We start from the raw sequence: 41,516 nt of genomic DNA, 5'->3' as shown, positions 1-41,516 counted from the left end.
CGCCACACCCGCGCCAATGCCGCCAGCTTGCCCCGAAAACTCAGCCGGTCGTTCGACAGCGCATCGATGAAGTCCGACAGCCGTTGCGACTTCACCATCGTGTAGATCGTGAGCCAGGTGGTGAACACGAACACCACGCCGAACCAGATCGCCTTGCGCCACAGCGGCGCGTCGGCTTCGGCCAGCAGGTTCATGCCGAGGAAGCCGGTGGTGACGGTGCCGATGAGGCCGAACAGCGTGACCACCGTGAGCCGCACCACGGTGCTGGCCTGGCGGCGCAGGCTGTCGGCATCGAGGTAGGTGTTCATGTCGGCGATGCGCGCCTTGACCTCGTCGTACAGCGGGTCGAGCCCGAGGTGCGCGGCGCACATGTGCGAGAGCGCGCGCACCTGTGCCTGCTCCGAAATCTCGTGGAACCAGTAGCGGTGCGTGAAGCGAAGAAAGCGCTCGAAGCTCGCGCGGATGGCGCGCTTGAACTGCTTCACGCTCGGCGTGCTGCGGATGTCGAGCTTCTTCAGCGCCTCGACCAGCTGGTCCGAGAACATCAGCAGCGAGGCCTTCTGGAAATGCGCGATGAGGAACAGCAGGAAGTGCTGGTGCCTGAACTGCGCGAGCACGCCGCGGTCGCGGCAGCAGAAGAACTCGGAGCGCGCGTCGCCCACCACGACGAGCGCGTGGCCGTTGCACAGGTAGCGCGTGTTGGGCGCCGCGCCCGTGTTCACCCAGAAGCGGTCGTAGCAGTACTTGTGCTCGAAGTCGGCCAGGTGGTGCTCGGCATAGGGCAGGTGGGCATCGGCCCCGCCCGCGCCGGTGACGAGCGCGAGCCGCACGAAGTCGTCGCGCGTGAGGCGGCGCGGATCGTCCAGCGACAGGTAGGCCATCACCGGCATGCGGTAGTACTCGATCTGGCGGTAGCGCAGCACACCGGGGTCGTCCGAATGGTCGCTCACCAGCGGCTGCATCAGGTAGGCCCAGTGCGCGGCGATGCGCGGTGCGCGGTGCTGGGCCACGTGCGACAGGAAGGCGTCGCGCTGCTGCGCGTCGGAGGCGGCGAGCACGCGGCCGTCGGCGTCCAGCCACTCGACGCTGGCCATGCAGTGCAGGGCGGCGCCGTCGGGCTCCCAGCCCGAAGGGTAGGCGCGGCCGAAGCGGTAGAGGATGTCCTGCGCCTGCGCCAGGCTCAGGTGGTCGGTGCCGACCTCGAGGTTGAGCAGCACCACGTCGATGTCGAAGAAGAAGTACAGGTCGCAGTGAATCACGTCGAGGGTGATGGGCGCCTCGCCGGGGTGCGCCACCAGCCGCACAGCCGCGATGTCGCGGCGGCGGAACACGCGCATCGGCGAATCGCCGTCGCTGCCTGTGCCGTCGGTGCTGCCGCGCGATCGGCCTTCGCCGTACAGGAAGCGCTGCACATAGGGCAGGAAGCTCACGAACTCGTTGTAGTGGCGCTCGTGGAAGCGGCCGCTCTCGCCGGTGTATTCGTCGACCTCCTCGCGCCAGGGCGAGGCCTCGCCCAGGTCGCGCAGCACGTGCCAGGGGCCGTGGTGCGTGGGCGCCGCGCCGGGCGCCGGCACGAGGCGCAAGGGCCAGAGCAGCGCCTGCCGGAAATGCTGCACGACGGGGCCGGTGGCCGCGGTGCCTGCCGGGGGAGAAGTGGGGTCCGCGTGGGGGTTCGGCATCGCGCCAGTGTAGGCAGGCGGGTAGGGCAAAACGCCCACCTAGGGGAATCCCTAGCTAGGCCTGAAACCGGTTTCATTTAAGCTGCAAGCATTCCTTTCAGGGTCTGCGCACGGCCTGGCCGTGCACGCTCCGCCATGAACTACCAGTTCCAATTCGACGCCGTCTTTGCCGCCTGGCCGCTGCTGCTCAAGGGCACGTGGATCACGGTGCAGCTCTCGCTCACCGCCACCTTGCTGGGGCTGGTGGTGGCCATCTTCTGTGCCTGGGGCAAGACCTCGGGGCCGGGCTGGCTGCGCTTCATCGTCAATGCCTACATCGAGGTGATCCGCAACACGCCGTTCCTCGTGCAGCTGTTTTTCTTCTTCTTCGCGCTGCCGGCCATCGGCCTGCGCTGGTCGCCGCAAACGGCCGCGCTGGTGGCGATGGTGGTGAACCTGGGCGCCTACGCCACGGAGATCATCCGCGCGGGCATCGAGTCGATTCCCAAGGGCCAGATCGAGGCGGGCCGCGCGCTCAACCTCAAGCCCTGGGAAATCTTCCGCTTCGTGATCATCAAGCCCGCGTTGAAGGCCATCTACCCGGCGCTCACGAGCCAGTTCATCTTGCTGATGCTGAGCTCGGCCGTGGTGTCGGTCATCTCGGCCGACGACCTGACCTCGGTGGCCGCCAACCTGCAGTCGCAGACCTTCCGCAGCTTCGAGATCTACATCGTGGTCGCGGCCATCTACCTCGCGCTGGCACTGGCCTTCTCGGCCATGTTCAAGCTGATCTACAAGCGCACGCTCAACTACCCGGACCGCCGGTAACTGACTGACCACGACGGACGGAGCACACACCATGCGCACCTTCGGTTTCCCCGAATTCCTTTTCATCCTCGAAGCGGCCCAGTGGACGCTGGCGTTGTCGGCCATCGCCTTCGTGGGCGGCGCGATCCTGGGGCTGCTCATCGCGCTGATGCGCACGTCGGAATCGACGTGGGCGCGCGCCGTGTCGACCACCTTCATCCAGATCTTCCAGGGCACGCCGCTGCTGCTGCAGCTGTTCCTGGTGTTCTTCGGCGCGCCGGTGCTGGGGCTGGACATCAACCCGTGGGTCGCCGCGGGCGTGGCGCTGGTCCTGAACAGCGCGGCCTTCCTGGGCGAAATCTGGCGCGGCTGCATCCAGGCCATTCCGCGCGGCCAGTGGGAGGCGGCGCAGGCGCTGAACCTGCACTACGTGGCACGCATGCGCGACGTGGTGCTGCCGCAGGCCTTCAAGATCGCGCTGGCGCCCACGGTGGGCTACCTGGTGCAGATCATCAAGGGCACGTCGCTCGCGGCCATCATCGGTTTCGTCGAGGTCACGCGCGCCGGGCAGATCGTCAACAACGCCACCTTCCAGCCGCTCATCGTGTTCTCGGTGGTGGCCGCCATCTACTTCGTGATCTGCTGGCCGCTGTCGCTGCTTGCGGCGCGCATGGAGCGCAAGCGCGCCCAGGCGCTCGCACGTTGACCCTTTTCGCTTTTCCTTTCTCGTCGCTTCCTTTCTTTATTCAGGAGACACATCCAATGACCGTTACCACCACCCGCCGCGCTGCCATCGCAGCCCTGGGCCTCGGCGCCGCGCTGACCGTGTTCGCTCCCTTCGCTTCGGCACAAAGCATGGCCGACATCAAGAAGAAGGGCGAGATCACCATCGGCATGCTGGTCGACTTCCCGCCCTACGGCACCACCGACGCCAAGAACCAGCCCGACGGCTACGACGCCGACGTGGCCAAGCTGCTGGCCAAGGACTGGGGCGTCAAGGCCAACATCGTGCCGGTCACCGGTCCGAACCGCATTCCGTTCCTCTTGACCAACAAGGTCGACCTGCTGGTGGCTTCGCTGGCCGTGACGCCCGAGCGCGCCAAGCAGGTGCAGTTCTCGCAGCCCTACGCGGCCGCGACCATCGTGCTGTACGGCGCCACCAAGACCTCCATCAAGGCCGCAGGCGACCTGAAGGGCCTGCGCGTGGGCGTGGCCCGCGCATCGACGCAAGACGTGGCCGTGACCAAGGCCGCACCGGAAGGCACCGAGATCCGCCGCTTCGACGACGACGCTTCGGCCATGCAGGCGCTCATCTCGGGCCAGGTCGATGCCATCGGTTGCTCGGTCACGGTGGCTGCGCAGATTGCCAAGCGCGTGCCGGCCAACACCTTCGAAAACAAGTTCACGCTGGTGCAGCAGTCGATGGGCATCGCGATGCGCCCGGGCCAGGAAGAGCTGCACAAGGCAGTGAACGAATTCGTGCAGAAGAACACCGCCAACGGCGAGCTGAACAAGCTCTACCAGAAGTGGCTGCAGGCCGACCTGCCGAAGATGCAGTGAGCCCCCGCGGCTGAAGAAGAAGGAATCCTGGCATGACGACGGAATCGATCATCCGCATGGAAGCGGTCAACAAGTGGTACGGTGAATTCCAGGTGTTGACCGGCATCGACCTGTCGGTGCGCCAGGGCGAGCGCATCGTGATCTGCGGGCCCTCGGGCTCGGGCAAGTCCACGCTTATCCGCTGCATCAACCGGCTGGAGACGGTGCAAAAGGGCCGCATCGTGGTCGACGGCATCGACCTCACGGCGGGCGGCAAGAACGTGGATGCGGTGCGTGCCGAGGTCGGCATGGTGTTCCAGCAGTTCAACCTGTTCCCGCACCTCACCATCCTGGAGAACTGCACGCTGGCGCCGATGCGCTCGCGCGGCATGACCAAGGCGCAGGCGGAAGAGGTGGCCATGAAGTACCTCACGCGCGTGCGCATTCCCGAGCAGGCGAAGAAGTACCCGAGCCAGCTGTCGGGCGGCCAGCAGCAGCGCGTGGCGATTGCGCGCGCGCTGTGCATGTCGCCCAAGATCATGCTGTTCGACGAGCCCACCTCCGCGCTCGACCCCGAGATGGTCAAGGAAGTGCTCGACACCATGATCGGCCTGGCCGAAGACGGCATGACCATGCTGTGCGTGACGCACGAGATGGGCTTTGCCCGCAGCGTGGCCGACCGCGTGATCTTCATGGCCGACGGCAAGATCGTCGAGCAGGCGCCGCCGCAGGAGTTCTTCGGCAACCCCAAGGACGAGCGCACGCGCCAGTTCCTCGGGCAAATTCTCAGCTCGCACCAAGCCCACTGATGGCCTTCGAAGTCCTGATTTCTCTGTCGTCCTTCGGTGCGGCCGAGGTGGGGCGGCACGGCCAGCTCTGGTGCTCGCAACTCTCGCGCGCGGCGGGTGCCGATTCGGTGGAAGTGCGCGGCGAGATGCTGCGCGACGCCGATGCGGAACTGCCCGCGCTGAACGGTCTTGCTTCCGTGTACTCCAGCCCCGAAGGCCTGTGGGCCGAAGGCGGCTGGCTCGACAGCGCCGCGCTGCAACGCGGCATCGCCGCCGCCACGCGCGTGGGCGCGAAGCGGCTCAAGATGTCCATCGGCGATTTCCAGCCCTCGTCGCACGGCTCGCTCTGGGGCCTGAAGGTCGCGCTGGCCGAAACGCGCGTCGAGCTGCTCATCGAGAACGACCAGACCGTGCGCGCCGGCACGCTGGCGGCGCTGCAGACCTTCTTCGACGTGGCCGACCGCGCCGGCGTGCCGCTGGGCATGACCTTCGACATGGGCAACTGGCACTGGCTCGGCGAGTGCCCGCTGCAGGCCGCGCAGGCGCTCGGCCACCGCGTGCGCTACGTGCATTGCAAGGGCGCGCAGCGCCTGCCGCACAAGTGGGTGGCGGTGCCGATGGGCGACTCGGTCGCGCCGTGGCGCGCGGTGCTGCGCGCACTGCCGGCCGATGTGCCCCACGCCATCGAATACCCTCTGGTGGGCGACGACCTGCTGGCCGTCACCCGCACGCAGATCGACTTCATCCGCGCCGCACGGACGTAGGAACACACACATGACGCAACCCACCGCCTTCGACGTCGCGCTGTTCGGCGAAGCCATGCTGCTGCTCGTGGCCGACCGGCCCGGCCCGCTGGAAGACGCCCAGTCGTTCCACAAGCGCACCGCCGGCGCCGAGACCAACGTGGCCATCGGCCTGTCGCGCCTGGGCCTGAAGGTCGGCTGGGCCAGCCGCCTGGGCACCGACTCCATGGGCCGCGCGCTGCTGGCCGCGATGCGCGCCGAAGGCATCGACTGCTCGCACGTGATCACCGACGCGACGCAGCGCACCGGCTTCCAGTTCAAGGGCCGCGTCACCGACGGCAGCGACCCACCGATCGAATACCACCGCAAGGGTTCGGCCGCCAGCCACATGGGCCCGGCCGACGTCGACGAAGCCTGGCTGCGCTCGGCGCGCCACCTGCACGCCACCGGCGTGTTCGCGGCCATTTCCGAGACCAGCCTGCAGGCCGCGCTCAAGTCGATGGACGTGATGCGCGCGGCCGGCCGCACCATCTCGTTCGACACCAACCTGCGGCCCACGCTGTGGTCGTCCACCGAAACGATGCGCCACTGGGTGAACGAGCTCGCCTCGCGCGCCGACTGGGTGCTGCCCGGCATCGAAGAGGGCCTGCTGCTCACCGGCCACGACAAGCCCGAAGACGTCGCGAAGTTCTACCGCGAGCGCGGCGCGAAGCTGGTCGTCGTCAAGCTCGGCGCGGCCGGCGCCTACTACGACAGCGACGTGGCCGGCACCGGCCATGTCGACGGCTTCCCGGTGAAGGAAGTGATCGACACCGTGGGTGCGGGCGACGGCTTTGCGGCCGGCGTGGTGAGCGCACTGCTCGAAGGCCGCAGCGTGCCCGACGCGGTGCGCCGCGGCGCCTGGATCGGCGCGCGCGCCGTGCAGGTGCTCGGCGACACCGAAGGCCTGCCGACGCGGGCGCAACTCGAAGAAGCGGGACTGTGATGACCAAGAAGAATGTGCTGGTGTTCCGGGCCCTGCCCGACGACCAGCTGGCGCGGCTGCAGGCGGTGCACCACGTCACCGTGGCCGATCCGCGCAAGGCGCCCGAGGCCTTTGCCGCTGCGCTTGCCACCGCGCACGGGCTGATCGGTTCGAGCTACAACGTCGACGCCGCGCTGCTCGATGCGGCGCCGCAGCTCGAAGTGATTTCGAGCGTGTCGGTCGGCGTCGACAACTACCCGCTGGCCGAGCTGCACAAGCGCCACATCGTGCTGTGCCACACGCCCGACGTGCTCACCGAGACGGTGGCCGACACGGTGTTCGCGATCCTCATGGCCACGCAGCGGCGCGTGGTCGAGCTGTCGACGATGGTGCGCGAAGGCCGCTGGACGAAGAACATCGGCGAGGAATTCTTCGGCACCGACGTGCATGGCAAGACGCTGGGCATCCTCGGGTTCGGGCGCATCGGGCAGGCCGTGGCAAGGCGCGCCGCGCTGGGCTTCGGCATGCCGGTGCTCTACCACGCGCGCCGCCCAGTCGACCTGGCCGCGCAGGCGCCCGAGCTGCAAGGCCGCGCCACGCACACGCCGCTCGATGATTTGCTCGCGCGCGCCGACATCGTGCTCGCGATGCTGCCGCTGACCGACGCCACGCGCGGCATGATCGACGCCGCCTTCTTCGCGCGCATGAAGCCGGGCGCGTCGTTCATCAACGGCGGCCGTGGCGCCACCGTGAACGAAGCCGCGCTGCTCGACGCGCTCGACCACGGCACCTTGCGCGCCGCCGGCCTCGACGTGTTCGCGAAGGAGCCGCTGCCGGCAGACTCGCCGCTGCGCACGCACCCGCGCGTGACGCCGCTGCCGCACATCGGCTCGGCCACGCACGAGACGCGCCACGCGATGGCCGCGCTGGCCACGACCAATCTGCTGCAGGTGCTGGCCGGGCAGAAGCCCACGGCCCCCTACGACACCGCCGCCGCCTGACATGAAGCCCACAGGCCGCGCCACCATCGCCGACGTCGCCGAAGCCGCGGGCGTCTCCAAGGCCACCGTCTCGCGCTTTCTGAACCACCGCGAGCGCCTGCTGAGCCCCGACATCGCCGCGCGCGTCGAGGCCGCCATCGCCAAGCTGGCGTACTCGCCCAGCCCGATGGCGCAGGCGCTGAGCCACGGCCGCTCGCGGCTCATCGGCCTGATCGTGGCCGACATCACCAACCCGTACTCGGTGGCCGTGCTGCGCGGCGCCGAGAAGGCCTGCCAGGACGCCGGCTACCTCGTGATGCTGTTCAACCTCGGCAACGAGAGCGAACGCGAGCGCGAGGCCATCAATGCGCTCGCGGGCTACCAGGTCGACGGCTTCATCCTCAACACGCTGGGGCGCGGCAGCAACGTGGTCGATGCGGTCACGCTGCACGGCAAGCCCGCCGTGCTGGTCGACCGCCGGCACACGGGCATGCACACCGACTTCGTCTCGCTCGACAACCACGCCGCGATGCGCGACACCTGCGGCCACCTGGTCGAGGGCGGCTACCGGGAGCTGCTGTACGTCACCGAGCCGCAGAAGGGCGTGAGCTCGCGGCGCGAGCGCACGGCCGCCTTCGGCGCCTGCGTGGCCGCGCACGAGCCGCGCGTGGCGGGCGAGGTCTTCGAATCGGTCGAAGGCGAGAACGACGCACTCGACGAGGCCCTGCGCGCGCTGCGCCAGCGTGCCAAGCGCGGTCGCCGCGCGGCGGTGGTCGCGGGCAATGCCGTGGTCACGTTGCGCGTGGCGCAGGCCATGGCGAGGCTGGACTGGCGCTTCGGCGCCGACCTGGGCTTCGTGGGCTTCGACGATCCCGAATGGGCCTCGCTCATCGGGCCGGGCCTGAGCACCGTGGCACAGCCGACCGACGAGATCGGCCGTGCCGCCGCCACCTGCCTCATCGAGCGCCTGCGCGGGCTCGACGCGGCGCCGCGTCAGCTGCTGCTGCCGGGCGAACTCATGGTGCGAGGCTCATCGACGGCACTGCCGTAGCGGATGCCGCGAAGGAGGCGGGCCCGCGCATCCAGCCGGCCGCGCGCTCCGCGATCATGATCGTCGGCGCGTTGGTGTTGCCGCCGATCAGCGTCGGCATCACCGAGGCATCGACCACGCGCAGGCCCGCGATGCCGTGCACGCGCAGCTGCGGGTCGACCACCGCCATCGCATCCACACCCATCTTGCAGGTGCCCACCGGGTGGTAGATGGTGTCGGCGCGCGCGCGGATGTGCTGCTCGAGCTGCGCGTCGGTGTGGGCGTCGGCGGTGTAGACCTCGCGGTGGCGGTATTTTTCGAGCGCGGGCGCGCGCATGATCTCGCGCGTCTTCTTCACGCCCTGCAGCAGCAGCGCCATGTCCTCCGGGTCGGCCAGGAAGCGCGGGTCGATGCGCGGCGCGGAGTCGGGGCTGGCGTCGTTCAGCCGCACGTCGCCCCGGCCCTTGGGGCGCAGCACGCACACATGGCACGAGAAGCCGAAGCCCGCGTGCAGCTTGCGCGCATGGTCGTCGGTGATCGCGATCACGAAGTGCAGCTGCAGGTCGGGCCGGCGCAGCTCGGGCGACGACTTGATGAAGGCGCCGCCTTCCGCGAACGGCGTGGCGACCAGGCCCGTGCCGTCGCGGCGCCACTGGCCGATGGCCTTGAGCAGGTGCAGCCCGCCGACCGGGCCGATGCCGAACATGTCGGTCTGCTTGGACTTGTAGGCGACGATGAAGTCGCAGTGGTCCTGCAGGTTCTGCCCCACGCCGCGCAGCGCATGCCGCACTTCGATGCCGTGGCGCGCGAGTTCGTCGGGGTCGCCGATGCCCGAGAGCATCAGCAGCTGCGGCGAGTTGAAGGCGCCGCCGCACAGCGCCACCTCGCGGCGCGCGCGAATGGTTTCGACGTTGCCGCCGCGCCGCACCTCGACGCCCACCGCGCGCCGGTCTTCGAGCACCACGCGCAGGGCCTGCGTGCCGGTCAGCACCGAGAGGTTGGGGCGCTGGTCCATCACCGGGTGCAGGTAGGCCGCGGCGGCCGAGCAGCGCTCGCCGTTCTTCGCGCCGCCGTGGAATTGCGTCACCTGGTAGAGCCCCGCGCCTTCCTGCTCGGGGCCGTTGAAGTCGTCGTTGCGCGCAATGCCGCATTCGGCGGCGGCGTGCACGAAGGCTTCGCTGATGGCGCGCGGGCTTTGCTGCTCCGACACCTGCAATGGGCCGTCGGCGCCGTGCAGCGCGCTGGCGCCGCGCTGGTTGCCTTCGGCGCGCAGGAAGTGCGGCAGCACCTCGTCGAAGCTCCAGCCGGCGCAGCCCGCGCGTGCCCAGTCGTCGTAGTCCTCTCGGTGGCCGCGCACGTAGAGCATGGCGTTGATCGCGCTGGAGCCGCCCAGGCAGCGCCCGCGCGGCTGGTAGCCGCGCCGCCCGTTCAGGCCGGGCTGCGGCACGGTCTGGTAGGCGTAGTTGTTGATGCGCGGGCGCCCCGGCAGCATCGCCACCACGGCGGCCGGCGCCCGCACGAGGATGCCGCGGCCGTCGCCGCCGGCCTCGATGAGGCAGACCGTCACCGACGGGTCCTCGCTCAGGCGCGAGGCCAGCGTGGCGCCGCCCGAGCCGCCGCCCACGATCACGTAGTCGAATTCCGCCATGGCATCTGGTCCTTCTTGTCGTTGGATGTTGGGGGCGCCGAGGCGCCGATGCGTGCACCGGCATTGTGGCCAGCGTCCCCGGGGTCGGACCCCACGGGTTTCCCCTGCCGTGGACGCACCTTGGGGCCTTTACCGATGCTTCACCCAGCGGACAAATTGCAACGCGCCGCCCGTGGCCCAATGCGCCTTCGGAGCGCCCGACCCTGCGCCCGCCCTTCAACGCTCTGCCCATGCACCTGCTTTCAGACGCGACGATATTCACCGAGGTCCGCTTCTGGGCGCTGGTGCTGTGCTCGCTGGTGCTGCCCGCCGCGATCTTCGTCACGCTGTTCGTACGGCGCGAGTTCTCCAAGACCACCGTGCTGGCCTTCGGCCTGCTGCTGATCGCGCTGGCGGGCGCGGACATCTTCCTGCTGCGCGCACTGGCGCGGCTGGCGCAGGCCACGCCTTCGCTGGCGGACGACCTCGTCTTCTCGTCGGAGCTGTCGATCGCGCTGTACATCTTTCCGGCGGCGTTCGGCACCCTCGGGCTGAACATGGTGTCGCACGTGCTCATGCACTACCTGAAGCAGAAGGAAGCGCGCTTCGAGGCCCACCGGCAGGCACCGACGTCGGCACCGCCACGGCGCCGAGGGTCGCGCGTGCTGCGCCACCGTCGCGTGGCATCGCGCATGTCGTCCCGGCCGGGCTCGCGCGCGGCGGCGGCGCGCCGTCCGCCCGCGGACCGCTGAGGGCGATACCCGGCGGGTTTCCTCCGGCGCCCACGGGGAACCGTGGGGTTCGACGCCGGTTGCCGCCAGAATCGAAGGATGCCCGCCACCATCCTGTTGATCGACGACCACGCGATGTTTCGCGAAGGCCTGTTCCTCGCACTGCGCGAAGCCGAGCCTTCGATGACCGTCGCCACGGCCCGCAACGGCGCCGAAGCCCTCGAGGCGCTCGCCACTTTGCCCCGGCTCGACGCGGTGATGACCGACTACTACCTGCCCGACCTCGGCGGCGCGGCCTTGCTGGCCGAGCTGCACCGGCGGCGCGGCGGCCTGCGCATCCTGGTGCTGTCGGCCTCCGAAGATCCGCAGGACATCGACACCGCGCTCGACGCCGGCGCGCAGGGCTTCGTGCACAAGTCGGCCGACAGCCAGCAGCTCATGGACGCGCTGCGCCGTGTCATGGCGGGCGAGCAGAACGTGGTGCAGGCCTCGCCGGTGGGCGGTGCGTCGCTGCCCGTGCTGTCGACGCCCACCGACGTGCTGAGCACGCTCACGGCGCGGCAGGCCGAGGTGCTGCAGCTGCTGTGCGAAGGGCTGCGCAACGCCGAGATCGCGCTGCGCCTGGCCACCAGCGAGAAGACGATCAAGGCGCACATCTCGGCGATCTTCGGCGCGCTCGGCGTGACCAGCCGCACGCAGGCCGTGATCGCGGCGCGGCGCGCGGGCATGCTCGGGCGCCCGCGCTAGTCAGCGCCGCAACGCATCAACGCGGCTGCTGCTGCGTCGTGCAGTGGATGCCGCCGCCGCCCGCGGCAATGGCGTCGATGTCGAGCTGCACCACCTCGCGCTTGGGGAACAGCTCGCGCAGCAGCGCACGGGCGTTGCCGTCGGCGCGCGCGTCGCCGAACTGCGGTGCAATGACGGCGCCGTTGCAGACGTAGAAGTTGATGTAGCCCGCCGCGAACTCGTCCGACTCGTAGGTGCTGCGCACCGATTCCGGGCCGCGCAGCACTTCCACGCGCAGGCGCTGGCCGCGTGCATCGGTAGCCTGGCGCAGGATCTCCAGGTGGCGCCGGGTCACGGCGTGGTCGTAGGAGTCGGGGTCGTCGTCCAGGCCCGCAACCACCACGCCCGGTGCGGCAAAGCGCGCATAGAAGTCGGTGTGGCCGTCGGTGATGTCGCGGCCCGCGATGCCGGGCAGCCAGATGATCTTGCGCAGGCCCAGCAGGCGCTTGAGCTCGGCTTCGCAGGCCTCCTTGCGCAGGCCGGGGTTGCGGTTGGCGTTGAGCACGCAGCTCTCGGTGATGATGGCCGTGCCCGCGCCGTCGACCTCGATGCCGCCGCCTTCGAGCACGAGCCGCGTGCGCAGGCGCTGCACCTCGGCGGCGTCGGTCACGTACTCGGCCACCTCGGCGTCGCGCGCATGCGACTGCTTGTTGCCCCAGCCGTTGAAGTTGAAATCGACGCCGGCCCATTCGCCCGCGCCGTTGCGCACGAACACGGGGCCGGTGTCGCGCATCCACAGGTCGTCCACCGGCTGCACCTCGAGCGTCACGCGGTTGCCGCACAGGCGCGCGGCCAGGTCGTGCTCCTGCTCGCGCACCAGCAGGTGCACGGGCTCGAAGGCGGCGATGGTGCGGGCGATCTGCGCCAGGTGCTCGCGCGCCGGCTTCAGCAGGCGCCGTCCCCAGACCCGTTCGCTGGGGCCGAAGGACATCCAGGTGGCGCGGTGCGCGTCGCCCTCGTCGGGCATGTGCCAGGTGTCGGGCGCCGCGGCGGTGGCCGTGGCGACCAGGCCCAACGAGGCCAGGGGCGCGAGGCCCATGCCGTGCAGCAGGCGGCGGCGGGTCAGGGGAAGGTGCATGTCGGTCTCCGGAATCAGGGGAGCGGGCGCGGCATCACGCCGGTTCCTGTTGCGTCGTGCAGTGGATGCCGCCACCGCCCGCGGCGATGGCGTCGATGTCCAGCTGCACGATCTGGTGGCTGGGCAGGTGCGCGGCCAGCGCCGCGCGGGCTGCGCTGTCGGCCACGGCGTCGCCGAACTCGGGCAGGAACACCGCCTTGTCGGTGAGGAAGAAGTTGACGTAGCCGGCCGCGAACTCCTTGCGTGCAAAGGTGGGGCGCACCTGGCTCGGCGTCTTCAGCGTGACGATCTGCAAGGGGCGCCCGCGCGCGTCGGTGGCGCCGGTCAGCAGTTCCAGGTGGCGGTGTGTCACGGCGTGGTCGTACGATTTCGGGTCGGTGTCCAGCGCCGCCACGACCACGCCGGGCTTGAGAAAGCGCGCATAGAAGTCGGTGTGGCCGTCGGTGATGTCGCGGCCCGCGATGCCCGGCAGCCAGATGATCTTGTCCAGCCCCAGCATGCGCTTGAGTTCGGCCTCCACGTCGGCCTTGCTGACGCCCGGGTTGCGGTTCTTGTTGAGCACGCAGCTCTCCGTGATGATCGCCGTGCCCTGGCCATCGACCTCGATGCCGCCGCCTTCCATCACGAGGCTGCTGCGCAGCAGCGGCACGCCCGTGAGTTCGGCCATGCGCGCGGCCACCGTGGCGTCGCGCGCATGGGCCTGCTGGTTGCCCCAGCCGTTGAAGTTGAAGTTCACGGCGGCGCGCTCGCCACGGGCGTTGCACACGAAGACGCAGCCGGTGTCGCGCATCCAGAGGTCGTCGATGGCGTGTTCGATCAGGTGCACGTTGGAGCCGCACAGTTGGCGGGCCGTGGAAGCATCCGCGGGGTTCACCAGCATCTTGACCGGTTCGTAGACGCTGATGGCATTGGCGATGCGCGCCAGCGCCTGGAACACCGGCTGGCGCATCTCGGCCGTCCAGATGGATTCGCGCGCGGCGAAGGCCATCCACACGGCGCGGTGGGCGTCGCCTTCGTCGGGCATGCGCCAGCCGGACGCGGGCGCCGGGGCGGGTGCCGGCGAAGGGGTCGGCATGGGCACGGGGAAGGGTGGCAGCATGCCGCTGCCGCTCCCACCACCGCCGCCGCCACAGGCGGTCACGAGTCCACCGAAAAGGCCCAGGCCGCCCAGGCCCAGGAGAGTGCGTCGCGTTGTCATTGGAATCAGGGTTATTACTAAGTTCTAGGAAGCCCCGGATTCTGTCGACGCCTATCTATCTACACAATTGATGTCTTTTAAAGGGATTGATCGATCTGGCTCATATCACCGGCGTCTTCCTGCGCAAACCGCCGCAGGCTGTCGAACACCTCCCGCACCAGCGGCAGGCGTGAGGGGCCTTCGGCGCACGCGATCCAGAGGGTGCCCAGCGGCAGGCTCGGGCGGTCCGGCAACTGTCGCAATTGCCCGGTGCGCAGCGCGTCGTCGGCCAGCAGGCGCGACACCAGCGCGATGCCCCGGCCGCGCAAGGCCGCGTCGAGCACCAGGCGCGGGTCGTCGTAGATCGCGGCCTTGCGCAGGCCGCCGAAATGCGCGCGGATGAAGGGGCCGATGCGGTCGCTCGTGAGGTCTTCTTCGAGGCACAGCAGGCCGAGGTTGTCTTCCTCTTTCTGCGTGGGCGGCCCGACGGCCACGAGTTCGTCGGTGAGCAGCGGCACCTCGAACACACCCTCTTGCCGCAGCGGCGCGCGGGTGATGGCGATGTCCACGTCGAGTTCGTCGATGAAGCGCGCGCTCTCGTCGACCGAGATGATCGGGCACAGGTCGGGGTGCGCCTGCAGCAGCCGGTCGACCCGCGGCTGCAGCCAGCCGCTGGCCACGGGCGCGGGACACACCAGCGTGACGAGCCGGTCGTCCATGTAGGTCTCGATGCGGGCCAGCCCGTTGCGGATGTGCTCGAGCGACTTGCCCACGCTGTCCAGCAGCAGGCTGCCCGCCACCGTCAGCTCCACGCCGCGCCCCTTGCGCCGGAACAGCGGCTGGCCGACCTGCTGCTCCAGCTGCGAGATCTGGTGGCTGACGGCGGACTGCGAGACGAACAGCTCTTCCGCCGCGCGCGAGTAGTTGCCCAGGCGCGCCGCCGCCTCGAAGCCGATGAGGAACTTGAAAGAGGGCAGTCGGGTGTTGGACATATGAATGGGGCCGATGAATTCAGCCAAGAAATGTCGCTTTTTCATCGAAGGAATTCAAGTCAGAGTGGGCGTCCCTGCAATTTCTTCTGAAGGACCCTTTGATTTCCAACGATTTCGACGCTCGCCGCGCCGGCCTGCGCATGCCCGCCGAATGGGAGCCGATGGCCGCCACCTGGCTGGGCTGGCCGGTGCTCGACCACCGCGAAGCCCTGTGGGGCGCGCACTATGACGCGGTCTGCCGCGCGTTCGGCCTGCTGGCGCGCACCATCGCGCGCTACCAGCGCTGCATCGTGGCCGCGCACGCACCGCTGGCCGACGCGGCCCGCGCGGTCTGCGGCCCGCAGGTGCGCGTGGTGCCCATCGCGGCCGAAGACAACTGGCTGCGCGACTGCGGTCCGATCTTCCTCGTCGATGAGCACCAGGTCAGCCAGACCGCGGTGGGCTTCCGCTTCAACGCGTGGGGCGAGAAGTACCACCCGCACGACGGCTGCCAGCGCGCCGCCGCCGACATCGCCGCGCTGGCCGGCGTGCCGCTGGTGCGTTCGGACATGGTGCTCGAAGGCGGCGCCTTCTACGTGGACGGGCAGGGCACGCTGCTCACCACCGAGAGCTGCCTGCTGCACCCGAACCGCAACCCGGGCCTGCGCAAGACGGAGATCGAGGCCGAGCTGCGGCGCATGCTGGGCGTGCACAAGATCGTCTGGCTGCCGGGCCACGCGGCCGAGGTGGAGACCGACGGCCACGTCGACGGCATCGCGTCGTTCATGGCGCCGGCCCGCATTCTTTTCAATGCGGCCGACCCCGACCAGGGCGACTACTTTCGCGCGATGCAGGAGAACCGCCGCGCGCTCGAACTGGCGACCGACGCGTGCGGCCGTCGCTTCGAGATCCTCGATCTGCCCGTGCCGCGCGACGTGCACAGCTACGGCAGCGCGCGCTTCTGCGACCTCTATTCGAACTACATCCTCGTCAACGGCGCGGTGATCTCGACCGCCTTCGGCGTGCCGCGCGATGCGCAGGCGCGCGAGGTGTTCGCGCGTGCGTTCCCGGGCCGCCGCGTCGAGCTGCTGCCCATCGACGCGATCTCGCTGGGCGGTGGCGCCGTGCACTGCTCGACGCAGCAGCAGCCGATGCAGGGGAATCGCCTGGCCGTGCGCGGCTTCTAGGGCGCGATCAGCTGCGACACCGTCGCCTGCAGCTGCGCCGGGTCCACCGGCTTGTGCAGCATCTGCCAGCCGCGGGCCGCCACGTCGCTCAGGCGCCGTGGGTCGGTGTCGCCGCTCACGATCAGCGCGGGAATCGCGTCGTCGTTGTATTCCTCGTGCAGGCGGTCGACCACGTCGATGCCGGTCTCGCCCGCGCGCAGGCGGTAGTCGCTGATGATCAGCGCCGGCTTGCCGGGCTGGCGCGCGGCGAGCGCCAGCAGCTCGTCGCCGCCTTCGGCCGCGATCACCCGCAGGCCCCAGCTTTCGAGCAGCAGCTGCAGGCCCAGGCGGCTTTCGCCGTCGTCCTCGGCCACGAGCACGAGGCGGCCGGTGTCGGCCGGCAGCGGCGCAGGCGGCGCCTCGGGCGCGGGCAGCGCCTGGCGCGCCAGCGGCACCGTCACCGAGAACACCGTGCCCCGGCCGACGCGCGAGCGCAGCGCCAGCGGATGGCCCAGCAGCGCGGCCGTGCGCCGCACGATGGCCAGGCCCAGGCCCAGCCCCTTGGTGCGGTCGCGCTCGGGGTTGCCGAGCTGGTGGAACTCCCAGAACACCTGTTCCTGCTCGGTGGGCGGAATGCCGGGGCCGGTGTCCCACACCTCGATGCGCAGCGCGTCGGCACCCGCGCGGCGGCAGCCGATGAGCACGCCGCCGCGCGCCGTGTAGCGGATCGCGTTCTCCACCAGGTTGCGCAGCACGCGGTCGAGCAGCGCGGGGTCGGAGTGCACCACCGCATCGCCCGCGCGCAACCGCAGCGACAGCGCTTTGCCCGCCGCCTGCGGCGCGAACTCCAGCTGGATCTGGTCGAGCAGGCGCGCCAGCGCAAACGGCCGCGCCTTCACGCGCACCACGCCCGCGTCGAGCCGCGAGATGTTGAGCAGGCCTTCGAACAGCAGCCCCATCGCCGCGGCGGCGCGGCCGATGCTGTCGACCACGTGCCGGCTTGCCGCCGGCAGCGCCTGCCCGCGCAGCACGCCCACGAACAGGCTCAGCGCATGCACCGGCTGGCGCAGGTCGTGGCTGGCCGCGGCAAGGAAGCGCGACTTGGCGAGGTCGCTGCGCTCGGCCGCGTCTTTCTCCAGGCGCAGCTGGCGCAGCAGGTAGAGGTTTTCGAAACGCAGCTCGAGCGAATCGACCTGCGTGCGGTACATGCGCTGCGCGAAGGCCAGCGTGACGAACAGGTAGAGCACGCCGGCTGCCGACATCACGCGCAGCAGCACGTCGTCGAGCGTGGCCATCGCGAGGATCGCGGGCGCGAAGTACGTCACCTGGAAACCGTAGAGCAGGCCCAGGTCGATGCAGTAGGCGTAGATCGCGCCCGTGCCCATGGTGAGCATCGCCACCACGATGAACATCTGCTGCGGCAGCGACACCTGCAGCATCCACCCCGCGAGCGGCAGCCCCCACAGCAACCCGCCGAGCACCGCGCCGACCATCGCGCCGCGCCGCCAGCGCCGCAGCGCGCCCGGGTCGTGCTCTGCGTGCCGGTAGCGCGCCACCTGCCAGGCGCGCGCCGCCGTCAGCACCGCGTTGGCGGCCACCCAGGCCAGCAGCTGCTCGTGCGCAACCGCGCCCCAGAGCGCCGCGACCACCAGCCCCGCCGTGAGCATCACGCCGAGCAGCGAGAACGGAAAGTTGCGCCGCAAGGCAGCCATGCGCGCGGCAAAGACGGGGTCGGCGGGCGTCGTGGGTGGGGTGGCGCTCATCGGTGTGTGGACGGAGGGGGAGGTGGGATCGTCGAAGGTGGCGATCCCAAGGTAACGCGTGGCGTGGGGGGCGTCATGGGACTTTAGTCCAATGCCTGCGCTTGCCCGAGGCCGCGGGGGCGGCATGGCATCATCGTGCGCCGCTTCCCACCGCCCACCCATGTCCGCCGATTCCTTCGTCCGCCGCGTTCGCAGCCAGCTCGACCAGTTGTCCGCGACCGAACGCCAGCTTGCCGACTTCGTCCTGGAGTTTCCCGGCGAGCTGGCCAGCTATGCGGGCAACGAACTGGCGGAGCTGGCGGGCGTGTCGCCCTCCACGGTGAGCCGCTTCATCCGGCGCATCGGCTACGAGAACTACGAAGAGGCGCGGCGCCAGGTGCGCGAAGAAAAGCAGACGGGCTCGCCGCTGTTCCAGAACGCCACCGAAGCCTCCAAGCGCGGGCACCTCGTGGCCACGCACTTCCAGCAGTCGCAGGCCAACCTGGCGAGCACCTTCGAGCGCCTGAGCGACAAGCAGATGGCCGAGATCGTGAAGGCGATCATCGGCGCGGGGCAGGTGCTGATCTTCGGCACGCGCAGCAGCCACGCGTTCGCGCTGTACCTGCGCTGGCAGATCATCCAGGTGGTGCCACGCGTCACGGCCATTCCGGGTCCCGGCGAGACGCTGGCCGAGCACCTGGCGGGGCTGGGCGAGCGCGACTGCGTGATCGTGTTCGGCACGCGCCGCCAGACGCGCCAGCTCGACACGCTGCTGGCGGGCGCGCAGCGCGTCGGCGCCAAGATCGTCTACATCAGCGACCGCGCCTCGCCCGACTTTGCGGGCGCCACCTGGTCGCTGCAATGCGACTGCCGCGGCCCGGGGCTGCTCGACAACCACGCGGCCGTGATGGGCGTGTGCGACCTGATCGCCACGATGGTGATCGAGGCCGCCGGCTCGGCCGGGCGCAAGCGGCTGGCGGCGATCGAGCTGGGGCACGAGGAAAACGGCGAGCTCTGAAGGAGCACTCGGCTCCCGCGCTGTCTACTTTGCCGCTTCGCTGCGCGGCAACTGCGCCTTCAACAACAACGCCATCTCCTTCTTGCGCGCCGGCGGCAGCCGCGGCGTGATGGCGCCGAAGCTGATCGCCGCCAACGTGGTGGCCGACGCCGCAAACGTGCGCCCCACGCCTGACACCCCTTCGGTGAGCGTGTCCACGATGTCCGCATGGCCCGCCGCGCGCGTGCGCTTCACGGCCTGCTTCATGCGCTCGCGGGTGAAGCCAGCCTGCGCGTACTCGGCGGTGTGGCGCTCGAGGATGCGGTCGATCTCGGCATCGGTGAGCGCGGCCATCAGCGCCAGCCCGCCCGCGCCCAGGCCGAGCAGGCGGCGTCCGCCGACGTCAGTGGTGAACACCTTCACCGGAAAGTGCCCCTCTTCGCGGTGCAGGCACACGCAGTAGTCGCCCTGGCGGATCACGAGGAACACGGTGTCGCCCGACATGCGTGCGAGCTTTTGCATGAGCGCGCGGCACGAGTCCACCAGCGGCACGCGGCGCATCGAGGCAAAGCCCAGCTGCATGGCGTCGATGCCCAGGCGGTAGGCCTTGCCGTCGGGGTCGCGCTCGGCGAACTGTTCCTCGGCCAGGCACGACAGCAGGCGGTGCACGGTGGAGCGCTCCAGGCCCGAGGCGGCGATCACTTCGGTGAGCTTGATGCCTTCCTCGTGGTGCTCGCCCAGCAGGCGCAGCAGCTGCAGGGCGCGCCGCAGGCTCTGGGCGCCGGCGGTCTCTCTGGGTTCGTCCATATAGTGGGAAAAATTGGAATTAGTGTTTGGGATGCAGGAATTTCGAAGTCTAAACTGCCCCCGCCCCAGACACAGACCCGGAGACACACGATGGCGTACGACACCCTCGAAATCGAACACCACGGCGCCGTGCGCCGCATCCTGCTGGCCCGCGACGCCCAGCGCAACGCCCAGAGCCAGCAGATGCTGGACGAGCTCATGGCCGCCTTCGACGACGCCGCGCGCGACGACACGGTGAACGCCGTGGTGCTCGGCGGCAAGGGCGCGCACTTCTCGGCCGGCCACGACCTCAAGCAGGCGCAGGCCGAGCGCGCGAACTTCACGGTGGAAGAGCGCTGGGCCTACGAAGAGCTGCGCTACTTCGACTACTCGATGCGCATCTGGGACTTTCCCAAGCCCACCATCGCGCAGGTGCAGGGCGCCTGCGTGGCGGGCGGCTTCATGATCGCCAACATGTGCGACCTGGTGGTCGCGGGCGAGTCGGCCTTCTTCAGCGACCCCGTGGGCCACACGCTGGGCGCGGCGGCCACCGAGGTGCTGATCCACCCCTGGGTGATGGGCGCGCGCAAGGCCAAGGAAATGCTCTACACCGGCGGCAAGCTGTCGGCGCAGGAGGCGCACGCCATCGGCATGGTCAACCGCGTCGTGCCCGATGCCGAGCTGGCCGACGCCGCGCTGGCGCTCGCGCAGCAGATCGCCAAGGCGCCGCCGTTCGGGCTGCGCCTGATCAAGCGCTCGATCAACCGCACGCTCGACGCGCAGGGCCTGCGCACCGCGCTGGCCGCGCACTTCGACACGCACCAGCTCTCGCACCTGAGCGAGGGCTTTCTCACGGCCCGCGACCGCGGCCTGGCTTCGGCCATCCAGAAGAACCCCGCCTCCGCCTGAATCAAGATGACCTTGCACCGTCTCGAACCCCTGCTGAACCCGGCCTCGATCGCCGTGGTCGGCGCCAGCGGCAATGCCGCGCGCATCGGCGGCATGCCGCTCGCGCACCTCACGAAATTCGGCTACCGGGGCGCGATCTACCCGATCAACCCGAAGTACGAAGAAGTCTTCGGCCTGCGCTGCTGGCCCGACCTCGAAGCGCTGCCCGTCGCGCCCGACCTGGTGGTGCTGGCGCTGGCCGCGGCCGAGGTCACGCCGATGCTCCAGCGCTGCCAGGCGCGCGGCGTGCGCGCGGTCATCGTGTATGCCGCGGGCTTTGCCGAAGCCGGTGACGCGGGCGCCGCGCTGCAGGCCGAGCTGGAGGCCTTCGTGGCCACCACCGACATGGTGGTCGCGGGCCCGAACGCCATGGGCTTTGCCAACCTCAACACGCAGGCCCACACCAACTTCGCCTCCGTGTTCAACACCGCGCCGATGCAGCAGGGCCCGGGCCGCGTGAGCCTGCTCACGCAAAGCGGCAACGTCTGCGCGGCCGTGTACGCCATTGCGCGCCGGCTGGGCGTGGACTTCAGCCACTTCATCAACACCGGCAACGAAGCCTGCGTGGACTTCGCGCAGTACCTCGAATACCTGGCGCAGGACGACGCCACCGAGGTGGGCATCGGCTACATCGAGGAACTGCGCGACGGCCCGCGCTTCATGGAGGCCGCGGCCGAGTTCGTGCGGCGCGACAAGCTGCTCATCCTCTACAAGGCCGGCGAGACCGAGAAGGGCTCCGAGGCCGTGCGCTCGCACACCTCGGCGCTGGCGGGCGACCAGCAGATCTACCAGGCGGCGTTTCGCCAGCTCAACATCATCCAGAGCCACGACTTCGCGCAGATGGCGCAACTCGCGCACCTGGCCGGTTACCGGCAGCGCAGCGCCGGCAAGCGCGTGGCGATCATCACCATCTCGGGCGCGCTGGGCGCGATCCTGGCCGACAAGTTCATCGGCCAGGGGCTCGACGTGCCCACGCTGCCGCAGCCGCTGCAGGACCAGCTGCGCGCCGGCATTCCCGACTACGGCATGGTCTCCAATCCGGTCGACGTGACGGGCAACGTGGTGAACGACCCCGGCTTCGTGCGCACCGCGATGGAAGCGCTGGCCGTGTCCGACGCCATCGACGCCATCGTGGTCTACGCGCCGGGCTACATGCTCGACCGCATGGCCGACGACCTGTGCGCCGTGGCCGAGAGGCACCCGCGCCTGATCGTCGCCATCGACACCGGCGCAGCGAAGACGCGCGAGCAACTGCGCGCGGGCGGCGTGCCGGTGTTCGAGGACATCGGCGTGGCCGTGTCGGCGCTGTCGCCCTTCCTGCTGTGGCAGGAGCGACGCAAGCACAACCCCTGGCTGCAGGTGCGCAGCCAGCCCGCGCCCGCGCGCGCCACGCTGGCGGGCCGGGCCGACGAGCACTCCACCAAGCGCTACCTTGCCGAGTTCGGCGTGCAGCCGGTCGACGAGGCCGTGGCACGCACGGCAGACGAAGCCGCGGCCGTGGCCGAGCGGCTGGGCTTTCCGGTCGTGCTCAAGGTGCTCAGCGCCGACATCGCGCACAAGACCGAAGCCGGCGGCGTGCGCCTGCGCCTGGGCAATGCGCAAGAGGTGCGCAAGGCCTTCGACGAAGTGATGGCTTCGGCGCGCGCCTACGCGCCCACGGCGCAGATCGACGGCGCGCTGCTGCAGAAGATGGAAGCGGGGCAGGCCGAGCTCATCCTCGGCGCCACGCGCGACCCGGTGTTCGGCATGACGCTCACCGTGGGCCTGGGCGGCGTGCTCACCGAGCTGTACAAGGACGTGAGCCACCGCGTGCTGCCGGTCGACGAGGCGATGGCGCGCGACATGCTGGGCGAGCTCAAGGCCTTTCCGCTGCTCACGGGCTACCGCGGCCGGCCGCTGGGCGACGTCGAGGCTGCGTGCCGCGCCATCGCCGGATTTTCACGCGCCGTGCTGGCGCTGCAGGAACAGGCAGACGAGGTCGAAGTCAACCCGCTGCTCGTGAAGGAACAGGGCCAGGGCGTGCGCGCGCTCGACGCGCTGGTCCTGGCTTCGTAGACACAACCACAACCATCGACAGAGACAGGAGACATCCCATGTTCAAGAAAGCACTGGCCTGCGTGGCCCTGGCCGCCGCCGCGCTCATGGGCGGCACCGCCGTGGCGCAGACCTACCCGACCAAGCCCGTCACGCTCGTCGTGCCGTTCTCGCCCGGCGGCGCGGCCGACATCATGTCGCGCCTGCTCGCCGAGCGGCTGCACAAGCGCCTGGGCCAGCCCGTGCTGGTGGAGAACAAGCCCGGCGCCGGCACCATGATCGCGTCGGAGTACGTCGCCAAGGCCGCCCCCGACGGCCACACGCTGCTGCTCGCGGCCTCGTCGCTGGGCATTGCGCCCAGCCTGTACAGCAAGGTCAACTACGACCCGGTGAAAGACTTCGCGCCGGTCTCGCAGGTGGCCTCGGTGGTGCACGTGCTGGTGGTGCATCCGAGCATTCCGGCGAAGAACGTGGGCGAACTCGTGAGCTGGCTCAAGGCCAACCCCAACAAGGCCAACTACGGCTCGGTGGGCGCGGGCACGTCCACGCACCTGGAGGCCGAGCTCTTCAACAGCGTGGCCGGCGTGAAGATGCAGCACATCCCCTACAAGGGCAGCGCGCCCGCGCTCACCGACATGATCGGCGGCCAGCTGCAGGTGATGTTCGACGCCTACGCGTCCTCGGGCCCCTTCATCAAGGACGGCAAGGTGCGCCTCCTGGCCGTGACCACGGCGCAGCGCTCGCAGTCGCTGCCCGACACGCCCACCGTCGCCGAGTCGGGCCTGCCCGGCTACGAGGCCATGCCGTGGCTGGGCGTGGTCGCGCCGGCCAGGACGCCCCCGGCGGTCGTGACCAAGCTGCACGACGAGCTGCAGGAAGTGCTCAAGGAACCCGAGGTGAAGGACAGGTTCCGCAGCCTGGGCCTGGACATCATCGGCAACAAGCCCGAGGAGTTCGCGGCGTTCCTGCGCAAGGACATCGTCAAGTGGGCCAAGGTCATCAAGGACTCCGGCGCAAAGGCCGACTGACCTGCGCGATCCATCAGCAAGAACGAGAAAGCAGACAAGCATGCAAGTGGGTTACTCGGCGCAAGACGAAGCCTTCCGCCTCACGTTGCGCGACTGGTTCGAGACGCACTATCCGCGCTTCGTCGCGGCCTGGCCCGGCGGCGCGCCCGACGCCAACGAGCTGACCTGGCGCCGCGCCTGGGAAGACCACGTGTGCCAGGCCGGCTGGTCGGGCCTGGGCTGGCCCGAGGCCCACGGCGGCAAGGCCTGGCCGCTCACGCGGCAGGCCATCTTCCACGAGGAGCAGGCCCGCATCGGCGCGCCGCTGGGCGTGAACATCATCGGCCACGGCATCCTGGCGCCCACGCTGATCCACTTCGCGAGCGAGGCGCAGAAGGCACGCTTTCTGCCCGGCATTTTGAGCAACCGCGAGATCTGGTGCCAGGGCTATTCCGAGCCCGGCGCGGGCTCCGACCTCGCGGCGCTGTCCACGCGCGCCGAGCGGCGTGGCGACCACTACGTGCTCAACGGCCACAAGGTGTGGACCTCGTTCGCACACATTGCTGACCACTGCTTCGTGCTCGCGCGCACCGACGCCACGGCCGCGCGCCACAAGGGCATCAGCTTCCTGCTGGTCGACATGAAGAGCCCCGGCGTGCGCGTGGAACCCATCCGCCAGATCACGGGCGAGTCGGACTTCAACGAGGTCTTCTTCGAGGACGTGAAGGTGCCGCTCGACGCGCTGGTAGGCGAGGAGAACGGCGGCTGGCGCCTGGCGATGGCCGCCGCGAGCTTCGAGCGCGGCACCTACTTCATTCCGCGCCAGGTGCGCTTCACGCAGGAGCTGGGCGCGCTCACGCGGCTGGCGGCCGGCGAGCAAAGGGGCGGACGCCCCGCGCTCGACTGCCCGCACCTGCGGCGCGACCTCGCGCGGCTGGCGGTCGACAGCCATGTGCTCAAGCTCAAGTCGTACCGCGCGCTCACGCACGCGATGCGCGGCGGCCCGCCGGGGCCCGAGGGCTCGTCGACCAAGCTGCACTGGAGCGAGTCGCACCAGAAGCTGCTCGCCACCGCCATGGAAGTGCTGGGCGAGCGCGCGCTGGCCGGCCCCGAGCCCACGGGCGCCGACTCGCAGGCCGCGGCCTGGGTGCGCGACTACCTGTGGACGCGCGCCGAAACCATCCTGGCGGGCACCTCCGAAGTGCAGCGCAACATCCTGGCCGAGCAGATGCTGGGCCTGCCCAAGAACTGATTGAAGACGACGACACGACCCGCCATGGATTTCGCATTGAACGACGAGCAGCAGATGCTGCATGCGTCGGCCCACCGCTTCTTCGCCGACCACCACCCGCTCGCGCGCGCACGGCGCGCCTTGCCCTGGACCGATGCCACGCAGCCGTCGCTGTGGGCCGACATGGCCGGAATGGGCTGGATGGCGCTGCTGGTGCCCGAAGCGCACGACGGCCTGGGGCTCGGCATGAGCGAGGCCTGCATCGTGGCCGAGGCCGCAGGCCAGCAACTGCTGAACCTGCCGCTGGCTGGCAGCGCCGTGCTGTTGCCGCTGTGGTTGCAGGCGTGTGGTGAGGCACCGTCCGATGCGTTGAGTGACTGGGTGCGTGCGGCAATGGCGGGCGAGCGCGCCTTCCATTGCATCGCCGACGGTGATAGTTGGATCGACCACGCGGGGCAGGCGTCGGACCTCGTGGTGGTGCAGGGCTGGCATGACGACGCCGTGCCACTGCGCGTGGCGCTGCGGCCGATGCCCGAGGGCGCAGCATCCGATGCGCTCGATCCCACGCTGCGACAAGCACCGGCGGCTCCCGCGCCATCGCTCGCGTGGGAGACGCTGCCCATCACGCCCGAAGCGCGTGCCCGCGTGCGCGCCGCGCATCGCGTCGCGCTGTCGGCGGAACTCGTCGGCGTCGCGCAGGCCGCACTCGACCTCGCCAGCGCCTATGCCCGCGAGCGCGTGCAGTTCGGCAAGCCCATCGGCAGCTACCAGGCCATCAAGCACCAGCTCGCCAACGCCTGGATGGGCGTGGACAACGCGCGCCTGGCCGTGCGCTACGCCGCCGCCGCGCTCGACGGCGGCCTGCCCGACTGGCGCTTCGCCTGCGCCGCGGCCGAGTTCACCGCCATCGAAGGCGCGCAGCAGGCCACGCGCACGGCGATCCAGGTGCATGGCGGCATGGGCTTCACCTGGGAGCACGACGCGCACCTGTACCTGAAGCGCGCGCAGCACCTGGCGACGCGCCTGGGCGGTGTCTCGCGCGCGCTGGACCAGGTCGAGGCGCTGGCCCTGGCCTGAGCGGCGTCAGGCCTGCGGCGCAGCATCCGCGCGCAGGCCATCGATCAGCAGCGACAGGCTCGCCCGGAACTCGGTCTCCGCGTCGCTGGCCGTGGCGGCGGTGGCGATCTCGATCAGGTGCGGGAACCGGTCCGGTGGCAGGGCCTGGAAGCGCGCGATGGTGTCGTCGGGCGATTCGTCGGCCTGCAGCGTGAGCGGCCCGGCCAGCTCCGCCTGCGCGGCGCCCATGATGAGCGCGGACACCGCGCGAAAACCCACGAGCAGGCGGGCGCCGCTGCGGCCGCTCTGGGCCAGCGTGCGCAGCAGGGCTTCGGTCACTTCGAACACCGCGGGCGAGCGGCTGCGCTTCGTGAGGATCAGGGGAATCACATGGGGATGGTCGCGGATCACACGCCACAGCGCGATCGCGATGTCCTCCAGCGCTTCATGCCAGGGCAGGCGGTCGTCGGTCTCCCAGCGCACCTTGCCCAGCACCGCCTCGACCACGAGCATCTCCAGCTCCTCGCGTTGCGAGACGTAGTTGTAGAGCGTCATCGCGCCGGTTTCCAGCCGGCTCGCGAGCGCGCGCATGGTCAGGCCGGAGAGGCCGTCCGCGTCGACCAGCGCCAGCGCGGCCTGCTGGAGCTGTTCACGGGTGAATTTGGCGGGACGTCCCACGCTTGACTCCGTTCTCGAAGAGGTTGTAAAGTAATAAACGTACAGTGTACTTAAAAATCGGAAGACGCTTTCCAGCCACCCGGCCCGGCGTCTTCGCAACCCTTCCTGAAGGATCATCGATGAAGTTCTCGCCCGGCGATGTGGTGCCCGCCACGGCCCTGGAAACGATCCACGGAAAGCCCTTGCAGCTGCCGGACGCCGGTTCGCGCTGGGTCCACCTGCAGTTTCGCCGCTTCGCGGGCTGCCCGGTCTGCAACTTCCATCTGATGACCTTTGCCCGAAGGCAGGGCGAGCTGGCGGCGGCGGGCATTCGCGAGGTCGTGCTCTTTCACTCGTCCGCGCAGGAGATGCGCAAGTACCAGGCGCAGCTGCCGTTCGACTGCGTGGCCGATCCCGCCAAGGCGCACTACCGGCGCTTCGGCGTGGAGACCTCGCGGCTGGCGTTCCTGCATCCGCGCGTCTTTTGGAGCGGCCTGCGCTGGGTGCTCGCGACGGGCCGCTTCTACAGGAAGGCGGAAAACGGCATCACGGGTTTGCCAGCCGACGTGCTCATCGACGCGCGGGGCACCGTGGTTGCCGTCAAGTACGGCGGGCACGCGGACGACCATTGGGAGGTCGACGAACTGCTGGCGCTGGCCGGCGCCGCGAGTGCCTAGACAGCGGCGCACGCCCTCGGTGCGCCAGCGCACACTGCAGGTGCGCTCGGGCGCCGCTTGCCAGCCCAACCCCGGAGAACCCGTTTTCCAGGCCTGAAAACTACCCGGCATGAAGCTTGCAAACGCTCGCAACTGAATGAAATTTGAATTTCAACTATTTGAAGTAGGTGAAATCCATATGCCATTCAGGCGCGATGCCGCCTACGATGCGATCCGCGACACCGGGCTGCACCGCGCAAGCAAGCACTTCATTCCTTCTCAAGGGTTTTTTCCATGGCTGGACCTGCACTCTCCTCCGGGCCCGACTCGCCCCGAGTCGCGGAGCTCGATCGCGCGCTCGACACCATCGGCGTCACGCGCTCGCACCACACGATCATTTTTCTGATCCTCATCGGCTGCCTGTTCGATGCCTTCGAGCAGAACGCGGTCGGCATCGTCGGCCCGATGCTGCGCGAGCAGTGGGGGCTGAGCGCCTCCGACATCGGCTTCCTGAACACCGTCACCTTTGCCTGCGCGGCCATCGGACGGATCATTTCGGGCTTCATCGCCGACCGCTACGGCCGCCGCGTGATGCTGTCGATCGACCTGCTGCTGTTCACGCTCGGCGCGGGCATCTGCGCGATGGCGCCCAACTTCACGGTGATGGCGCTGGGCCGCGCGGTGGTGGGCTTCGGGCTGGGCGGCGAGATTGCCATTGCCGTGACCATGCTGGCCGAGTTCTGCTCGACCAAGTTCCGCGGCACGGCGGTGGGGATGGTGAACGTGGGCGCGGGCGGGCTCGGCAATTTCCTCGCACCGGGCTTCGGCCTGCTGGTGTTCTGGATGTTCCCGGGCGACAACGCCTGGCGCTGGCTGTTCGCCTGCCTCATGGTGCCGGCGCTGCTGGGCGCCTTCTATCGCCGCTACATCCCCGAGACGCCGCGCTTCCTGCTGTCGCAGGGCCGCGTGAAGGAAACGAATGCGGTGCTGTCGCGCCTCGCGTCGGGGCGGCTGTCGGGCAAGCCGGCGGCGCCCCAGCAATACATCACTGACGACGGCACGCTCGCGCAGGCTGCGCGGCCGAAGGTGCGCGTGACCGAGATCTTCCGCGGCGCGCTGGCGCGGCGCACGGTGCCGCTGTGCATCACGATCTGGATGACCTACGGCGCGCAGATCTCGGTGCTCACGCTGATGCCGACCATCCTCGTGACGCTGGGCTACAGCATGTCCAAGAGCCTGCTGTTCACGATGGTGATGCAGGGCGGCAGCCTGCTGGGCGCCATTGCGGCCTCGCTGCTGGGCTTTCACTTTCCGCGCAAGCGCGTGCTGACGGCCGGCGCCGTGTGCGCCTGCCTCGCGGCGTTGACCATCGGCTTCGTGGCCAAGAGCATCGTCGTGATCCTCATTGCGGGCGCGGTGTTCCAGTTCTTCGTGCTGCTGCTGAACACCACCATCTGGATCTTCGCGCCCGAGCTGTACCCGACGCGCGTGCGCGCCTTCGGCACGGCCTTCATCCTCGCCACGGGCACGGCGGCCGGCGCGCTGATGCCGCTGGTGGCGGGCCGCCTGTTCGACAGCTTCGGGCTGGTCGGCGTGTTCGGCCTGGCCGCCGCGATGTACGCGGTGTTCGTCGCCAGCGTGCAATGCGTGCCCGAGACCTACGGCCAGTCGCCCGATGCGTTGCCGCTGCCCGGCGAAGCCGAGGCCGAAGACCGCGCACCGGGCGCGACGCTGGCCCGCTCGAACTGAACCGCGCAACGAACGATCTCCAAAGAAAGCGCTTTTCCGCATGCCCGACATCCTGCTCATCAACCCCAACGCCTCCGTCGTCACCACCGACATGATGGTCGGCATCGCGTCCGCCGAAGCGCCCGCCGGTTGCCGCGTGACCGGCCGCACGGCGGTGCAGGGCCCGCCGATGATCGTCAACGAAGACGAGCTGAACGCGGCCGCGCACGAGGTGCTGAAGGTGTGGCGCGCGGCGGCGGGCGAGGGCTGGGACGGCGTGATCGTCAGCGCCTTCGGCGACCCCGGCGTGGCGCTGTTGCGGCGCGAGGCCGGCGTGCCCGTGGTCGGCATCGCCGAAGCCTCGATGCTCGCGGCGGGCGAGGGCGGACGGCGCTTCGGCATCGCCACCGTCACGCCCGACCTCGTGGCACCCATCGAAGCGCGCGCGGTCGCGCTCGGGTTGGGCGCGCAGTTCAGCGGCATCCGCCTCACGCAGGGCGATCCGCGTGCGCTCGCGGCCGATGCGAAGGCGCTCGAAGAGGCATTGGCGCAGGCCGTGCAACGCTGCATCGACGACGATGGCGCGCAGGCCGTGATCATCGGCGGCGGTCCGCTCGGACAAGCCGCGCTCGCGCTCGCGCCGCGCTTCGAGGTGCCGGTGATCGCACCGATCGGCGCTGCGATGCGGCTGCTGTGTTCGAAGCTCGCGGTCACACCGTGAGACGATGGTCGCGGCGATGAGAGGCAAGGCGTTTTGGCAATGAGCGCCTTCTAGAATGAAACGACACACTTGTCCGCAAACATCGGGCGAGCCGCATCGTTCGTTTTCTTTTTTGCATGCCTCACCTTCGACCGCGTTCCGCTTTCCTCGCTTTTCTTCTTCTCTCTTCCCTCGGCGCCGTCGCACAAACCGCGACACCCCAGCTGGTCCTCGTGCCGCATCACGAGCGCGCCCCGGAAACATCCCAGGCCCCCGCACTCGACCTTGCCGTGACGCGCTTCGCGGGCATGGCGTCGGGCTCGTACTACTGGCCCGAAGGCCTGCTGGCCGAGCAGCTGATCTCGGGCCTGGCCTCGCGCCCCGACCGCAAGCAGCAGGCGCTGCCTGACGGCCAACGACTGCTTTCGTCGTACCGCCGGCCCTACGACGGCGGCGAGCGCGCGGCCGTGCTGGTCGACGACCGCAGCGGTGACGTGCTGGCTGCCGCACTGGTGCATCGCAGCTGCGGCAAGGACTCGTCGTCCGCCGGCTGCCTCGACGACCAGCACGCGGTGCTCTCGGTCTTTTTGCGCCCCGGCGTCGACCGCACCAAGGCGCAACCGCTGGTCGCATGGAGCCAGCAGGTTCCCGACCGCATGCAGGGCGGCGAAGGCGTGGGCGAGAAGATCGCGACGACCGAGTACGTCACGATGGACGCCGCGCGCACCACGGCGCGTCCCATCGTGCGACCCAACAAGGCCTTCTCCGCGCAAGTGCCGCTGTACCCCAAGGCGCTGATCTACGGCACCGCGCAGGAGGCACTGAGCGACGCCAAGGCCAAGCGCGTGCTGCGCCTGCAGACCGTCGACACGCCACAGCAGGTGCTGGCGTTCTACAAGCAGCTGTCGCCGCCGCTGAAGGACGTCGAGTCCAGCGACGGCTTCATCGCCGGCAGCCGCAACGGCCTGAGCTTCTCCGTCAGCACGACGGTCCCGCGCGACATGCCCGCGATCACGAACATCGAAGTGGAAATTTCCGAATGAAGAAGACGTTGATGTCTGCGGCGCTTGCGTCGCTGGTGTTCGCCTGCGCGCTCACCGCCCATGCACAAGATGCCGCCGCCCCCGTCACGACCGAACTGCCGCCGCCCACGCTGCGCCTCAGCGAGCAGACGCGCATCCGCAGCGCCGTGATCGGCCTGGTCGGCTACGCGCGCGGCAGCTACACCGAGCCCGACACGCTGATCGCGCAGCAGCTGCTCGAAGGCATGCGCTCGAAGTTCGACGTCACGCGCACCGTGTGGCCCGACGGCCGCCAGGTGATCGCGTCGGTCAGCGGCGGCGGCCATGGTGAAGAGCGCGCGGCGATGCTGATCGACGCCGACGGCCGTGTGCAGGCGGTGGGGCTGGTCAACGGCCATTGCCGCGCGGCTGCCAAGCGCGACGATCCCAAGGTGTGCAACCCCTTGCCGCAGACCGTGCTGTCGGTCTTCCAGCGTGCCGGTGCCAGCCAGGCCGACGCGGCTCCGCTGGTGGCCTGGAGCAAGCAGCTACCCTCGTTCCTCGCGGCCATGGCCGACAGCGACGATCCGGCGGACGTGGCCGCCGCGCAGAAGATCGCCAGCGTCGAATACATCATCGGCCAGCCGGGCGTGCCGGGCTGGCGCGCCGAGCAGCTGCCGCCGGGTTTCCCGGCGTCGCTGCATCCGCTGCTGGTGCAGACGGCCGAGGTGAACAGCACCGCCAGCGCCGGCAAGATCGTGCTGCCCAAGGGGCTGGCCGGCCTGCCGATGCGCACGGCCTACCAGAGCGCCCAGCGCCCCGAGGCGCGGTTGCCCGACGCCGAGGTCACGCTGCGCAGCTACGAGCCGATCGCCAAGCTGGTCGACACCTACCGCGAACTCGCCAAGGGCGCGACGCTGGACGAAGAGGGCCGCGAGGTCGTCTTCAACGGCACCGACGGCGCGGGCCGCTACAGCGTGCGCCTGCGCGACGCGAAGGAAACCGGCGTGTACATCACCGTGGCGAGCTGGAAGCGCAAGTAGCAGCCGTCAAGCGTTGCATGGCCCTTTGCGGGCCGGATGTCAATCGGAGGATTCTTGCCGCCCCCCTGCGATGACACCGAGGCGGGCGCGGCAGGGTGCTCACGAGAATCGATGCATGACCAAGGCCGTCAGAGCCTGCCGCATCCACCTCGAGGAGACAACCACCATGCACCGCTCCCGTTCTCTCGCAGGCCTCGTTCGCCTGCTGCTTCGCACCACGGTCCTGTGGACGCTCGCAATGCTCGCGGCGCCCACGCTGGCCGCCTACAACCAGAGCCTCACGCGCACGCTGGACGCCGGCCAGATCTACGGCAAGGTCGCGGCCAACAACACGCACGCCTTCCTGGGCATTCCCTTCGCGCAGCCGCCCGTCGGCAACCTGCGCTGGCGCGCCCCGCAGCCGCCGCAACCGTGGAGCGGCGCGCGTGCCGCGACCACGCTGGCCGGCATGTGCGCGCAGGTCGGCAACCCCTTCGGCGAGCCCGACCCGGCCACCTTCGGCCAGCCCGTGGGTACGGAAGACTGCCTGTACCTGAACGTGTGGCGGCCGAACTCCAGCGCCGAGAACCTGCCGGTGTTCTTCTGGATCCACGGCGGCAGCAACACCAAGGGCTCGGCGCGCGAGCCGGCCTACGACGGCGCCTACCTGGCGCAGAAGGCCAACATGGTGGTGGTCACCGTGCAGTACCGCATGGGCATGCTGGGCTGGCTGAACCATCCGGCCATGAAGACAGGCAACGCGCTGGACGACTCGGGCAACTTCACCACGCTGGACCTCGTGCGCGCGCTCGACTGGGTGAAGGCCAACGCGCGCGCCTTCGGCGGCAACCCGGGGCAGGTGACGGTGGCGGGCCAGTCGGCCGGCTGCATCAACACCTGGGGCCTGCTGCAGTCGCCGCTGGCCGACGGCAAGTTCCACCGCGCGCTGTGCATGTCGGGCGTGCCCAACGCCTACCCGTCGGTGGTGGGCACGCTGGCGGCCGACTCGCTCATCGACAACCTGCTGGTCGACACCGGCCGCGCCTCGACCACGCTGCAGGCCGCGGCGCAGCGCTTGACCATGAGCGCCGCCGACATCGCCGCCTTGCTGCGCGGTGCGAGCGCGGCGCAGATCATGAAGTTCACGCCCAGCCCCGTGGTGCCGGGCCACTTCACCGACGGCACCGTGATCCGCGCGAGCGGGCTGCCCGGGCTGCTCGCGGGCAACTACAACAAGATGCCGCTGATGATCGGCTCCACGCACGACGAGGGCTCGTACTTCGCCTTCCTGTTCGGCATGGGCCAGCCCTCGCAGCAGGAGCTGTGGAACCTGACCAACTACGCGGCGCCCGGCAGCGTCACCTTCAACCAGCTGATCAAGCCCGAGTTCCGGCCGATCTACACGCAGACGCATGAAGTGATCAGCTACGCGCTGGACAACGTGATCGACAACGTGATCCGCGTGCTGCGCCTGCAGAACGGCGACATCTACCGCTACAACTACAACTGGGACGACACGCCGCAGCCCTGGAAGGACACCTTCGGCGCGTTCCACGGCATCGACGTGGCGGCGCTGTTCGGCAACTTCGTGACCGACGAGCCGAACTTCATGCGCTTTGCGTGGAGCTCCGCGAACGCAAGCAGCCGCAAGGCGCTGTCGGACAAGTTCATCGGCCACGCGGCGAGCTTCGCCCGCTACGGCGCACCGAGCCGCATGTTCGATGGCCAGACGACCTGGAACAACTGGACCAACTTCGTGTGCCTGCTGTGCAGCAAGCGCATGATCTTCGACAACCAGCCGCGCATGTCGGCCGACGACTACCTGTTTTTCTGGCCGCGCTATTCGCTGCTGTCGCCGCAGCAGCGCGAGTTCCTGTTCCAGCAGATCGACTTCAACGCGCTGCCCGATTCGATCGACCCCTTGCGCAACGGCACACGCTGAGTTTCCGAAGCGATCGATCTACTGGATGATCCCGTGGCGCACGGCATAGAGCACCAGCTCCGCCGTGCTGGCCACGCCCAGCTTGTCGAGGATGTTGCTGCGGTGCGTGCTCACGGTCTTCACGCTGATGAGCATCTCGTCGCCGATGGCGGTGAGCGACAGGCCCTTGAGCATCATGAGCATGATCTGGTGCTCGCGCACCGTGAGCCGCTGGTGCGCGGGGCGGTCGTCGCGGCCTTCGAGCTGGCCGCTGACCTGCGAGGCGGCGCGCGCGCTCAGGTACTGGCCGCCGGCCGCGACGCAGCGGATCGCGCGCACCAGCTCGGCGGGCTCCGCGTCTTTGGCGATGTAGCCGCGCGCGCCGGCCTGGATGGCGACCAGCGCGTACTGCTCCTCGGCGTACATCGACAGCATGAGCACCGGCAGCGCGGGCTGCAGCGCGCGGATCGAGGCCAGCACCTCCAGGCCGTTGCGGCCTTCCATGTTGATGTCCAGCAGCACCACGTCGAAGCGGCGCTGGCGCACCAGCTCGAGCGCCTCGGCGCCGTTGCCGGCCTCGGCCGTGGTGCGCAGGTCGGTCTCGTCGAGCAGCAGCCGCTGCAGGCCCGAGCGGAAGATCGTGTGGTCGTCGACCATCAAGATGTCGATCATGCCGGGCCGCTCTCCGGTTGCTGCAGCGGCACGCTCAGCGCCAGCCGCGTGCCCGCACCGGGCGCCGCGTGGATGTGCAGCTCGCCGCCGATCTCGCGTGCGCGCTCGCGCATGCTCAGAAGGCCCAGCGCGCTGCCCTCGGGCGCGTCGGGGTCGAAGCCGCAGCCGTCGTCGTGCAGCGCGAGCCGCAGGCGCTCGCCGTCCACGCGCAGCCGCACGTCCACGCGCTGTGCCTTCGCGTGGCGCAGGACGTTCGTCAGGCCTTCCTGGAAGATGCGGTAGACCGCGGTGGCCTGCTTGGGCGCGAGCCGCAGCGCGGGCGCGTCGGTGTCCAGCGAATGCAGCACGCCCGAGCGGCGCGTGAAGGCCTGCAGCTCGTGGGCCAGCGCCACCGACAGGTCGAGGTGGTCGAGCGCGCTGGGGCGCAGCGCCTCCGAGATCTGCTTGACCGTGTCGATGGTCTGCTGCGTGAGCGCGATCAGGCCCTGCGTGAGCGCCTGCACCTCGGGGTTGTCGGCGCGGCGCTGGATGCGCGTGGCGTCCATCTTGATCGAGGTCAGCATGCCGCCGAGCACGTCGTGCACGTCGCGCGACAGCGCCAGCCGCTGCTCCTCGAGCTTGTTGGCGGTGTAGGCCGCCAGGGCCTGCAGCTGCTCGCGCGAGCGCTGGCGTTCTTCCTCGTTGCGCACGCGGTCGGTCACGTCCACGCCGACGCCCATCACGGCCGGGCGGCCCCGGTGCTCGATGCGCGAGCCGTGGACTTCGACGAAGCGCACGCGCCCGTCGCGATGCAGGCCGCGCGTGATGAAGTGCATGCTCGGCGGATTGCCCGCCAGCCGGATGCGGATGCGCGAGCGCACGACTTCCACGAAGTCGGGCGGCACGATCTCGGCCAGCGACATGCCGGTCATTTCCTCTACGGTGTAGCCCACGATGGCGGCCCAGGTCGCGTTGCAGTAGACGAAGCGGTCGTCCTGGATCACGTAGATGCCCGCCACCGCCTGTTCGACGATGGTGTCGAAGGGCATGTCCTGCAGGCTCTCGCGGGCGGGTGCTGTCATGGGGGCGGGCGGTGGCGCGCTGCATGATAGGTCGCGGGCCGCGCCGCACGGCCGCGCCCGAGGGTTTGCGAGCAGCAGGGTTCCCCGTAGCGCCGGCCGGAAATGTCCGATGGCCGCCGCATGCGCTGCGCCGCCAAGATCGGGGCCCGCCTGCTTCAGGCTGCCCCACGGCCGGCGACGCTGGCAAGGACGACACGACGATGGTCTACCGCTGGCTTGCGCCTCTGCTCCTCCTGTGCCTGGGCCTGCCGGGCCGCGCCGACGAGATCGTGGTGGGGCAGTCGCTGCCGCTGAGCGGGCCGCTCGGCGAGGCCGGGCGCAACGTGAAGGACGGCATCGACGCCTACCTGGCCCGCGTGCAGCGCGAGGGCCTGCTCGGGCGCCACAAGCTGGTGTGGCGCGCGCTGGACGACGGCTACTCGGTGGAGCGCCACACGCAGAACATCCGCCAGCTCGTGGTGCAGGACAAGGTCGATGCGCTCGGCCTGTCGGCCGGCACCTCGCACATCGACGCGGCCTACCCGACGATGCGCGAGGCGGGCACGCCGCTGATCGGCGCGATGACCGGCGCCTCGGCGCTGCACGGCGCGCAGCGCGCGCTCATCTATCACTTGCGCGCAAGCTACGCCGACGAGGTGCGCCAGCTGGTCGCGCAGGCGGTGTCGGTGCGACAGCGGCGCGTGTTCGCGGTCTGGCAGGACGACGGGCTGGGGCGCGACGCGTTTGCGGCGCTCGAGATCGCGCTGCGCGGCGCCGGCATCGAACTCGTGGGGCAGCAGGGCGTGGCGTTGGCGCAGATGGACGGCGCCGCGCTGGCCGCCAGCGTGCGCGCGGCCAAGCCCGATGCGCTGTTCGCGCTGTGCGTGACGCCGTGCGGGGTGAAGTTGTTGTCGGGGCTGGCGGCGGAGAGCGGCGTGGCACGGCCGACGCCGTACATGCTCTCGATCGTCAACGGCGAGGTGCTCGCAAAGAGCGTGGGGCCGGCGGCGCGCGGCACGGTGATCTCGCAGGTCATGCCCAACCCGCGGCTGGCGACCTCGCCGCTGGTGCAGCGCTACCAGCAGGACATGCGCAGCCACATGGGCCGCGACGAGTTCAGCTACTTCTCGCTGGAAGGGTACGTGGTGGCGATGGTGACGGTGGAAGCAGCACGCATGGCGCTGGCCGCTTCACCACGCCGCTCGATGCAGGACGCCATGAAGCTGATGCTGCGGCGTGAGATCGAGGGGATTCCGGTGTCGAGTGGCGACGATCCGGGTGTGCGTCCGCACCCCGTGACGCTCTCGATGATTGGCAACGGAGGGCGGCTCATTCACTGAAGGCGCGAATAAACCTACTGCGCGTCCCGATCTCGCATCTGCGGTCCTCACCGTACGGGTGTACGGTTCCGGTCCTCGATGCGACCTCGGGCCGCTCGCTACGGTTTCTTCACGCCTTCAGAGACCGAGCCGCCCAGGAGAAAGATCAGCCGATCTCTGCGATCAGCTCGATCTCGACGCAGGCGCCCATCGGGATCTGCGCCACGCCGAAGGCGCTGCGTGCATGCGCGCCCTTTTCGGGGCCGAACACTTCGGCGAAGAACTCGCTGGCGCCGTTGGTCACCAGGTGCTGTTCGGTGAAGGTGCCGACCGAGTTCACGAGGCTCATCACCTTGACGATGCGCTTGACCTTGTTCAGGTCGCCCACGGCCGCGTGCAGCGTGCCGAGCAGGTCGATGGCGATGGCGCGTGCGGCCTGCTTGCCTTCGTCGGTGCCGATGTTGGCGCCGAGCTGGCCGACCCAGACCTTGCCGTCCTTCTTGGCGATGTGGCCCGACAGGAACACGAGGTTGCCGGTCTGCACGAAGGGCACGTAGGCAGCGGCGGGGGCGGACACCGGGGGCAGGGAAATGCCGAGGCTGGAAAGCTTGTCGTAAACGCTCATGGAGACTCCTGATCTGGGGATGATGATGACGATGACGGGGGTGATTGTGTCTGTGTTTGCGCCGCCGACGCCGGCAGCTGCACCACTTCCCCCACGGGTTGCACGGTCACGCCGACATGCAGCGTGTGGCGCGCGCCGCCATGCAGCACGCCGCGCATCGGCGAGACGTCGGAGTAGTCGCGCCCGATGGCGAGCGTGACGTAGTCCTCGCCGGGCTGGCGGCCGTTGGTGGGGTCGAAGTCGGCCCAGTCACCCACGCTCTCGGGGCCTTCGCCCTCGCCAGGCAAATACACCGACACCCACGCGTGCGAGGCGTCGGCGCCCACCAGGCGCGGCTGGCCCGGTGGGGGCTGCGTGAGCAGGTAGCCGCTCACGTAGCGCGCCGGCAGGCCCATGGCGCGAAAGCACGCGATGAGGATGTGGGCGAAGTCCTGGCACACGCCCTTGCGCTGCGCCAGGGCCTCGACGGCGGGGGTGTTGATCTCGGTGCTGTCGGCGTCGTAGGCGAAGTCGCGGTACATGCGCTCGGTGAGGTCCATCGCCACGTCGAAGGTGGGACGCTCGGGCACGAAGCTGGCGCGCGCGTAGGCGACGAAGTCGTCATGGCGCGGCACGTACGGCGAAGGAAACACGAACTCCGAGGCGGGGTCGAAGGGCGCGTCCTTGCGAAAGCGGAAGCGCTCGCGCACGGTCTCCCAGGGCAGCTCGCGCGCCACGGCGGGCGAGAGCACGGGCGCCGAGGTTTTCACGACGCTCTCGGCCGTCACGATGAGGTGATCGTGTGTGCTTTCGAGCGCGAAGAAGGCGCGCGTGTTGCCGTACAGGTCGGGCACCTCGTTGCGCTGAGCGGGCGTGGGGTCGATCGTGAGCTGGTGGCTCACGAGCTCCTGCGACGCGGTGGCCAGCGGGCGCAGGTGCGCCAGGTGCTGCGCCGTCTCGACCGCCGGCGCGTACGCGTAGCGCGTTTCGTGGGTGACGTGCAGCAGCATCGCGCGGCTCGCTGTTTACTTGGACTCGGCGCCGAAGTGCGAAGCGTAGATCTTCGCGTAGGTGCCGTCGGCCTTGATGTCGGCCAGGCCCTTGTCGATCTTCGCCAGCAGCTCGGCGTTGCCCTTCTTCACGGCGATGCCGTACTGCTCGGTCGAGAAGCCGGCATCGCTCACGGTCTTGAAGCCGCCGCCCGGGTTGTTGGCCAGGTAGTGGGCCACCACGCCGTTGTCGGCCACCACGGCCTGCACGCCGCCGGCCTCGAGCTCCTTGAGCGCCAGCGGCGTCGATTCGAAACGCTTGATGTCGGTGCTCGACTTGCCCAGCAGCTTGCCCACCACCTCGTCGCCGGTGGTGCCGTTCTGCACGCCGACCTTGAGCTTCTTGATGTCGTCGAACTTCGCGACCGTCGAGTCGCTCTTCACCGCGATGAGCTGGCGGGCTTCGAAGTAGGGCTGCGAGAAGTCCATCGTCTGGCGGCGCTCGGGCGTGATCGTGATGGCCGACACCAGGAGGTCGCGGTCGCCCAGCTCGAGCGTGTTGAAGATGCCTTCCCACGGCGTGTTGACGAACTTCACCTCGATGCCGGCCTTCAATGCGATGGCCTTCACGACATCGATGTCGAAGCCCACGACCTCGCCTTTTTCGTTCTGCGATTCGAAGGGCGTGTAGGCCGCGTCGGTGCCCACGACCAGCACGCGCGGCGCGGCGGCGGGCGGCGGTGCCGAGGCGGCTGCGGGCGCGGCGGGTTCCTGCTTGCCGCAGCCGGCGAGCGCGAGGCCGACCAGGAGGCTGGCGGCGGTCAGTGTGAGACGGCGGTTGAGGGCGATGCCGGACATGGAAATGCCTCCTTCGAAATATCGTTGTGTAGGTATGGAATCAGGCGCCGACGGAGCGCAGCGATTCGGACGTGAGCGTGAAGTAGCGCGTGCCGATGGCGTCCGACACGTGGTACGCGGCCGTCTCGCAGGTGGCGAGCAGTTCGACCAGCGCGGGGTAGTCGGCACCGGGGCCGGCCGCGCACAGGTGTTCCAGCGTCCAGGTGGCGGGGTCGGGCAGCTCGTACGACAGGGCCGTGAGCTTGCCCGGCGCGCTGCCCGCGAGCCGCGCGATGCGACCGCGCAGCGTCTGCGTGACCCAGGCCAGCGAACGCGGGTTCTCGGCGTCGAGCACCAGCAGGTCGACCAGCGTGGCGACGTCGCGGCGCTGCTGGTAGCGCGCATGGAAGGTGATGGTGCTGTCGAACAGCGCCACCATGGCCTCGAAGCCGCTCACCTCGTGCACGGCGCCGTTGGCGAAGCCGGCCTCGAGCGCGCTCGAGAGAAAGCCCAGCCGCTCGATGTGGCGGCCGATCGACAGCAGCCGCCAGGCGTCGTCGCGCGTCATGCGGTCGGTCTGCGCGCCGGTCATGGCGGCCAGCGCGGTGCTGGCGGATTCGAGTGCGCGCAAGGCGGCGCTGGCGGCAAAGCTGCCTTCGCCGGCCTGCTCGGCCGCGCGCCGCAGGAAGTCGCTTTCGGCGCGCACGATCTGGTTCCAGTTGTCCTGCGACAGCCGTTCGCGCACGGCCGCCGCGGCCTGCCGGATGCTGCGCAGGCTGTAGCCGACGCTGCCGCCGTTGTCGACGTCGCCCAGCTCGGCGATGAGCGCGCGTTCGAACACGCGGCGCGACTGCGGCGCGCTCGGCGCCTCGGCCGGCACGAGTGCGTTGCGCACCGCCATGCGGTGCAGCCATTCGAGCAGCGGGCGCGACGACTGGTCTTCGCTGCCCAGCAGGTTGAGCGTGAGGCGCGCCAGGCGCACCGCGTTCTCGGCGCGCTCGGTGTAGCGGCCGAGCCAGAACATGTTCTCGGCCGCGCGGCTGGTGACCGGTGCGCGGTGCCGCGCGAGCGAGGCCGGTGTGGCGTGCGGCTGCAGCAGCGTGGTGCGGTCGACCTCGCCGTGCGTCTGCACCCAGACGTCGGCACTGCTGCCGCCGCGCTGCATCGAGGCGATCTGCGCATCGGGGCCTGCCAGGCGCGCCAGGCCGCCGGGCAGCACGCGCCACGACTGCGGGCCGTCGCTCACCGCGAACACGCGCAGCATCAGCGCGCGCGGCGCGATGTGGCCGGGGCCGAGGTCGCTGGCCCAGGTCGGCATCTGCGACAGCGGCAGGTAGCCCTGCACCGTGTGGACGTCGCCCTCGCGCACGATGCGGCCGGCCCATTCGTCGATTTCGCGGCGGCCGAGCTGGCTGCCGAACACGGCGTCGAAGCTGGAACGCCCCTGGAAGCCGGGGTAGGTCGGCTTGATGGCGCTTTCGCCGAGCTGCGGCAGCACCGCCTCGAGCGCGGCGCGTTCGCCGCACCACCAGGTCGGCAGCGCCGGCAGCTTGAGTTTTTCACCGATGAGCCGCAGCGCCAGCCCGGGCAAAAAGCCCAGCAGCGCCGGCGACTCGAGGAAGGCCGAGCCCGGCATGTTGGCCACCAGCAGGTTGCCCGCGCGGATCGCCTGCAGCAGGCCGGGCACGCCGAGCGTGGAGTCGGGGCGCAGCTCCAGCGGGTCGAGGAACTGGTCGTCGAGCCGCTTGATGAGGCCGTGCACCGGGCGCAGGCCCTGCAGTGTCTTGAGGTACAGGCGCTGGTCGCGCACGGTGAGGTCGCTGCCCTCGACCAGCGTCAGGCCGAGGTAGCGCGCCAGGTAGGCGTGCTCGAAGTAGGTCTCGTTGTACGGGCCCGGCGTGAGCAGTGCGATGTGCGGCGGCGAGCCCGAGGGGCACATGCGCTGCAGGCCTTCCATCATCGCGCTGTAGGTGGCGGCCAGCCGCTGCACCTGCAGCGCCTCGAAGGCCTGCGGAAACTGCCGCGTGATCGCCAGGCGGTTCTCCAGCAGGTAGCCCAGGCCCGAAGGCGCCTGCGTGCGCTGCGAGACCACCCACCAGTTGCCGTCGGGGCCGCGCGCGAGGTCGAAGGCGGCGATGTGCAGCCAGGTGTCACCGGCCGGCTTCACGCCGTGCAGTGCGCGCAGGTAGCCCGGATGGCCGCGCACCAGCGCCGGCGGCAGCAGGCCCTCGGCCAGCAGTTGCTGCGGGCCGTAGGCGTCGGCCATCACGCGGTCGAGCACGCGCACGCGCTGCTGCACGCCGGCCTCGATCTGCGCCCAGCTCTCGGGCGAGACGATCAGCGGGAACAGGTCGAGCGACCACGGCCGCTGCGGGCCGTTGGCGTCGGCGTACACGTTGTAGGTGACGCCGTTGTCGCGGATCTGCCGCTCCAGGCTGACCGCACGCCGCGGCAGGTCGTTGATGCCGCCGGGGCCGAGCTGTTCGAAGAAGGCGTTCCAGGCGGGGGTGAGCGGGGGCTGGTC

General features: G+C 69.7%; 38 protein-coding genes. 24 read left to right on the top strand and 14 right to left on the bottom strand.

What is annotated here, in order from left to right; genetic code table 11:
• A partial coding sequence (locus tag AC07YS_RS27930) for a hypothetical protein (RefSeq protein WP_495273931.1) occupies positions 1-1,679 on the bottom strand: 1,679 nt, incomplete at its 3' end.
• A 135-nt stretch (positions 1,680-1,814) separates the two neighbouring features.
• Here AC07YS_RS27930 and AC07YS_RS27925 point away from each other — a divergent pair.
• The 8 genes from AC07YS_RS27925 to AC07YS_RS27890 are packed head-to-tail and all read left to right on the top strand — an operon-like array spanning position 1,815 to position 8,530.
• On the top strand, positions 1,815-2,486 hold the full coding sequence (locus tag AC07YS_RS27925) for an amino acid ABC transporter permease (RefSeq protein WP_062474717.1): 672 nt from the start codon (positions 1,815-1,817) through the stop codon (positions 2,484-2,486).
• Between the two features lie 31 nt (positions 2,487-2,517).
• Positions 2,518-3,171: an amino acid ABC transporter permease gene (locus AC07YS_RS27920; protein ID WP_062474720.1), complete on the top strand. Its 654-nt coding sequence runs from the start codon at positions 2,518-2,520 to the stop codon at positions 3,169-3,171.
• Positions 3,172-3,227: 56 nt separating this feature from the next.
• Positions 3,228-4,025, top strand: coding sequence for a transporter substrate-binding domain-containing protein (locus tag AC07YS_RS27915; protein WP_159277491.1), 798 nt, complete (start codon positions 3,228-3,230; stop codon positions 4,023-4,025).
• A gap of 32 nt (positions 4,026-4,057) precedes the next feature.
• Positions 4,058-4,813, top strand: coding sequence for an amino acid ABC transporter ATP-binding protein (locus AC07YS_RS27910; protein WP_056583293.1), 756 nt, complete (start codon positions 4,058-4,060; stop codon positions 4,811-4,813).
• On the top strand, positions 4,813-5,556 hold the full coding sequence (locus AC07YS_RS27905; protein WP_495269369.1) for a sugar phosphate isomerase/epimerase family protein: 744 nt from the start codon (positions 4,813-4,815) through the stop codon (positions 5,554-5,556). Before AC07YS_RS27910 ends, AC07YS_RS27905 begins: the two co-directional genes overlap by 1 nt.
• Positions 5,557-5,566: 10 nt before the next feature.
• Positions 5,567-6,520: a sugar kinase gene (locus tag AC07YS_RS27900; RefSeq protein WP_307694134.1), complete on the top strand. Its 954-nt coding sequence runs from the start codon at positions 5,567-5,569 to the stop codon at positions 6,518-6,520.
• On the top strand, positions 6,520-7,500 hold the full coding sequence (locus AC07YS_RS27895; protein ID WP_495269370.1) for a 2-hydroxyacid dehydrogenase: 981 nt from the start codon (positions 6,520-6,522) through the stop codon (positions 7,498-7,500). Before AC07YS_RS27900 ends, AC07YS_RS27895 begins: the two co-directional genes overlap by 1 nt.
• A 1-nt stretch (position 7,501) precedes the next feature.
• Entirely contained in the window at positions 7,502-8,530 is a 1,029-nt protein-coding gene (locus AC07YS_RS27890; RefSeq protein ID WP_062474737.1) for a LacI family DNA-binding transcriptional regulator, read from the top strand.
• On the opposite strand, the gene AC07YS_RS27885 is transcribed toward AC07YS_RS27890, so the two are convergent.
• On the bottom strand, positions 8,496-10,157 hold the full coding sequence (locus tag AC07YS_RS27885; protein ID WP_495269371.1) for a GMC family oxidoreductase: 1,662 nt from the start codon (positions 10,155-10,157) through the stop codon (positions 8,496-8,498). The genes AC07YS_RS27890 and AC07YS_RS27885 overlap by 35 nt on opposite strands.
• 230 nt (positions 10,158-10,387) lie before the next feature.
• Here AC07YS_RS27885 and AC07YS_RS27880 point away from each other — a divergent pair, with 230 nt between their 5' ends.
• Together AC07YS_RS27880 and AC07YS_RS27875 are read left to right on the top strand one after the other, a co-directional pair.
• On the top strand, positions 10,388-10,888 hold the full coding sequence (locus AC07YS_RS27880) for a hypothetical protein (RefSeq protein ID WP_495269372.1): 501 nt from the start codon (positions 10,388-10,390) through the stop codon (positions 10,886-10,888).
• Between the two features lie 78 nt (positions 10,889-10,966).
• Positions 10,967-11,614: a response regulator gene (locus tag AC07YS_RS27875; protein WP_495269373.1), complete on the top strand. Its 648-nt coding sequence runs from the start codon at positions 10,967-10,969 to the stop codon at positions 11,612-11,614.
• 16 nt (positions 11,615-11,630) lie between these two features.
• On the opposite strand, the gene AC07YS_RS27870 is transcribed toward AC07YS_RS27875, so the two are convergent.
• The 3 genes from AC07YS_RS27870 to AC07YS_RS27860 all read right to left on the bottom strand — a co-directional run bounded on the left by AC07YS_RS27870 (position 11,631) and on the right by AC07YS_RS27860 (position 14,900).
• Positions 11,631-12,731, bottom strand: coding sequence for an agmatine deiminase family protein (locus AC07YS_RS27870; protein ID WP_492725827.1), 1,101 nt, complete (start codon positions 12,729-12,731; stop codon positions 11,631-11,633).
• Between the two features lie 34 nt (positions 12,732-12,765).
• Positions 12,766-13,929, bottom strand: coding sequence for an agmatine deiminase family protein (locus tag AC07YS_RS27865; protein WP_495269374.1), 1,164 nt, complete (start codon positions 13,927-13,929; stop codon positions 12,766-12,768).
• Positions 13,930-14,006: 77 nt separating this feature from the next.
• Positions 14,007-14,900, bottom strand: a complete 894-nt coding sequence (locus tag AC07YS_RS27860; RefSeq protein WP_495269375.1) for a LysR family transcriptional regulator — start codon at positions 14,898-14,900, stop codon at positions 14,007-14,009.
• Positions 14,901-14,998: 98 nt separating this feature from the next.
• On the opposite strand from AC07YS_RS27860, the gene AC07YS_RS27855 reads away from it, so the two are divergent.
• Positions 14,999-16,066: an agmatine deiminase family protein gene (locus AC07YS_RS27855; RefSeq protein WP_495269376.1), complete on the top strand. Its 1,068-nt coding sequence runs from the start codon at positions 14,999-15,001 to the stop codon at positions 16,064-16,066.
• Here AC07YS_RS27855 and AC07YS_RS27850 read toward each other — a convergent pair.
• Entirely contained in the window at positions 16,063-17,808 is a 1,746-nt protein-coding gene (locus AC07YS_RS27850; protein ID WP_495269377.1) for an ATP-binding response regulator, read from the bottom strand. The two genes, AC07YS_RS27855 and AC07YS_RS27850, sit on opposite strands and share 4 nt — an antisense overlap.
• 160 nt (positions 17,809-17,968) lie before the next feature.
• Between AC07YS_RS27850 and AC07YS_RS27845 the strand changes: the two genes are divergently transcribed.
• Complete coding sequence (locus tag AC07YS_RS27845; RefSeq protein WP_062480494.1) at positions 17,969-18,805, top strand: MurR/RpiR family transcriptional regulator; 837 nt, start codon at positions 17,969-17,971, stop codon at positions 18,803-18,805.
• 24 nt (positions 18,806-18,829) lie between these two features.
• On the opposite strand, the gene AC07YS_RS27840 is transcribed toward AC07YS_RS27845, so the two are convergent.
• A complete protein-coding gene (locus tag AC07YS_RS27840) occupies positions 18,830-19,591 on the bottom strand; it encodes an IclR family transcriptional regulator (RefSeq protein WP_495269378.1) in 762 nt (253 codons plus the stop codon).
• A 90-nt stretch (positions 19,592-19,681) separates the two neighbouring features.
• Between AC07YS_RS27840 and AC07YS_RS27835 the strand changes: the two genes are divergently transcribed.
• From AC07YS_RS27835 to AC07YS_RS27815, 5 genes are read left to right on the top strand one after another with little or no spacing between them, the layout of a single operon-like run.
• Entirely contained in the window at positions 19,682-20,479 is a 798-nt protein-coding gene (locus AC07YS_RS27835) for an enoyl-CoA hydratase (protein ID WP_070059491.1), read from the top strand.
• A 6-nt stretch (positions 20,480-20,485) separates the two neighbouring features.
• The gene (locus AC07YS_RS27830) at positions 20,486-22,573 is read left to right on the top strand and encodes an acetate--CoA ligase family protein (RefSeq protein ID WP_495269379.1); all 2,088 of its coding nucleotides are present in this window, start codon (positions 20,486-20,488) and stop codon (positions 22,571-22,573) included.
• A gap of 38 nt (positions 22,574-22,611) precedes the next feature.
• The gene (locus AC07YS_RS27825; RefSeq protein ID WP_495269380.1) at positions 22,612-23,580 is read left to right on the top strand and encodes a tripartite tricarboxylate transporter substrate binding protein; all 969 of its coding nucleotides are present in this window, start codon (positions 22,612-22,614) and stop codon (positions 23,578-23,580) included.
• Positions 23,581-23,620: 40 nt separating this feature from the next.
• Entirely contained in the window at positions 23,621-24,811 is a 1,191-nt protein-coding gene (locus AC07YS_RS27820; RefSeq protein ID WP_495269381.1) for an acyl-CoA dehydrogenase family protein, read from the top strand.
• A 24-nt stretch (positions 24,812-24,835) separates the two neighbouring features.
• Positions 24,836-25,867, top strand: a complete 1,032-nt coding sequence (locus AC07YS_RS27815) for an acyl-CoA dehydrogenase family protein (RefSeq protein ID WP_495269382.1) — start codon at positions 24,836-24,838, stop codon at positions 25,865-25,867.
• Positions 25,868-25,873: 6 nt separating this feature from the next.
• Here the strand turns inward: AC07YS_RS27815 and AC07YS_RS27810 are convergent, their stop codons facing one another.
• Complete coding sequence (locus tag AC07YS_RS27810) at positions 25,874-26,524, bottom strand: TetR/AcrR family transcriptional regulator (RefSeq protein WP_354346312.1); 651 nt, start codon at positions 26,522-26,524, stop codon at positions 25,874-25,876.
• Positions 26,525-26,643: 119 nt separating this feature from the next.
• Between AC07YS_RS27810 and AC07YS_RS27805 the strand changes: the two genes are divergently transcribed.
• The 6 genes from AC07YS_RS27805 (at position 26,644) to AC07YS_RS27780 (ending at position 33,552) form a co-directional block, all read left to right on the top strand.
• Positions 26,644-27,180 carry a peroxiredoxin-like family protein gene (locus AC07YS_RS27805; protein WP_495269383.1) on the top strand — a complete coding sequence of 179 codons (537 nt, stop codon included), beginning with the start codon at positions 26,644-26,646 and terminating at the stop codon, positions 27,178-27,180.
• Positions 27,181-27,453: 273 nt separating this feature from the next.
• Positions 27,454-28,908, top strand: coding sequence for an MFS transporter (locus AC07YS_RS27800; RefSeq protein WP_159272391.1), 1,455 nt, complete (start codon positions 27,454-27,456; stop codon positions 28,906-28,908).
• 40 nt (positions 28,909-28,948) lie between these two features.
• Positions 28,949-29,608 (top strand): aspartate/glutamate racemase family protein, encoded by a 660-nt coding sequence (locus AC07YS_RS27795; RefSeq protein WP_495269384.1) that lies wholly within the window; start codon positions 28,949-28,951, stop codon positions 29,606-29,608.
• A 269-nt stretch (positions 29,609-29,877) separates the two neighbouring features.
• Positions 29,878-30,630: a hypothetical protein gene (locus tag AC07YS_RS27790; RefSeq protein ID WP_495269385.1), complete on the top strand. Its 753-nt coding sequence runs from the start codon at positions 29,878-29,880 to the stop codon at positions 30,628-30,630.
• On the top strand, positions 30,627-31,631 hold the full coding sequence (locus AC07YS_RS27785; RefSeq protein ID WP_495269386.1) for a hypothetical protein: 1,005 nt from the start codon (positions 30,627-30,629) through the stop codon (positions 31,629-31,631). The genes AC07YS_RS27790 and AC07YS_RS27785 overlap by 4 nt, the downstream gene beginning before the upstream one ends.
• 166 nt (positions 31,632-31,797) lie before the next feature.
• Complete coding sequence (locus tag AC07YS_RS27780) at positions 31,798-33,552, top strand: carboxylesterase/lipase family protein (protein ID WP_495269387.1); 1,755 nt, start codon at positions 31,798-31,800, stop codon at positions 33,550-33,552.
• Positions 33,553-33,570: 18 nt separating this feature from the next.
• On the opposite strand, the gene AC07YS_RS27775 is transcribed toward AC07YS_RS27780, so the two are convergent.
• Positions 33,571-34,203: a response regulator gene (locus AC07YS_RS27775; protein WP_062476788.1), complete on the bottom strand. Its 633-nt coding sequence runs from the start codon at positions 34,201-34,203 to the stop codon at positions 33,571-33,573.
• Positions 34,200-35,264 (bottom strand): sensor histidine kinase, encoded by a 1,065-nt coding sequence (locus tag AC07YS_RS27770; protein ID WP_495269388.1) that lies wholly within the window; start codon positions 35,262-35,264, stop codon positions 34,200-34,202. The genes AC07YS_RS27775 and AC07YS_RS27770 overlap by 4 nt, the downstream gene beginning before the upstream one ends.
• A gap of 200 nt (positions 35,265-35,464) precedes the next feature.
• On the opposite strand from AC07YS_RS27770, the gene AC07YS_RS27765 reads away from it, so the two are divergent.
• The gene (locus AC07YS_RS27765; RefSeq protein ID WP_495269389.1) at positions 35,465-36,583 is read left to right on the top strand and encodes an ABC transporter substrate-binding protein; all 1,119 of its coding nucleotides are present in this window, start codon (positions 35,465-35,467) and stop codon (positions 36,581-36,583) included.
• 145 nt (positions 36,584-36,728) lie between these two features.
• Here the strand turns inward: AC07YS_RS27765 and AC07YS_RS27760 are convergent, their stop codons facing one another.
• The 4 genes from AC07YS_RS27760 to AC07YS_RS27745 all read right to left on the bottom strand — a co-directional run.
• Positions 36,729-37,187 (bottom strand): RidA family protein, encoded by a 459-nt coding sequence (locus tag AC07YS_RS27760; RefSeq protein ID WP_062476784.1) that lies wholly within the window; start codon positions 37,185-37,187, stop codon positions 36,729-36,731.
• Positions 37,184-38,176: a transglutaminase family protein gene (locus tag AC07YS_RS27755; RefSeq protein ID WP_495269390.1), complete on the bottom strand. Its 993-nt coding sequence runs from the start codon at positions 38,174-38,176 to the stop codon at positions 37,184-37,186. Before AC07YS_RS27755 ends, AC07YS_RS27760 begins: the two co-directional genes overlap by 4 nt.
• 15 nt (positions 38,177-38,191) lie before the next feature.
• Positions 38,192-39,013: a basic amino acid ABC transporter substrate-binding protein gene (locus tag AC07YS_RS27750; RefSeq protein WP_307583858.1), complete on the bottom strand. Its 822-nt coding sequence runs from the start codon at positions 39,011-39,013 to the stop codon at positions 38,192-38,194.
• Positions 39,014-39,053: 40 nt separating this feature from the next.
• Positions 39,054-41,516 (bottom strand): circularly permuted type 2 ATP-grasp protein (locus tag AC07YS_RS27745; protein WP_495275744.1); only part of this gene is annotated, 2,463 nt, incomplete at its 5' end.

This window comes from Variovorax sp. GW458-11-26-14-LB1 (assembly GCF_059423965.1).
This window is presented reverse-complemented; position numbering and strand designations above follow the sequence as displayed.

Excerpts from the sequence above, each read along its gene's own strand:
- AC07YS_RS27925 (WP_062474717.1), top strand. The coding sequence starts at position 1,815 with ATGAACTACCAGTTCCAATTCGACGCCGTCTTTGCCGCCTGGCCGCTG.
- AC07YS_RS27920 (WP_062474720.1), top strand. The coding sequence starts at position 2,518 with ATGCGCACCTTCGGTTTCCCCGAATTCCTTTTCATCCTCGAAGCGGCC.
- AC07YS_RS27915 (WP_159277491.1), top strand. The coding sequence starts at position 3,228 with ATGACCGTTACCACCACCCGCCGCGCTGCCATCGCAGCCCTGGGCCTC.
- AC07YS_RS27910 (WP_056583293.1), top strand. The coding sequence starts at position 4,058 with ATGACGACGGAATCGATCATCCGCATGGAAGCGGTCAACAAGTGGTAC.
- AC07YS_RS27905 (WP_495269369.1), top strand. The coding sequence starts at position 4,813 with ATGGCCTTCGAAGTCCTGATTTCTCTGTCGTCCTTCGGTGCGGCCGAG.
- AC07YS_RS27900 (WP_307694134.1), top strand. The coding sequence starts at position 5,567 with ATGACGCAACCCACCGCCTTCGACGTCGCGCTGTTCGGCGAAGCCATG.
- AC07YS_RS27895 (WP_495269370.1), top strand. The coding sequence starts at position 6,520 with ATGACCAAGAAGAATGTGCTGGTGTTCCGGGCCCTGCCCGACGACCAG.
- AC07YS_RS27890 (WP_062474737.1), top strand. The coding sequence starts at position 7,502 with ATGAAGCCCACAGGCCGCGCCACCATCGCCGACGTCGCCGAAGCCGCG.
- AC07YS_RS27885 (WP_495269371.1), bottom strand. The coding sequence starts at position 10,157 with ATGGCGGAATTCGACTACGTGATCGTGGGCGGCGGCTCGGGCGGCGCC.
- AC07YS_RS27880 (WP_495269372.1), top strand. The coding sequence starts at position 10,388 with ATGCACCTGCTTTCAGACGCGACGATATTCACCGAGGTCCGCTTCTGG.
- AC07YS_RS27875 (WP_495269373.1), top strand. The coding sequence starts at position 10,967 with ATGCCCGCCACCATCCTGTTGATCGACGACCACGCGATGTTTCGCGAA.
- AC07YS_RS27870 (WP_492725827.1), bottom strand. The coding sequence starts at position 12,731 with ATGCACCTTCCCCTGACCCGCCGCCGCCTGCTGCACGGCATGGGCCTC.
- AC07YS_RS27865 (WP_495269374.1), bottom strand. The coding sequence starts at position 13,929 with ATGACAACGCGACGCACTCTCCTGGGCCTGGGCGGCCTGGGCCTTTTC.
- AC07YS_RS27860 (WP_495269375.1), bottom strand. The coding sequence starts at position 14,900 with ATGTCCAACACCCGACTGCCCTCTTTCAAGTTCCTCATCGGCTTCGAG.
- AC07YS_RS27850 (WP_495269377.1), bottom strand. The coding sequence starts at position 17,808 with ATGAGCGCCACCCCACCCACGACGCCCGCCGACCCCGTCTTTGCCGCG.
- AC07YS_RS27845 (WP_062480494.1), top strand. The coding sequence starts at position 17,969 with ATGTCCGCCGATTCCTTCGTCCGCCGCGTTCGCAGCCAGCTCGACCAG.
- AC07YS_RS27840 (WP_495269378.1), bottom strand. The coding sequence starts at position 19,591 with ATGGACGAACCCAGAGAGACCGCCGGCGCCCAGAGCCTGCGGCGCGCC.
- AC07YS_RS27835 (WP_070059491.1), top strand. The coding sequence starts at position 19,682 with ATGGCGTACGACACCCTCGAAATCGAACACCACGGCGCCGTGCGCCGC.
- AC07YS_RS27830 (WP_495269379.1), top strand. The coding sequence starts at position 20,486 with ATGACCTTGCACCGTCTCGAACCCCTGCTGAACCCGGCCTCGATCGCC.
- AC07YS_RS27825 (WP_495269380.1), top strand. The coding sequence starts at position 22,612 with ATGTTCAAGAAAGCACTGGCCTGCGTGGCCCTGGCCGCCGCCGCGCTC.
- AC07YS_RS27820 (WP_495269381.1), top strand. The coding sequence starts at position 23,621 with ATGCAAGTGGGTTACTCGGCGCAAGACGAAGCCTTCCGCCTCACGTTG.
- AC07YS_RS27815 (WP_495269382.1), top strand. The coding sequence starts at position 24,836 with ATGGATTTCGCATTGAACGACGAGCAGCAGATGCTGCATGCGTCGGCC.
- AC07YS_RS27805 (WP_495269383.1), top strand. The coding sequence starts at position 26,644 with ATGAAGTTCTCGCCCGGCGATGTGGTGCCCGCCACGGCCCTGGAAACG.
- AC07YS_RS27800 (WP_159272391.1), top strand. The coding sequence starts at position 27,454 with ATGGCTGGACCTGCACTCTCCTCCGGGCCCGACTCGCCCCGAGTCGCG.
- AC07YS_RS27795 (WP_495269384.1), top strand. The coding sequence starts at position 28,949 with ATGCCCGACATCCTGCTCATCAACCCCAACGCCTCCGTCGTCACCACC.
- AC07YS_RS27785 (WP_495269386.1), top strand. The coding sequence starts at position 30,627 with ATGAAGAAGACGTTGATGTCTGCGGCGCTTGCGTCGCTGGTGTTCGCC.
- AC07YS_RS27780 (WP_495269387.1), top strand. The coding sequence starts at position 31,798 with ATGCACCGCTCCCGTTCTCTCGCAGGCCTCGTTCGCCTGCTGCTTCGC.
- AC07YS_RS27775 (WP_062476788.1), bottom strand. The coding sequence starts at position 34,203 with ATGATCGACATCTTGATGGTCGACGACCACACGATCTTCCGCTCGGGC.
- AC07YS_RS27770 (WP_495269388.1), bottom strand. The coding sequence starts at position 35,264 with ATGACAGCACCCGCCCGCGAGAGCCTGCAGGACATGCCCTTCGACACC.
- AC07YS_RS27765 (WP_495269389.1), top strand. The coding sequence starts at position 35,465 with ATGGTCTACCGCTGGCTTGCGCCTCTGCTCCTCCTGTGCCTGGGCCTG.
- AC07YS_RS27760 (WP_062476784.1), bottom strand. The coding sequence starts at position 37,187 with ATGAGCGTTTACGACAAGCTTTCCAGCCTCGGCATTTCCCTGCCCCCG.
- AC07YS_RS27755 (WP_495269390.1), bottom strand. The coding sequence starts at position 38,176 with ATGCTGCTGCACGTCACCCACGAAACGCGCTACGCGTACGCGCCGGCG.
- AC07YS_RS27750 (WP_307583858.1), bottom strand. The coding sequence starts at position 39,013 with ATGTCCGGCATCGCCCTCAACCGCCGTCTCACACTGACCGCCGCCAGC.